The organism is Streptomyces sp. NPDC059875, assembly GCF_042731085.1.
Taxonomy (GTDB): Bacteria; Actinomycetota; Actinomycetes; order Streptomycetales; family Streptomycetaceae; genus Streptomyces.
Genome location: NZ_JBHWJZ010000009.1, coordinates 103,045 through 155,756 on the forward strand (window position 1 = coordinate 103,045; position 52,712 = coordinate 155,756).

Below are 52,712 nucleotides of genomic sequence, written 5' to 3' on the forward strand. Positions count from 1 at the left end.
GGGGGGGGGGGGGGGTTTTTCTCTGCCCCCCGGGTGTTTGTTTTCGACTTTTTTTTTTTGTTTGTGTTTGGGGGGGGGGGGGGGGGGGGGGGGGGGGGCCGCCCCCCCCGCCCCGGAGGGAGAGGGATCAGACGGTCGCGGAGTACTGGCTGTCCTTCATGAGGAAGGTCGCCAGCGGCTTGCCGTCGCCCTTCGACATGGCGGAGAAGGTGACGCCCAGCTGGGCCGCGGCCTTGCGGGCCAGCTTGATGTCGTCGGTCGCGGTGACCTGGCCGCGCGGAATGATGAAGCGGTACCGGACCGCGGTCGTGCCACCGGCCTTGACGTCGGTGAACTCCAGGCCGAGGGCGCGCACGTCGGCGAACGGACGCTCGGCGATCTCGTAGCGGTAGGTGTCGACCGCCGGGGTCGGCTCGGCCTTGACCGCGTCGCCGCCCATGAAGAACGGGAAGGTGTCCTCGTTGAACTGGAGCAGCGAGAACTTCAGCGAGAGGTCACGGGCCGAGTAGATGTAGTGGATCGGGGAGACCGACTGCCACGAGTCGATGGCCTCCAGCTTGTCCTTCTTCGAGAAGGTGACGCCGTCGCCGGACGTGAAGCCCAGGTCCTTCCAGCCCGCGCCGGACCAGTCGGCGGCGGAGTCGGTGCCGAAGGTGGCCGGGGCGGAGGTGCCGGCGTCGGCGACGTAGAGCTTGCCGATGCCTGCGACGCGGATCTCGGCGGAGTTGTTTCCTGCCATGGTGGGGTTTCTCCTTGGGATGAGGGGGAGCACGCCGTCCCCGGGCATCGGGCCCGGGAACGGCAAAGGCCCCGCCGGACGGCGAGGCCTGGTCTGTGGGGTGAGCGTCCGTCAGGGAGCCCGGCGGGCTCAGAAGACGCTCAGGGACAGCTGGATCACGCAGAGGTAGCGGTTGGCGCCCCGGTAGAGGTAGTCGGGCAGCCAGCGCGGCCCGTCCATCTCCTCCACGTCGTGGACGAGGTTGACGCCGATCTGCTTGCCCATCGTGGCGAGCAGCGCGCGCCGGGCCGCGTTGGCGAGGATGTGGGCCGCGTTCTTGGTCGGCCCGTACACCTCGAACTCGATCAGCGGCTTGTCGACGTGCAGGTCGCCGATCCAGGCGCCGCCGCGGCGGTTGACGAGTACGGCGCTCTGCGTGCCGTCGAAGCCGGTCGGCGCCTGGACGGCGATCGTGGCCCCGGCCAGGGCCGGGTCGGCCTTGAGGACGTCGACGACCAGCTTCTCGACGTCCGGGAACGCACTCGGGGGAGTGGTCATGACGGTTCTCCTCGGTGGAAGGGGAGGCGGGACGGGGTGGTGCGGGGGGCCGTCCGGGGCGCTCGACGCGGGGAAGGGGGCGGGGGCGCGGAGCGCTCCCGGACGGCGAACGGCGAAGCCGCCGCCCGTCGTTCGGGCACAGCTCCGCCGCTGCACCAACTGTGACAGAGAGCGTGCGCGCACGCAACTAATTCGTCGATCGGCTGGAATCTCCCGGCCGGGAGGGCCGGTGACGGCCGTCGAGATCCCTCACCGGCTCGATCGGGCCACCGTCGGCTACCTCCGCAGCCAGCCCTTCTTGGGGGGCTCGAGGGGGGCCGGCTCCCGCGCCATCACCAGCTCGGCCACGCAGAGGCGCATGTGCTCGGTGATCGTCTCCGGGGCGGCGGAGCGCTCGAGCTGCATCAAGCGGGACTGCTCCACGAGCCAGCTCGTCGGGGACGTACGGAACACGAGGCGGCCCTGCTGATCAGGGAAGGCGCCGCGCACATAGGTCCGGCTCATCTCCTCGGCCCGGGCGATGGCCGCTTCCCTTCCGCCTTCGACGGGGATCTTCGCCACCAGATCCCATCTGCTGTCGCCGTACGAATCGTTGGCCTCCACCAGCACGTACCAGCTCATGACCCCGTACCCCCTGGGTTCCGTGTGCGCGTGTCCGGCTGTCCGAACCTGCACCGGACTGTAGGTGACGCTCGACGACCGGGACCGGTGAATCCCGGCGCACGGCGAAGCGCCCCGTGTCTCTCCGGGAGACACGGGGCGCTTCGTCATGCGGTGCTTACGGGCTACGCGGTACGAGGACGGCGGCGGGCGGTCCGTTCCGCGGCGAAGACGTCCTCCAGGCGGAACAGTTGGGCCCTGCCCGCCTTGCCGGCCGCTCGCAGGTGGCCCAGCTGGACCCACTTGCGGATCGTCGCCGGGGCGACCCCGGCCTCCTCGGCGGCCAGCGGGCCGGGGATCAGGGCCGGCAGGGGCAGGGGCTTCAGCACGGGCTCTCCTCGGTGTCCTCGGAATCGGGTGTCCTCGCCGTGGTGCTCGCGGCGGCGTCCATCGCTGCTTCGATCTCCTCCGTACGGGCGCCCGACGCGTCGGACAGCTCGCCCCACCGCTCCTCCGGCCACAGGTGCCGGTACGCGGGGTCGTCCTGGCACCCGCACACCTCGTCCGTGCAGACGCACGCCGGGTTCACGCAGAGCACCGCCCGTCGGTCCGGGAACACCCGCAGCGACACCGAGTCGCACCACGGGCAGCGCCCCGCGACGCGGACGACCGTCTCCGTGTCCCCGAGCGTGCGCGCGCAGCGCCGTGCCATCCGGCGCATCTCGTCGCGCACGTGCCGGGCCAGGTCCGGGTGGGGCGCCATGTCGTCGAGCAGACCGACGACGCGCCGAAGCCGTTCGATCACCCCGGCCCGGCGGGGCCGCGGCCGGCCGAGGCGGGCGCAGACGGCCTCCTCCAGCTCCACCACGCCGTCGCTGATGTCCCGGATGGCGTCGGAGACGTGCAGCCGGATCGGGGCGGCCCCGTGGCCCGGCACGGCGAGCCCGTGCCGCTGCTGGAGGAGCAGGGCCTCGCGGCGCTCCTCGCGGATGAGGTCGTCGCGGCCGGGGTGCGGCGCGGCGGGCGGGATCCCGGCGGGGGAGCGGCGGCCCGGCGCCAGCTCCTCGGCGAGCTCGGGGAACTGTCGTACCAGGGAGGCGGCCCAGAGCGCGATGTCCCGCACGATCCGGTCGGGGGAGTGGACGGCGTCGTCAGCCACGCGGACTCCCGGAGTGCGCGGTGCCCGCCGAACTCCGGCCGCGGCGTGGGACGACGGGGCGGCCGTTGCGCCAGAGGCGGCCCGCGCATACGCCGTCGAACCAGCTCTCCGCGGGAGCCACGGCCGCCTCGCACTCGCGGCGGACGGGGCAGGAGGCGCAGGCGCGCAGCGCCGGGGCCGCCTGTTGGGCGCGGCGGGCGAAGACGACGGACGGGGAGAGGCCGACGCACGCGGCGGCGGCCTGCCATGAGGACGTGTCGGGCAGGAGCAAGGTTCTTCTCCACGGTCCGGGCCACCGAGCCCTGGGGCCGGTGCGACTCCTGGGACTCGTGAGGCCGACGAGTGCGACGGCGAGTGAGAGAGTGACATGTTGCGTGCGGGCGCGCAACAAGTTTGTGGAGCCCCCTTCACCGATTCGACACGATTGCGCGCCCAAAAGCACGTAATTCTTTGCGCGCAAGCACGCTAGAGTGGGGTCCCTGGAGGGTGGGGGAGTTAGGGAGCGGTACATGAGCACTCAAGGGCTCGACGAGTTCGCAGGCTGGGTCGAAGGTCTGATGAGAGCGCGCGGCTACGACATCGACAGTCCGCGCGGAGGAGGAAAGTCCCGGATCGCGGACGAGGCCGGCGTGCACCGGGCTGCCGTGACCCGGCTGCTGCAGCGGCAGAGCATGCCCGACCTGGAGACCATGCGCAGGATCGCCCCGCTGCTCGGGGTGTCCGTCCGGGACATGCTGGTCCGGTCCGGCCGGGTGACCCCGGAGGAGCTGCCGCTCGCGGCGGATCTGCTCCCGCCCAGCGACTGGCAGCCGACCATGGAGGACTTCGCGCACTGGCTCGGCGTCCCCGACGAGCGGCTTGGCGTCTTCATCAAGGTGGTGAACCAGTTCCTGGAGCCCGCGGAGGAAGGTGCGACGCAGGGCGCCGAGGGTGGTGGCGCGTCCGATGCGAGGCGTGCCGCGCGGGACTGAACGGGGATCCGTCGAACGGATCTCCGTCAGGGGGCGTGATCAGGAGCCGGGGTGACATCGACCCCGGCTCTTCGGTTCGCGGCCCTCGGTGGTGGCGCCCCCGGCGCCTGGCCGCCCGCCCCCGGTGGTGGCCCCCGGTGGTGGCCCCCGGCCCCGAGCCCCAGACCCCCGGCGGGCGCCCCCGGCGCCGCGTTCCCGTGCCCCTTGGTGGAGGCTGCCGGCGCTGCGTTCCGGTGCCCGCGTTCTCCGAGGTCGGCCGGGCCCCCGAGCGCGTGGGCATTTGTTTTGACCGGAGTCCATGCGGTAGGTACGCTCAGACCTTGTGCCTGGGGTGTGCCTGGGCTCGCGTGCGTGTCCTCAACCGCACGGCGAGTTCGTCAACAGCCACCGCAATCTGCGCCTTTTCCGCCCTCGGCGGAGGTCCGCAGTATTCGACACACCCGACCGCGTGGGTCGGTGTCGTGTTCCAGGTTAGTTTTACGACGGCACACAGAAACCGGAGAAGTAGTGCCTACGATCCAGCAGCTGGTCCGGAAGGGCCGGCAGGACAAGGTCGAGAAGAACAAGACGCCCGCACTCGAGGGTTCCCCTCAGCGTCGCGGCGTCTGCACGCGTGTGTTCACGACCACCCCGAAGAAGCCGAACTCGGCCCTCCGTAAGGTCGCGCGTGTGCGTCTGACCTCGGGCATCGAGGTCACGGCCTACATCCCGGGTGAGGGTCACAACCTGCAGGAGCACTCCATCGTGCTCGTGCGTGGTGGCCGTGTGAAGGACCTGCCGGGTGTTCGTTACAAGATCATCCGCGGTTCCCTCGACACGCAGGGCGTCAAGAACCGTAAGCAGGCTCGCAGCCGCTACGGCGCCAAGAAGGAGAAGTAAGAATGCCTCGTAAGGGCCCCGCCCCGAAGCGCCCGGTCATCATCGACCCGGTCTACAGCTCTCCTCTTGTCACCTCGCTGATCAACAAGATCCTGCTGGACGGCAAGCGTTCCACCGCCGAGCGCATCGTCTACGGCGCCATGGAAGGCCTCCGCGAGAAGACCGGCAACGACCCGGTCATCACGCTGAAGCGCGCCCTCGAGAACGTGAAGCCGTCCCTCGAGGTCAAGTCCCGCCGTGTCGGTGGCGCCACCTACCAGGTGCCGATCGAGGTCAAGCCCGGTCGCGCCTCCACCCTCGCGCTCCGCTGGCTCGTGGGTTACTCCCGCGCCCGCCGCGAGAAGACCATGACCGAGCGCCTCATGAACGAGCTCCTCGACGCCTCCAACGGCCTCGGTGCTTCGGTCAAGAAGCGTGAGGACACGCACAAGATGGCCGAGTCCAACAAGGCCTTCGCGCACTACCGCTGGTAGTCGCAACCCACATCGAGACCGAGAGAAGACTGAGCCGATATGGCTACCACTTCGCTTGACCTTGCCAAGGTGCGCAACATCGGCATCATGGCTCACATCGACGCGGGCAAGACGACCACCACCGAGCGGATCCTGTTCTACACCGGCGTTTCGTACAAGATCGGTGAAGTCCACGACGGCGCTGCCACGATGGACTGGATGGAGCAGGAGCAGGAGCGCGGCATCACCATCACGTCCGCCGCGACGACCTGCCACTGGCCGCTCGAGGACGTCGACCACACCATCAACATCATCGACACCCCGGGCCACGTCGACTTCACCGTCGAGGTGGAGCGTTCGCTCCGCGTGCTCGACGGTGCCGTGACGGTGTTCGACGGCGTCGCCGGTGTCGAGCCCCAGTCCGAGACTGTCTGGCGTCAGGCGGACCGCTACGGCGTTCCGCGTATCTGCTTCGTCAACAAGCTCGACCGTACGGGTGCCGAGTTCCACCGCTGTGTCGACATGATCGTGGACCGCCTCGGCGCCGTCCCGATCGTCATGCAGCTCCCCATCGGTTCCGAGATGGACTTCCAGGGTGTCGTGGACCTCGTCCGCATGAAGGCCCTGGTCTGGTCCGCGGAAGCGACCAAGGGCGAGATGTACGACGTCGTCGACATCCCGGCCACGCACACCGAGGCCGCTGAAGAGTGGCGCGGCAAGCTGGTCGAGACCGTCGCCGAGAACGACGAAGAGATCATGGAGCTCTTCCTCGAGGGCCAGGAGCCCACCGAGGAGCAGCTGTACGCCGCGATCCGTCGTATCACCATTGCCTCCGGCAAGGGTGGCGGCGAGAAGACGATCACCCCCGTCTTCTGTGGCACCGCGTTCAAGAACAAGGGTGTTCAGCCCCTGCTCGACGCCGTCGTGCGCTACCTCCCCTCCCCCCTGGACGTCGAGGCCATCGAGGGCCACGACGTCAAGGACGCGGAGCTGGTCGTCAAGCGCAAGCCGTCCGAGGAGGAGCCGCTGTCGGCCCTCGCGTTCAAGATCGCGAGCGACCCGCACCTCGGCAAGCTCACCTTCGTCCGGATCTACTCCGGTCGCCTGGAGGCCGGCACCTCGGTGCTGAACTCCGTCAAGGGCAAGAAGGAGCGCATCGGCAAGATCTACCGCATGCACGCGAACAAGCGTGAGGAGATCGACTCGGTGGGCGCCGGCGACATCGTCGCCGTCATGGGCCTGAAGCAGACCACCACCGGTGAGACGCTGTGCGACGAGAAGAACCCGGTCATCCTGGAGTCCATGGACTTCCCGGCGCCGGTCATTCAGGTCGCCATCGAGCCCAAGTCCAAGGGTGACCAGGAGAAGCTGGGTGTTGCCATCCAGCGTCTCGCGGAGGAGGACCCCTCCTTCCAGGTCCACTCGGACGAGGAGACCGGCCAGACCATCATCGGTGGTATGGGCGAGCTTCACCTCGACATCCTCGTCGACCGTATGCGTCGCGAGTTCAAGGTCGAGGCGAACGTCGGCAAGCCGCAGGTCGCGTACCGCGAGACGATCCGCAAGGCCGTCGAGCGCGTGGACTTCACCCACAAGAAGCAGACCGGTGGTACCGGTCAGTTCGCCAAGGTGCAGATCGCGATCGAGCCCATCGAGGGCGGCGACGCCTCGTACGAGTTCGTGAACAAGGTCACCGGTGGCCGCATCCCGAAGGAGTACATCCCTTCGGTCGACGCCGGTGCGCAGGAGGCCATGCAGTTCGGCATCCTGGCCGGCTACGAGATGACTGGCGTCCGCGTCATCCTTCTCGACGGTGCCTACCACGAGGTCGACTCCTCCGAGCTCGCGTTCAAGATCGCCGGTTCGCAGGCCTTCAAGGAGGCCGCGCGCAAGGCTTCCCCCGTCATCCTTGAGCCGATGATGGCCGTTGAGGTCGTCACGCCCGAGGACTACATGGGTGAGGTCATCGGCGACATCAACTCCCGCCGTGGTCAGATTCAGGCCATGGAGGAGCGCAGCGGCGCTCGCGTCGTGAAGGGCCTCGTGCCCCTCTCGGAGATGTTCGGCTACGTCGGAGACCTCCGCAGCAAGACCTCGGGTCGCGCAAGCTACTCGATGCAGTTCGACTCCTACGCCGAGGTTCCCCGGAACGTCGCCGAGGAGATCATCGCGAAGGCCAAGGGCGAGTAACTCACCCGAGTACACGCTTTAGGCTTGACACCAGTCGCCGGGGCTCAGCCCCCGAAACCCGAGGGATCGGGCCCCGGCGGATGGCATCCCAGCAAAGATCACCTGGCGCCGATGAAGCAAGGCGTTCAGAACCACTCCAGGAGGACCCCAGTGGCGAAGGCGAAGTTCGAGCGGACTAAGCCGCACGTCAACATCGGCACCATCGGTCACATCGACCACGGTAAGACGACCCTCACGGCCGCCATTACCAAGGTGCTGCACGACGCGTACCCGGACCTGAACGAGGCCTCGGCCTTCGACCAGATCGACAAGGCTCCTGAGGAGCGCCAGCGCGGTATCACCATCTCGATCGCGCACGTCGAGTACCAGACCGAGTCGCGTCACTACGCCCACGTCGACTGCCCCGGTCACGCGGACTACATCAAGAACATGATCACGGGTGCCGCGCAGATGGACGGCGCCATCCTCGTGGTCGCCGCCACCGACGGCCCGATGCCGCAGACCAAGGAGCACGTGCTCCTGGCCCGCCAGGTCGGCGTTCCGTACATCGTCGTCGCCCTGAACAAGGCCGACATGGTGGACGACGAGGAGATCCTGGAGCTCGTCGAGCTCGAGGTCCGTGAGCTCCTCTCCGAGTACGAGTTCCCGGGCGACGACCTGCCGGTCGTCAAGGTCTCGGCGCTCAAGGCGCTCGAGGGCGACAAGGAGTGGGGCCAGTCGGTCCTGAACCTGATGGCCGCCGTCGACGAGGCGATCCCGCAGCCCGAGCGTGACGTCGACAAGCCGTTCCTGATGCCGATCGAGGACGTCTTCACGATCACCGGTCGTGGCACCGTCGTCACCGGTCGTATCGAGCGTGGTGTCCTCAAGGTCAACGAGACCGTCGACATCGTCGGTATCAAGACCGAGAAGGTCACCACCACGGTCACCGGCATCGAGATGTTCCGCAAGCTGCTCGACGAGGGCCAGGCCGGTGAGAACGTCGGTCTGCTCCTCCGTGGCATCAAGCGCGAGGATGTCGAGCGCGGCCAGGTCATCATCAAGCCCGGTTCGGTCACGCCGCACACGAGCTTCGAGGCCCAGGCCTACATCCTGTCGAAGGACGAGGGTGGCCGTCACACCCCGTTCTTCAACAACTACCGCCCGCAGTTCTACTTCCGTACCACGGACGTGACCGGCGTCGTGACCCTCCCCGAGGGCACCGAGATGGTCATGCCGGGCGACAACACCTCCATGACCGTCGAGCTGATCCAGCCCGTCGCCATGGAGGAGGGCCTGAAGTTCGCCATCCGTGAGGGTGGCCGGACCGTGGGCGCCGGCCAGGTCGTCAAGATCAACAAGTAATTGTCGATCGTCTGACCTGTGCCGCTCCTGACGGAGCGTCATGAGAGGGCCCCCGGCCCGCCGTTCGCGGCGGACCGGGGGCCCTCGTCTTTTCTCTGGCTGCCGCGGCGGTCGGCCCGACTACAGCCGGGGCGCTCCGGCCGGGCGCCAGACCCACGGGTGGGCGTCGGCGCCGAGACCCACCGCCAGCGGACCGTCCGGTACGAGACGCAGCGCCGCCGCCTGCACGGGCACCGTTCCCTGCGTACGGGTCCAGAGCCGGCCGCCCTGCCGCAGCTGGACCCGGCCGCGCAGGTCCCGGCCGAGCAGCACGGTCCCGCCGCCGTCCGCGGCGGCGGCCACCGGGCCGTACCCGTCGAAGGACGCGTTCCCGCGCCCCGACAGCAGCTCCTTGGCCGCGGGCCTGCGGTAGTACACCTCCAGCGCGCCGGACCCGGGGCCCGGGACGGCGGCGACGGGGTCGCCCGCGCCGGGGAGCGGGGCGGCCGGAGCACCGTCGATCCAGTGCAGGACGGACGTCCGACCCGCGGCCAGGAGATGCACGCGTCCGGCGGCGTCGACCACGGCGTCCAGGCCGTCCTGGACCTCGTCGGTGCCCGGCAGGGCCCGCCACGGGGACCAGCCGCCGTCGGCGTTCCGTACGCGGGTCGACACGCCCTTGTCCGCGTTCCGTACGAAGAGATGGACCCGGCCGTCGGGGGCGGTCACGGCCACCGGGACACCGATCCGGCGCCCCCGGTCGTCGGCCCGCTCCGGATTGCCGAGGCCCTGCCACGCGAGGAACGGGCCGCCGGGGGAGCGCTGCTCGAGCAGGACGACCTCGCGCCTGTTCGGGCCGCCGTGGCCGCCGAGCGCGGCGAACCGCACCCCGAAGAGCAGGACCCGGCCGTCGGGGAGCACGGCCGAGCCCAGCGCGGGCGCGAGCGGCCCGCCGCCGAGGTCCTCGGGCTCGCCCCACAGCCCGGAATCCCTGCCCGTCTCCCGCCAGCGGACGGCGCGCAGTCCGAGCACGCCGTAGGCGTCGAGCCGTCCGCCGGGCCGTCCGTCGGCCCGCGTGACGACGGCCGGACCCGCGCCCGGCCAGCGGTGGTGGGTGGCCCGTACCCAGCCCTTCCAGTTCGTGAGGGGACGGTCCCCGCCCACGCCGTAGTCGCCGCAGCCCGACGGATTGCCGCAGTCCCAGGACGGATCGCCGCCGTACGGGACGAGATGCGCGGCCTTCTCCTTGAGGACCTGGGGCGGGAGGTTCTTGGGCCAGTGGCGGTTGTAGTAGCCGCGGAAGGCGGTCGCGACGAACGCCGGGATCTCCCCCGGGCCCTGCTGCGCCTCGGCGACCCAGCGGATCAGCGCGGCCCAGGAGAAGCAGGCCACGGCGGTGTGGTCACCGTGGTCGGAGTAGCCGGGCTGCTCGCTGTCGCGCTTGCGGGTGGCCTCGTTGCTGACCTGGATGTCCGGGTCGGGGTCGAGGGTCTGCACGACGGTCGGCCGGTAGCGGTCGAGGAGGCCGACGAGGACGTCGATCAGCTGGTCGTGGTCGTAGGTGTCGGACCGGTCGACGGGGGAGCCGGCGGAGAGGTGCGTGCGCAGTTCGAGGGCGCGGTCGTGCCACAGCGCGGGCAGGGCCATGTAGCGCCGGGTGGTGTGCATGGGCAGATTGAGGAAGATCAGCTCGACCCGGCGGCCGCCGTGCACGAGCGTGTCGATCTCGGCGCGCCGCCCGCCCCGGAGCGTGGCGGCGCTCCGCTGCCAGGGGGCGAACGCGTCGAGCCCGAGCAGCGTCGCGTACGCCTGGCGCAGTCCCTGGTGGCGGGCGGAGGAGTAGGCGGCCCGGTCCGGCGGGACCTCGGGCATGCCCTTGATCCGGTTCACGCCCGTGTGCTCGCCCGCGGTGACGTAGACGGAGACGAGCGGGACCCCGGCGTCGAGCATCCGCTGGGTGTCCGGATTCATGAAGTACAGGTCGTCGTCCGGGTGCGCGGCGAACTGCATGAGCTGCGCGCGCCGCGTACTCGCGATCGGCATCCCCGGCGCGGGGTCGGCGGTGGGCCCGGTACGGCGCGGTGCGGGCACGGAACACCCGGCGAGCGCGGCGGCTCCGAGGGCGGCGGCCGACGCGAGAACACTGCGTCGACGGGGCACACCCGTCCTGGGCGCGGATACGTCGTCCACTACTGCTTCCCCCGTGCTGCTACCGGTCCCCGAAGTCCCCTGAAACGGCGGACGCCCTGGTCGGGGCAGAGATCCGCGCCTAGCTAGACGGCTTCGAAGAGCCGGGGGTTGCGTTGCGGGGGAACGCGCATTCGGATTTCGCCGGCGGGTTCGTCACGTACGGCTCTCGGCGTCGACGTCCTCGGACCAGCGCACCTCGCCGGTCCCGACCGTCACCGTCGCTCGGACCCGCATCGGGCCGTCCTCGCGGCGGGACAGGAGCACCAGCTCGGCCACCCGGGCCGTCATGGAGCCGAGCAGGGCTTCGGAGGTGGTGGCGAGGGTGTGCGGGTCGCGGCTGCGGCCGAGGGAGAGGTGCGGGGTGAAGCCCTTGGCCCGGCCGCCGCAGAGCGGGAAGCGCGCCTCGAGGGCTTCCCGCAGGCGGGCCCACGGCTCCTCGCCCGCCGCGCAGGGGTCGAGCCAGACCGTGGCGTCCTCGCGGTGGCCGAACCAGTGGACGCCCTCCAGCCGGGCCCGGAACGGCGGGGTCCGCTGCGCCGCCGCTGCCACCAGAGGCGCGGCGCGCTCGAAGTCGGACTCCGGTACGAAGCCGAAGAGGACGTTGACGTGCGGGGGCCAGCGGTGGATCTGGCGGTCGTGCACGCGTCGGATGTGCTGGATCGGCGGCCACAGCCGTCGCGGCGGGATCCAGGCCACCGCCGTACGGTTCGTGGCGGGCACGGCCAGGATCTCCCCGGGCGGGACGGGCTCGTCCTCCGCCGCCACGGTCTCGTCGAGCCGGTCCACGCCCGCCGCCCGGTCCCAGACGACCTCGCCGTCGGCCTCGAAGAAGATCACCCGGTGCCAGGGGATCTCCCCGCCCGGTACGAAGTCGGGCAGCGCCACGCGCTTCGGCGCGGCGTCCCGTTCGTGGATCCCCATCACGAAGCGCTCCGGATCGAAGCGGGGGTCCCACAGCACCCGGTGGTAGATCTCGTCACTCGTGTGCACGCTCCGCGTGTGCCCCGAGCGCGGCGTCTCAGTCCACCCCACCGGGCGGCGGCACCGTCAGGGCTTCGCCGGCAGTGCCCGGAGGAGGACCAGCTCGCGCAGGTGCGAGATGTCCAGCTCGGCCAGGGAGGCCGTGATGCCGTCGAGGAGGACGACCTGGCCGTTGTTGTTGTGGGCGTAGATCAGGTTCCCGGTCGCCTCCTGACCGCCGACCTCGCGACGTACCCACACGAGCCCGCGCGTGTCCGGGCCGGGTTCCTGAAGGGTCCTGATCACGTCGTTCCAGTCGGCCACCGGCACGTGCGTGAACCCCGGGAAGTACCGGCGGTTGAGTCGGTCCCACCAGCCGGGGGCCTCATGGGCGGGGCGCCAGGGCAAGGCGACCGACCGGTGCCCGCCGAGCGTGGAGTGCAGGGCGGCCACGCAACCGCGGGCGTTGATACGGCGCGCCTGGTTCCGCACGCGAGCGGTGGTCTCGCGCGCGGCCCCCCGTTCCAGGTCCGCCAGCGGCGCGCTGGAGGCGGGGTGGAACGGGGAGCTGCCGTCCTTGGGCACGACGAGCGAGGCCGCGAGCATCGGCGAGCGGGGATAGCCGGGCTGCGGGAGGGCCCGGCAGGACAGCAGCCATGCCGTGTCCGTCTCGTGCACCGGGTCCGGTACGGCGAGCTCGACGAGCCCGCCGTAGATCGCGTGCAGCCAGGCGGCCGCCTGCTGCATCGGGTTCTGTGTCTGCATCGTTGACGTGCGTTCTCAGTCCCAGGCCGTGCCCAGAGCACTGAGGCGGTCGCGGTACTCGATCACCTCGCGCCACTCCGGCGGCCAGAACTTGATGCCGTGCCGCGCTCCGGCGAAGGCGCCCGCCAGGGCCGCGATCGAGTCGGAGTCTCCCGACGAGTGCGCGGCGCGTTGCAGCGCGGGGCGTGCGTAGCCGTCGACGACCAGGAAGCAGTACAGGGCGGTCGCGAGGGCTTCCTCGGCGACCCAGCCGGCACCGACCGCCTCGCTGGGATCCCGGTCCACGTCCGGCTCGCGCAGCGCCTCGGTCACGCGGTCGAGGGCGCGCAGACATTCGTCCCAGCCGAAGGCGATGTACGTCTCGGGGTCCGGCGCGCCTGCCCTCTGGGCGAGGTCTCCCAGCCAGTCGACGTGGTACACCCGCCGCGATTCCTGTGCGTAGGCACGCAGCTCGTCGACGAGGCTCGTCAGGGGGCAGGCGTTGGCGAGGAGCCACACGGCGTGGGCCGTCAGGTCGCTCGCCGCGAGCGCCGTCGGGTGTCCGTGGGTCAGGGCTGCCTGCAGCTGAGCGATGCCCGCGCGCTGCTCGGCCGACAGGCCGGGCACGAGGGCCACCGGGGCCACCCGCATGTTCGCGCCGCATCCCTTGGACCGGATGATGCTCGCCGCCTGCCAGGGGATGTCGCGTTCCAGCGCTGCGCATGCGTCCAGGCACGTCTGACCTGGGGCCCGGTTGTTGTCCGGGTCGTGCAGCCAGGACACGAAGCGTCTCCTCAGAGCCGCTTCCACAGCGGCGGGCGTGAGCGGGGACGCTCCTTCTCGTGCCGCTCCTCGCGCCCCTCGTTCGCCTCGGGTGCCTCGCTCGCCCCGGGTGTCTCCCGTACCTCCGGTGACCTCCGCCAGCGCTTCGGCGACGGCCAGCATCATCTGCGTGTCGTCGGTCACCCGCACGACGCCGCCCGGGGAAAGGGGGAGCTCCATCTTGTGCCACGGACCGAACGTGGCGCCGATCTGCTCCATGTTCAGGAACTCCGTCGGGTAGCCCATGGCGTCCCCGAAGGCGAGGCCGAACAGCACCCCGCTCGCCGCGTGCCGTGCGGCTCCCTTCGGACGCTGCCCGGCACGTGCCCGGAGTACGTCAGGGTTCGGAGCCGTGGCGAGGGAGTCGGGTACGACGCGGCTCGATTCGACGAAGGGCGAGTCGCGGATCATCTCGGCCAACGCTTCGGACGGCGTGAGTCCCCGTGCCTTGCCGTCGTACAGCCGGTCCACCCACACGTCGCCCTCGTTGAACGCTTCGGAGCCGCCGTCCTTGCGGACGATCCAGCCCGCGGCGTCGTCCTCGTCGTTGGCCCACACGTAGCCGATCACTGAGCCCTGGGCGTCGGCCACCGTGACGTACTGCACGGACCTGCCGCTGTGGCGGTTGTACCGCTGAGGCCCGCCCGGCTCGACCAGGAACTGCAGGTCCTCTTCGAAGCGGGGATTGGTCTTCCGTTCGACGAAGCGGGGGCCGCTTTCCCGTTCGGGGTTCATTTACGCCGTCCCTTTCTAGTTCCCCGGCAGCACTTCGCCGTAGATGTGCAGCTGGCCATTGGACTCGAAGGCCCGTGTGATGGTGTATTGCGTGCCGCGCCCGAGCAGCAACTCCCGCTCGCCCATGCCGTAATGGCTGACCTTCTCCATCCAAATGGCAGGAGTTCCCTCGGGGACACGGAGATGCATCACCGCATCCATGTCCGAGAAGGCGTCCACCGGGTTGTTCCCGAGCGAGGTCGACATGTAGCCCTTGTCAGTCATTGTCTGCCCGATCAGGTCCTTGGGGGCGTCGAAGTCCAGGTGACCGACTCCCGACCCGCGAACCACCATGACGTCTTCCGGCAGACGGCGACCGGCCAGCGCCTTGTCGACCTCTTCGATATTACGAAGGACATCCGGGGTCCCCAATCCCTCGTCCCCGCTCCGGAGGTATCCGTTCATCTCCTTGTACGTGGCGTAGTGCGGGCTCGGCCCGCCCCCATGCTCGGCCGAGTAATCAAGGAATGACTGCTTGGCCTCCGGAGGGAGGTTTTGCGCGTACTCGTTCCAGTTGTCCCTGCCGTAGGCGATCGCCGCATTGTCGTCCGGGAACGATACGGCGCCGTCGCTGACCTCGTCGAACGCGACATCGTGCTTCTGCGCGTCGGGGAGACCCTTGAACTCGTCTGCCGAAACGTGCGGCTCGTACGTGAATCCATTGTCGGGCTGCCCGCCGGGCCCGTCATTGACCCCGTTGAGCTCCGGATACTGGTCGTCCAGGAAGTCCTGAGCCGTCTTGGGATCCACCGAGTCCGCGTGGACGGCACCCTCGTCCACATGGTTCGTGCCCTGGGCCAGGTCGTCCCATTTCTGGGCGACCGCCGCGTCGTCGGCCAGCCCGGTCGGCGACGGCCAGGCGGTCGGGGGGTCGATCGTCCAGCCCGGGGGCAGCTGGGAGACCGCGTTGTCGGCCACTCCGGCCGGCGGCGCGGGCGACCCCGCGTTGTCGGCCAGCCCGGTCGGGGGCGACGGCGGCGTACCGCCGACGTTGTCCCCGTACTTCACGCCGTTCGTCGCCCCCGTCTCCAGCCCTTCCTTGGCCGCGAACCGCAGGCCCCCGCGGGCGAAGCCCGTGCCCTTCGTGCCGAAGAGTTCGGGGATGAGACGGCCGAGGAACTCGGACGGGTCCTTCTTGAAGCTCTCGACGGCGGCCGACACCGCGCGGTCGGGCTGGGCGACCGTGGAGACCAGGCCGGAGAGCGTCATCGAGACGTTCTGCCCGTACGCGGCCGGGTGCGTCAGGTTGTACGGATCGAACGGGACGAGGCCCCGGACGAAGTTGACCAGTCCCGCCGTTCCCTTGAGGGCGCCGCCCACCACGTGGGTCAGCTCCATGTTGTAGGCCTGGTAGCCGTCGGCGATGTTGTCGCCCAGACGCTCGAGCGGCGGCGGTTCGGCCGGGGCGTGGGCCAGAGCCTTGTCGACCCTGGCCTGGGCGTCGGTCGCGGCGGTGTTCCGCTGCTCGCGGGCAGTGGCGAGCCGGGACCTGGCCGCCTCGAGGAGCGCCTTCGCGGCGTTCTCGGCCTCGGCGGCCCCGGCACCCTTCTCGCCGGCCCCGGTCTCCTTCGCGGCGGCGGCGGCCTTGGCCTCCTCGGCGGCCGCTTTGGCCTTCTCGGCGGCCTGCATGCCCTTCCGGTACAGGTCGATGGCCTCGTTCGCCTGGCCCTGCGCCCACTTCACGGTGTCCGCGTACGCCTCGAGCGCGGCGGCGGCGTTCTCGCACGCGTCGGCCGCGTGCAGCCATTTGGTGGGGTGGACGCCGAACTTCTCGCGGAAGGAGTCGCCGCCCATGCCCTTCCAGTTCGAGGAGTCGACCTTCCTCATGCCCTGGCCGACCTTCTCGAAAGCCGTCCGGAAGTCCTTCAGGTGCCCCGCGCTCTCGAGGATCTTGGCGGGGTTGCCGTGGACGAGCTCGTTCGCCTCCTCGGTCTGGCCGAGCTGCTTCTCGCCGGGCGTCGCGCCGAGGTCCGACGCGACACCGTCTCCCCAGTCCGTGACCCAGTCGGCGGCCTTGTGCATACCGTAGGAGTCGAGGCGCTCGCCGGCCTTGTCGGTCGCCCAGTCGACGGTCTCGCCCAGCGCCTTCTTGCCGGAGTCGATGCCGTCCTCGATGGCGCCGAGGCCTTCGTTGACGCCGTCCTTGATGCCTTTGCCGACGTCGCTGATGCCGTCGCCGATGTCGTCGAGCAGGCCGCCCATCAGCCCTCACCGCCACGCTGCTGCTGAGGCGGCACGCCCTGCTGTTGTTGCTGCTGCTGCGCCGCGGCGGCCCGTTCCTCCGCCGACGGCCCGAACACGTCGTCGAGCATCTCCTCGTACTGGGCGTCGGAGACGCCGACGGAGGAGTGCATCTGCTGCGGGTTCAGGCCGGGCAGACCGACCGTGTTGGAGGTCATCACATCGCGCCCGGCGTCCTTCCAGCCCTGGGCCGAGTTCTCCCTCGCCCGCTCGAAGGATTCCGCGCTGTAGTCGGGTTTGCTGAAGACCCCGGACGTGGCGATGTCGCCCCAGCCCTGCTTCGTGACCTCGTCCTCGGACGCGTACGGGTTACCGATGGCAGCGTTGGTCACGATCTTGAACGTGCCCTCCAGGTACTGCTCGGTCTCGTGGTACGTGCCGGCCGACAGGCCCGTCGCCACGGCGAACGTGTTGCCCTCGTTGATCAGGGCGCGCACGCCCCATTCCCAGCGTTCGCAGAACGACGTGAACTTCCCCGTCAGCCCTTCGTGGCCCAGCTCCAGGCCGCTCAGCGCGATGTCGCCGAAGCCGCGGCCGGCGCCCGCCATGCCGACCATGCCGAGTTCCTTGAGCTCGCTCAGCGCCAGCGTCAGGCCGTTCGCGATCTCGTCCAGTCCGCTCGTGGCCAGGTCCTTGTTGCCCTCGCCCCCGCCCCCGCTCATCGCGCAGCCCCCCGCTCCGTGTGTCCCGTTACGTTTCCGTCCACCGCCACCGCGTCCGGTACGACCCCGGCCACCGGCGGAAACAGCACCGCGTGCTCGGCGCCGTCCGCCGCGTCCACGGCCACTCCGCACGGCACCCCCGCGCTCGGCACGGCCACGTCCAGCAGCCGCGCCCCGAGCACCGTCTCGTACTCCCACTCCATGCCGCCCTCGCCCCGGGCGAGGGCGTACCGCGCCAGCGCCGACTCGTCGGAGAACGCGAGGATCCATCGCACACCGCCGAGGTCCACGGTCAGCCAGCCCCCGTCCCGGCGCGGCACGAGCACCGCCGTCGCCCGGAAGAGCTCCAACACCGCTTCGAACTCGCGCCGGGCCTCCGCCTCCGCGTCCTGCGTGGCACCCGGCTCGTCCGGGCGATCCGCACCGGGGAACGAGGGCGCCGGGGTGGCGGCGCGCGTGCCGGGCGGAGACGGTGGTGGGGGAGACCACGGTGGGGGAGACCACCCCGTGTGCACCGGGTCCGGTGTGGAGTCGGTCGCCCGTGTCGGTTCGCCCTGAGGCTCGACGGGCATGTCTGCGTAGTCAGCCAGCCGGAAGCGCCGCACCGGCGTGTCCGAGCTTTCCCCGTGATCGATCACCGCGCCACCTTGGCACAGCGGCAGAGGCTGTTCCCAGTCCCGCGGAGGCAATCCGTACATGACCGGGCATGCCGGGCGGGCGTATGCGAAGACGGTGTGTGCGCCGTGTGTACGTCGGTGGAACGGCCGAGAAGGTCCGGGCCCGGGCCGTCCGACGGCGGGCGAGGCGCGTGTCGCACCCCGGGTTTGATCTCCGTCACGTCCGGGGTATTCTCTCCGGCCCGATTGGCCAGCGCCGCACCCCGTATGGCAGACTGTCGGGGTTGCTCGGTTGAGTGCCGATGCTGCGCGCCTCCCGTCGGGGGGACCGGAAGCGAGTCCCACAGTACTCGTCGCTCCTTCTCAGGAGCGGACGTACGGGAATCTTCCGGGAAGCGTCAGCGGGGTGCCGACCAGGCACTCGGTGGCCCTCCTGCAGATATTGCAGCCTGCCCCCGGCCCGCGGTTCTGGGAACCGCACCCCCTTGGTTGGGAGATCCTTAGGGATTTCTGCGTAGAGGGAGTGCGACACGCCCGACCGCGTGGGTCGGAGGCAGAGTCACGAGAACCCCCGAGTCCAGAGCGTTAACCAAGACAAAGGACTACTGAGTAGCCATGGCGGGACAGAAGATCCGCATCCGGCTCAAGGCCTACGACCACGAGGTCATCGACTCCTCGGCGAAGAAGATCGTCGAGACGGTGACGCGCACTGGTGCGTCGGTCGCGGGCCCGGTGCCGCTGCCCACTGAGAAGAACGTGTACTGCGTCATCAAGTCGCCGCACAAGTACAAGGACTCGCGCGAGCACTTCGAGATGCGCACGCACAAGCGCCTCATCGACATCCTCGACCCCACGCCGAAGACGGTTGACTCGCTCATGCGCCTCGACCTGCCGGCGGGCGTCGACATCGAGATCAAGCTCTGAGGTGACGCGCGAGATGGCTAAGAACATCAAGGGCATCCTGGGCGAGAAGCTCGGCATGACGCAGGTCTGGGACGAGAACAACCGGGTTGTCCCGGTGACCGTCGTCAAGGCCGGCCCCAATGTCGTGACCCAGGTGCGTACGAACGACATCGACGGCTACGAGTCGGTCCAGATCGCCTTCGGCGAGATCGACCCGCGCAAGGTGAACAAGCCCCTCAAGGGCCACTTCGCCAAGGCCGACGTCACCCCGCGCCGTCACCTTGTGGAGCTCCGCACCGCTGACGCCTCCGAGTACACGCTCGGCCAGGAGATCACCGCCGAGCTCTTCGAGGCCGGTGTGAAGGTCGACGTCACCGGTAAGAGCAAGGGCAAGGGCTTCGCCGGTGTCATGAAGCGCCACAACTTCCGTGGTGGCAAGGCCTCCCACGGTGCCCACCGCGTGCACCGCAAGCCCGGTTCGATCGGTGGCTGCGCCACCCCGGGCCGTGTCTTCAAGGGCATGCGCATGGCCGGCCGTATGGGCAACGAGCGCGTGACCACCCAGAACCTGACCGTTCACGCCGTTGACGCGGAGAAGGGCCTGCTCCTGATCAAGGGTGCGGTTCCTGGTCCGAACGGCGGCCTCGTCCTGGTCCGCACCGCGGCCAAGGGGGCCTGAGGATATGAGCACCATTGACATTCTGTCGCCCTCCGGCGACAAGACCGGGACCGTCGAGCTCCCGGCCGAGATCTTCGAGGCCAAGATCAGCATCCCGCTGATCCACCAGGTCGTCGTCGCGCAGCTGGCCGCCGCCCGTCAGGGCACGCACAAGGTCAAGACGCGTGGCGAGGTCCGTGGTGGTGGCAAGAAGCCGTACCGCCAGAAGGGCACCGGCCGCGCCCGTCAGGGTTCGACCCGCGCCCCGCAGTTCGCCGGTGGTGGCGTCGTGCACGGTCCCGTGCCGCGTGACTACTCGCAGCGGACCCCGAAGAAGATGAAGGCCGCCGCCCTCCGCGGTGCCCTCTCCGACCGGGCGAACCACTCCCGCATCCACGTCGTCTCCGGCGTGGTCGAGGGTGGCATCTCCACCAAGGCCGCCAAGACGCTGTTCGGCAAGATCTCGGAGCGCAAGAACCTGCTCCTGGTCGTCGAGCGCTCCGACGAGGCCGCGTGGCTGTCCGCCCGCAACCTGCCCCAGGTGCACATCCTGGAGCCGGGCCAGCTGAACACGTACGACGTGATGCGATCCGACGACGTGGTCTTCACCCAGGCCGCCCTCGAGTCCTTCGTGTCTGGCCCCAAGGCCGCTGACAACGAAGGGAGCGAGGCCTGATGTCCGAGGCCACGATCACCAGCAAGACCTTCACGGACCCGCGTGACATCCTCGTCAAGCCGGTTGTTTCCGAGAAGAGCTACGCGCTGCTCGACGAGAACAAGTACACGTTCATCGTTGCGCCCGGCGCCAACAAGACCCAGATCAAGCAGGCCGTCGAGGCGGTCTTCTCGGTCAAGGTCACCGGGGTCAACACGATCAACCGTCAGGGCAAGCGCAAGCGCACCCGCACCGGTTTCGGCAAGCGCGCCAACACCAAGCGCGCCATCGTGACCCTTGCCGAGGGCAACCGTATCGACATCTTCGGCGGCCCGACCGCCTGACGGCGGTCGAGTCGTCCGGAATCGGACGAGGACTGAGAAATGGGAATCCGCAAGTACAAGCCGACTACGCCGGGCCGCCGTGGCTCCTCCGTAGCCGACTTCGTCGAGATCACGCGGTCCACGCCGGAGAAGTCGCTGGTCCGCCCGCTGCACAGCAAGGGTGGCCGTAACAACACCGGTCGTGTGACCGTCCGTCACCAGGGCGGTGGCCACAAGCGCGCCTACCGCGTGATCGACTTCCGTCGTCACGACAAGGACGGCGTGCCGGCCAAGGTCGCTCACATCGAGTACGACCCGAACCGCACCGCTCGCATCGCGCTGCTCCACTACGCGGACGGCGAGAAGCGCTACATCATCGCCCCGCGTGGTCTCTCGCAGGGCGACCGGGTTGAGAACGGCCCCACGGCCGACATCAAGCCCGGCAACAACCTGGCCCTCCGCAACATCCCGGTCGGTACCACGATCCACGCGATCGAGCTCCGTCCCGGCGGTGGCGCCAAGTTCGCCCGTTCCGCGGGTGCCTCCGTGCAGCTGCTGGCGAAGGAGGGCACGATGGCCCACCTTCGTATGCCGTCCGGTGAGATCCGTCTCGTCGACGCCCGCTGCCGCGCCACCATCGGTGAGGTCGGCAACGCCGAGCAGTCGAACATCAACTGGGGCAAGGCCGGCCGTAAGCGCTGGCTGGGCGTTCGCCCGACCGTTCGCGGTGTGGCGATGAACCCGGTGGACCACCCGCACGGTGGTGGTGAGGGCAAGACCTCCGGTGGTCGCCACCCGGTCTCCCCGTGGGGTCAGAAGGAGGGTCGTACTCGTTCGCCGAAGAAGGCTTCGAACAAGTACATCGTCCGCCGCCGCAAGACGAACAAGAAGCGCTAGGAGCGGGTTTAGATGCCGCGCAGTCTCAAGAAGGGACCCTTCGTTGACGGCCACCTCGTGAAGAAGGTGGACGCTCAGAACGAAGCCGGTACCAAGAACGTCATCAAGACCTGGTCCCGTCGCTCGATGATCATCCCGGCCATGCTCGGCCACACGATCGCGGTGCACAACGGCAAGACCCACATTCCGGTGTTTGTCACCGAGTCGATGGTCGGCCACAAGCTCGGCGAGTTCTCGCCGACGCGCACCTTCCGGGGTCACGTGAAGGACGACCGGAAGTCGAAGCGCCGCTAGTAGCGGGGTGGAATGACCATGACAGACACTGGAAGGACAACCATGGAAGCCAGGGCCCAGGCGCGGTACATCCGCGTTACGCCCATGAAGGCCCGCCGTGTGGTGGACCTTATCCGTGGCATGGATGCCACGGAGGCTCAGGCGGTCCTGCGTTTCGCCCCGCAGGCCGCGAGCGTGCCGGTCGGCAAGGTGCTGGACAGCGCCATCGCCAACGCCGCGCACAACTACGACCACAGTGACGCCTCTTCGCTGTACATCAGCGAGGCGTTCGTGGATGAGGGCCCGACCCTGAAGCGGTTCCGTCCGCGTGCTCAGGGCCGTGCCTACCGGATCCGTAAGCGGACCAGCCACATCACCGTGGTCGTCAGCAGCAAGGAAGGAACCCGGTAATGGGCCAGAAGGTTAACCCGCATGGGTTCCGGCTCGGCATCACCACGGACTTCAAGTCCCGCTGGTACGCCGACAAGCTGTACAAGGACTACGTCAAGGAAGACGTCGCCATCCGTCGGATGATGACGTCCGGCATGGAGCGCGCCGGCATCTCGAAGGTTGAGATCGAGCGCACCCGTGACCGCGTGCGGGTGGACATCCACACCGCGCGTCCCGGCATCGTCATCGGCCGCCGTGGCGCCGAGGCCGACCGCATCCGCGGCGACCTCGAGAAGCTCACGGGCAAGCAGGTCCAGCTGAACATCCTCGAGGTCAAGAACCCCGAGATGGACGCTCAGCTGGTTGCTCAGGCCGTTGCCGAGCAGCTCTCCTCCCGCGTCTCCTTCCGTCGCGCCATGCGTAAGAGCATGCAGGGCACGATGAAGGCCGGCGCCAAGGGCATCAAGATCCAGTGCGGCGGTCGCCTCGGCGGCGCCGAGATGTCCCGCTCGGAGTTCTACCGCGAGGGCCGCGTGCCCCTGCACACGCTCCGCGCGAACGTCGACTACGGCTTCTTCGAGGCCAAGACGACCTTCGGCCGTATCGGTGTGAAGGTCTGGATCTACAAGGGCGACGTCAAGAACATCGCCGAGGTCCGCGCCGAGAACGCCGCTGCCCGCGCCGGCAACCGTCCGGCCCGCGGTGGCGCTGAGCGCCCCGCCGGCCGTGGTGGCCGCGGTGGCGAGCGTGGCGGTCGCGGTCGCAAGCCGCAGCAGTCGGCTCCTGCCGCCGAGGCCCCCAAGGCCGAGGCTGCTGCCGCTGCTCCGGCTGAGAGCACCGGAACGGAGGCCTGACCGAAATGCTGATCCCCCGTAGGGTCAAGCACCGCAAGCAGCACCACCCGAAGCGCAGCGGTATGTCCAAGGGTGGTACGCAGGTTGCGTTCGGCGAGTACGGCATTCAGGCCCTCACTCCGGCGTACGTGACCAACCGCCAGATCGAGGCGGCTCGTATCGCGATGACCCGCCACATCAAGCGTGGCGGCAAGGTCTGGATCAACATCTACCCGGACCGCCCGCTGACCAAGAAGCCTGCCGAGACCCGCATGGGTTCCGGTAAGGGTTCGCCGGAGTGGTGGATCGCGAACGTCAAGCCCGGTCGGGTGATGTTCGAGCTGTCCTACCCGAACGAGAAGATCGCGCGCGAGGCCCTGACCCGTGCGGCCCACAAGCTGCCGATGAAGTGCAAGATCGTTAAGCGCGAAGCAGGTGAGCTGTGATGACCGCCGGTACCAAGGCGTCCGAGCTGCGCGAGCTGGGCAACGAGGAGCTTGTCGCCAAGCTCCGCGAGGCCAAGGAAGAGCTGTTCAACCTCCGCTTCCAGGCGGCGACGGGCCAGCTCGAGAACCACGGGCGGCTCAAGTCCGTCCGCAAGGACATCGCGCGGATCTACACCCTCATGCGTGAGCGCGAGCTGGGCATCGAGACGGTGGAGAGCGCCTGATGAGCGAGAACAATGTGACTGAGCAGAAGACCGAGCGCAACGCCCGCAAGGTGCGTGAGGGCATCGTCGTCAGCGACAAGATGGACAAGACCGTCGTCGTCGCTGTCGAGGACCGCGTCAAGCACGCGCTGTACGGCAAGGTCATCCGCCGTACGAACAAGCTCAAGGCTCACGACGAGCAGAACGCTGCCGGCATCGGCGACCGCGTCCTCCTGATGGAGACCCGGAAGCAGTCCGCCACGAAGCACTGGCGCATCGTCGAGATTCTCGAGAAGGCCAAGTAATCACTTGAAGGGGTAACCCTTCGAGTTCGTTCCGCCAGGCTCGGCAGGGGCACTTCGGTGCCCCTGCCGGGAACCGGCAGACAATCAGGAGATAGACGTGATCCAGCAGGAGTCGCGACTGCGTGTCGCCGACAACACTGGTGCCAAGGAGATCCTTTGCATCCGTGTTCTCGGTGGTTCCGGTCGCCGCTACGCGGGCATCGGTGACGTCATCGTCGCCACCGTCAAGGACGCGATCCCCGGTGGCAACGTGAAGAAGGGTGACGTCGTCAAGGCGGTCATCGTTCGCACCGTCAAGGAGCGCCGCCGCCAGGACGGCTCGTACATCCGCTTCGACGAGAACGCCGCTGTCATTCTCAAGAACGACGGCGACCCTCGCGGCACCCGTATCTTCGGCCCGGTGGGCCGTGAGCTGCGCGAGAAGAAGTTCATGAAGATCATCTCGCTCGCGCCGGAGGTGCTGTAAGCATGAAGATCAAGAAGGGCGACCTGGTCCAGGTCATCACCGGTAAGGACAAGGGCAAGCAGGGCAAGGTCATCACGGCCTTCCCCCGCGAGAACCGCGTCCTCGTCGAGGGTGTCAACCGGGTCAAGAAGCACACCAAGGCCGGCCCGTCGCAGGCCGGTGGCATCGTCACGACCGAGGCGCCGGTCCACGTCTCCAACGTCCAGCTGGTCGTTGAGAAGGACGGCAAGAAGGTCGTCACGCGTGTCGGTTACCGCTTCGACGACGAGGGCAACAAGATCCGCGTTGCCAAGCGGACGGGTGAGGACATCTGATGGCTACCACCACTCCGCGTCTCAAGACGAAGTACCGCGAGGAGATCGCGGGCAAGCTGCGTGAGGAGTTCTCGTACGAGAACGTCATGCAGATCCCCGGCCTCGTCAAGGTCGTGGTCAACATGGGTGTGGGCGACGCCGCCCGCGACTCGAAGCTCATGGACGGTGCCGTCCGTGACCTGACCACGATCACCGGTCAGAAGCCGGCCATCACCAAGGCCCGCAAGTCCATCGCGCAGTTCAAGCTGCGTGAGGGTCAGCCGATCGGTGCGCACGTCACCCTCCGTGGCGACCGCATGTGGGAGTTCCTCGACCGCACCCTGTCGCTCGCGCTTCCGCGCATCCGCGACTTCCGTGGTCTGTCCCCCAAGCAGTTCGACGGGCGTGGCAACTACACCTTCGGTCTCACGGAGCAGGTCATGTTCCACGAGATCGACCAGGACAAGATCGACCGTGTCCGGGGTATGGACATCACCGTGGTGACCACGGCGACCAACGACGCTGAGGGCCGTGCCCTTCTCCGTCACCTCGGCTTCCCGTTCAAGGAGGCGTAAGCGAGATGGCGAAGAAGGCTCTCATCGCGAAGGCTGCCCGCAAGCCCAAGTTCGGCGTGCGTGGCTACACGCGCTGCCAGCGCTGTGGTCGACCCCACTCCGTGTACCGCAAGTTCGGCCTGTGCCGCGTGTGCCTTCGTGAGATGGCTCACCGTGGGGAGCTGCCGGGCGTGACCAAGAGCTCCTGGTAATCCCCGTTTTTCTGGGATAACCGGAGTCTCTCGGTAAGCAGAGGGTTGGCGGAGGCCCACCCCTCCATGGCTTAGGCTAGGAGGGTTGGGCGTCCGCCGCCCGTACGACTTACTACGCCGTAGGTCCCCGCGCCGCACCCGTCCCGCCCCTGTGTGGGGAGAGGGATGGCGCATACAGGAAACCCCGGCGAGAGAGGCCGAAGGCCAATTCATGACCATGACTGATCCGATCGCAGACATGCTCACGCGTCTGCGTAACGCGAACTCGGCGTACCACGACACCGTGTCGATGCCGCACAGCAAGATCAAGTCTCACATCGCGGAAATCCTCCAGCAGGAGGGCTTCATCACGGGCTGGAAGGTCGAGGACGCCGAGGTCGGCAAGAACCTCGTCCTCGAGCTCAAGTTCGGTCCGAACCGTGAGCGCTCCATCGCGGGCATCAAGCGGATCTCGAAGCCGGGCCTCCGGGTTTACGCGAAGTCCACCAACCTGCCGAAGGTTCTCGGCGGCCTGGGCGTGGCGATCATCTCCACGTCCCACGGTCTCCTGACCGGCCAGCAGGCAGGCAAGAAGGGCGTAGGTGGGGAAGTCCTCGCCTACGTCTGGTAGTCGGGAACGGAGGAATAGCTAATGTCGCGTATTGGCAAGCTGCCTATCCAGGTTCCCGCCGGCGTGGACGTCACCATCGAGGGCCGCACGGTCACGGTCAAGGGTTCCAAGGGCACCCTGAGCCACACCGTCGCCGCGCCGATCGACATCGTTAAGGGCGAGGACGGCGTTCTCAACGTCACCCGTCCGAACGACGAGCGTCAGAACAAGGCCCTTCACGGCCTGTCCCGCACGCTGGTGGCCAACATGATCACCGGTGTGACCCAGGGTTACGTGAAGGCGCTCGAGATCAGCGGTGTCGGTTACCGCGTTGCCGCGAAGGGCTCCAACCTGGAGTTCCAGCTCGGCTACAGCCACCCGATCCTGATCGAGGCGCCCGAGGGCATCTCGTTCAAGGTCGAGTCGCCGACCAAGTTCTCGGTCGAGGGCATCGACAAGCAGAAGGTCGGCGAGGTCGCGGCGAACATCCGCAAGCTGCGGAAGCCCGACCCGTACAAGGCCAAGGGCGTCAAGTACGCCGGCGAGGTCATCCGCCGCAAGGTCGGAAAGGCTGGTAAGTAAGCCATGGCATACGGTGTGAAGATCGCCAAGGGCGACGCTTACAAGCGTGCGGCCAAGGCCCGCCGTCACATCCGCATCCGTAAGAACGTGTCGGGTACGGCGGAGCGTCCGCGCCTCGTCGTGACGCGTTCCAACCGCGGTATCACCGCTCAGGTCATCGACGACCTCAAGGGTCACACCCTTGCGTCCGCGTCGAACCTGGACGCGTCGATCCGTGGTGGCGAGGGTGACAAGTCGGCGCAGGCCAAGCAGGTCGGCGCTCTCGTCGCCGAGCGCGCCAAGGCCGCGGGTGTCGAGGCTGTCGTGTTCGACCGTGGTGGCAACAGGTACGCCGGGCGCATTGCCGCTCTGGCTGACGCCGCCCGCGAAGCCGGGCTGAAGTTCTAAGCCCCGGTTCCGGGACTAACGGACGTAACAGAGAGAGGTAAATCCAATGGCTGGACCCCAGCGCCGCGGAAGCGGTGCCGGTGGCGGCGAGCGGCGGGACCGGAAGGGCCGCGACGGTGGCGCTGCCGCCGAGAAGACCGCGTACGTTGAGCGCGTTGTCGCGATCAACCGCGTCGCCAAGGTTGTCAAGGGTGGTCGTCGCTTCAGCTTCACTGCGCTCGTCGTGGTGGGCGACGGTGACGGCACCGTAGGTGTCGGTTACGGCAAGGCCAAGGAAGTTCCCGCGGCCATCGCCAAGGGTGTCGAGGAAGCCAAGAAGAACTTCTTCAAGGTTCCGCGCATCCAGGGCACCATCCCTCACCCGATCCAGGGCGAGAAGGCCGCGGGCGTCGTCCTGCTCAAGCCGGCTTCCCCCGGTACCGGTGTTATCGCCGGTGGCCCGGTGCGTGCCGTGCTCGAGTGCGCCGGCGTTCACGACATCCTGTCGAAGTCCCTGGGCTCCGACAACGCGATCAACATCGTGCACGCGACCGTGGAGGCCCTGAAGGGCCTGCAGCGTCCCGAGGAGATCGCGGCTCGCCGTGGTCTGCCCCTCGAGGACGTCGCCCCCGCGGCTCTGCTTCGTGCACGTGCGGGAGCGGGTGCGTAATGGCTCGCCTCAAGATCACGCAGACGAAGTCGTACATCGGCAGCAAGCAGAACCACCGCGACACCCTGCGTTCGCTCGGGCTCAAGCGCCTGAACGACGTGGTCGTCAAGGAGGACCGCCCCGAGTTCCGCGGAATGGTGCACACCGTCCGCCACCTCGTGACGGTCGAGGAGGTCGACTGACATGGCGGAGAACAACCCGCTGAAGGTCCACAACCTCCGTCCCGCCCCGGGCGCCAAGACCGCCAAGACCCGTGTGGGTCGTGGTGAGGCGTCGAAGGGTAAGACGGCCGGTCGTGGTACGAAGGGCACCAAGGCCCGCTACCAGGTTCCGGAGCGCTTCGAGGGTGGGCAGATGCCCCTCCACATGCGTCTCCCGAAGCTCAAGGGCTTCAAGAACCCGTTCCGCACCGAGTACCAGGTCGTGAACCTGGACAAGCTGGCCGCGCTCTACCCGCAGGGTGGCGAGGTCACGGTGGCCGATCTGGTCGCCAAGGGTGCGGTTCGTAAGAACCAGCTCGTCAAGGTGCTCGGCGCCGGCGAGGTCTCCGTGGCGCTGCAGGTGACGGTCGACGCCGTCTCCGGCTCCGCCAAGGAGAAGATCGCCGCCGCCGGCGGCACCGTCACCGAGCTCGTCTGAGACGACTCGATGGCCTGAACATCCGACCGGGGATGCCTCCCAAAAGGGGCATCCCCGGTTGGTCGTTCCTAGGGGGGCACACTCGCCGGTAAGGTGGCGTGCACTGTCTAGGCTTCCGTGCGGTATGCCCGTGCGGTTTTCGTGACCGATACCTATTCGTCGAACCTCAAGACCGTCACCTCTGGCGCATGGCGCGGGGGTCGCAGGAGGCACCGTGCTCACCGCGTTCGCCCGGGCGTTCAAGACGCCCGACCTGCGCAAGAAGCTGCTCTTCACGCTCGGCATTGTCGTGCTGTACCGGCTCGGGGCACACATCCCCGTACCCGGTGTCAGCTACCAGGCCGTCCAGCAGTGTGTCGACCAGGCGAGCCAGGGCAACAACTCCCTGTTCGGCCTGGTGAACATGTTCAGTGGCGGGGCGCTGCTGCAGATCACCATCTTCGCGCTCGGCATCATGCCGTACATCACGGCGAGCATCATCCTGCAGCTGCTGACCGTCGTGATCCCGCGTCTGGAAGCCCTCAAGAAGGAGGGGCAGTCGGGCACCGCCAAGATCACGCAGTACACGCGTTATCTGACGATCGCCCTCGCCGTCCTCCAGGGCACCGGTCTCGTCGCCACGGCCAAGAGCGGTGCGCTGTTCAGCGGCTGCACGGTGGCCAACCAGGTCGTTCCGGACCCGTCCATCTTCACCATCGCCACGATGGTCATCACGATGACCGCGGGCACCGCCGTCGTCATGTGGCTCGGTGAGCTCATCACCGACCGCGGCATCGGCAACGGCATGTCGATCCTGATGTTCATCTCCATCGCCGCCGGCTTCCCGGGCGCCCTGTGGAAGATCAAGGTCGAAGGCGACCTGGCCGACGGCTGGATCGAGTTCGGCACCGTGATCCTCGTGGGCTTCGCGATGGTCGGCCTCGTCGTCTTCGTCGAGCAGGCCCAGCGCCGTATCCCTGTGCAGTACGCGAAGCGCATGATCGGCCGCAGGTCCTACGGCGGAACGTCCACTTATATCCCGCTCAAGGTGAACCAGGCGGGTGTGATTCCTGTCATCTTCGCCTCGTCGCTGCTCTACATCCCGGCCTTGATCGCGCAGTTCTCGAACTCCACCGCCGGGTGGAAGACCTGGATCGAAGCCCACTTCGTCAAGGGTGACCACCCCTACTACATCGCGACGTACTTCCTCCTGATCGTGTTCTTCGCCTTCTTCTATGTGGCGATCTCGTTCAACCCCGAGGAAGTTGCCGACAACATGAAGAAGTATGGTGGCTTCATCCCGGGTATCCGGGCTGGTCGACCTACTGCCGAGTATCTGAGCTACGTGCTCAACCGGATCACTTGGCCGGGCTCGCTGTATCTGGGTCTGATCGCTCTTGTGCCGACGATGGCGTTGGCAGGCTTCGGTGGCGCCAATGCCAACTTCCCGTTCGGCGGGACGAGCATCCTCATCATCGTGGGTGTGGGGCTGGAGACCGTGAAGCAGATCGAGAGCCAGCTCCAGCAGCGCAATTACGAAGGGTTCCTCCGCTGATGCGAATCGTCCTCGTCGGACCGCCCGGTGCGGGCAAGGGCACGCAGGCCGCGTTCCTTGCCAAGAACCTGGACATTCCGCACATCTCCACGGGTGACCTGTTCCGCGCCAACATTAGTCAGGGCACGGAGCTGGGTCTCAAGGCCAAGGCGTACATGGACGCCGGCGACCTTGTCCCGGACGAGGTGACCATCGGGATGGCCAAGGACCGGATGGAGCAGCCGGACGCCGTCAACGGCTTCCTGCTGGACGGGTTCCCGCGGAACGTGGCCCAGGCCGAGGCGCTGGACACGGTTCTCAAGGCCGAGGACATGCAGCTGGACGCTGTCCTGGACCTCGAGGTCCCCGAGGACGAGGTCGTGAAGCGGATCGCGGGTCGCCGCATCTGCCGCAACGACAGCGCGCATGTCTTCCACGTCACGTACAACGCCCCGAAGACCGAGGGTGTCTGCGACGTCTGCGGCGGCGAGCTCTTCCAGCGCGACGACGACTCCGAGGAGACCGTCCGCCGGCGCCTGGAGGTCTACCACACCCAGACCGAGCCGATCATCGACTACTACCGGGCGCAGAACCTGGTCGTGACGATCTCGGCGCTCGGCAAGGTGGACGAGGTCACGGGTCGCGCGATGGCCGCCCTGAAGAAGGACTGACCTCGGTACCCACGTACTGACGCTGCCGATACGGCCGCGGTGCCCCTGAGGGGCGCCGCGGCCGTATCGTTGTTCTGTCCCGTGTACTCGTATGGAAAGGCCCCTGCCACGATGGTGCAGATCAAGACCCCCGAGCAGATCGCGAAGATGCGCGAGGCGGGGCTGGTCGTCGCCGCCATCCACGCGGCGACCCGCGAGGCGGCCGTGCCGGGTGCCACGACGAAGGACCTGGACGAGGTCGCCCGCAAGGTGATCGCGGACCACGGGGCGAAGTCGAACTTCCTCGGGTACGGCGGATTCCCCGCGACGATCTGCACCTCGGTGAACGAGGTCGTCGTCCACGGCATCCCGGACGAGAAGACCGTCCTCAAGGACGGCGACATCATCTCCATCGACGCCGGCGCGATCATCGACGGCTGGCACGGTGACGCGGCGTACACCGCCTTCGTGGGCTCCGGTCACGCCCCGGAGCTGATCGAGCTCTCGCGGGTGACCGAGGAGTCGATGTGGGCCGGCATCGCCGCGATGAAGAACGGCAACCGGCTGGTCGACATCTCGCGGGCGATCGAGACGTACATCCGTCGCCAGCCGAAGCCGGGCGGCGGCAAGTACGGCATCGTCGAGGACTACGGCGGCCACGGCATCGGCACCGAGATGCACATGGACCCGCACCTGCTGAACTACGTCTCCCGCAAGCGCGGCAAGGGCCCGAAGCTGGTCCCCGGCTTCTGCCTGGCCATCGAGCCCATGGTCTCGCTCGGCACCCCGCACACGGAGGTTCTGGCGGACGACTGGACGGTCGTCTCCACGGACGGCACCTGGTCCTCCCACTGGGAGCACTCGGTCGCCCTGACCGAGGAGGGCCCCCTGGTCCTGACCTCCCCCGACGGCGGCAAGGCGAAGCTTGCGGAGCTGGGCGTCGTGGCGGCGCCGGACCCGCTGGCGTAGCTGGGGCGGACTACGGCGCCGGACCCGCTGGCGTAGTGGTCCCGTGCTGCGGCGTGGCTCCTTGCGTAAGGATCTTCCGAGGTGGGCATTCTTCCCGGATTCGTCTTTTCCAGGGGCCTGACGTAGACTGATGCGTCGGCTCTCGTGTACCCGTGTGTCCGCATTCGGGATCGAGAGTCGATCAAGGTAGCCGATTCGAAAGGCGAAGCGTGGCCAAGAAGCAAGGTGCCATCGAAATCGAGGGCACCGTGATCGAGTCCCTCCCGAACGCCATGTTCAAGGTGGAGCTCCAGAACGGTCACAAGGTCCTCGCGCACATCTCCGGCAAGATGCGGATGCACTACATCCGAATCCTCCCGGACGACCGGGTCGTCGTGGAGCTCTCCCCGTACGACCTGACGCGTGGCCGGATCGTCTACCGCTACAAGTAGATCTTGCCCGCACCCCGCCTCCGTGCGCGGGTGGTGGCACTGACCCGGAGAACCTCACACCCATGAAGGTCAAGCCGAGCGTCAAGAAGATCTGCGACAAGTGCAAGGTGATCCGCCGTCACGGTCGGGTCATGGTCATCTGCGACAACCTGCGCCACAAGCAGCGCCAGGGCTGACGCACGCCGACCGACCTGCATTTCGCAGTTCTTCGCGCGACGCAAGCAATACGTACATACGCAGAGCCCGCCCAGCCCGCAAGGGTCGGCGGCACCTCCGGTGGGGGCCGGGGACCCGAGCTGTACCTCATACGGCGGCCCGGGAGCGGCTCTGTGGCAGACCCCCGAACACACAGGAGCCATTGAATGGCACGCGTTTCCGGTGTTGACATCCCGCGCGAAAAGCGTGTGGAGATCGCACTCACCTACGTCTTCGGTATCGGGCGCACCCGGTCCAAGGAGATCCTCGCCTCCACCGGCGTGAACCCGAACACCCGCGTTCGTGACCTGGCCGAAGAGGACCTGGTCAAGATCCGCGAGTACGTGGACGCCAACCTCCAGACCGAGGGCGACCTCCGCCGCGAGATCCAGGGCGACATCCGCCGCAAGATCGAGATCCAGTGCTACCAGGGCATCCGCCACCGTCGCGGCCTGCCGGTGCACGGTCAGCGCACGAGCACCAACGCGCGTACCCGCAAGGGCCCGCGTCGCGCGATCGCCGGTAAGAAGAAGCCGGGCAAGAAGTAGTCCTCAGCGGACGCTTGACCACACGGTCTTCGCTGTAGGACCGACCACCTCCCGTAGGAGATATAGATGCCCCCCAAGGGTCGTCAGGGCGCTGCCAAGAAGGTGCGCCGCAAGGAAAAGAAGAACGTCGCTCACGGCCACGCGCACATCAAGAGCACGTTCAACAACACGATCGTCTCGATCACGGACCCCTCGGGCAACGTGATCTCCTGGGCCTCCGCCGGCCACGTCGGCTTCAAGGGCTCGCGCAAGTCCACCCCGTTCGCCGCGCAGATGGCCGCCGAGTCGGCCGCTCGCCGCGCGCAGGAGCACGGCATGCGCAAGGTCGACGTCTTCGTCAAGGGTCCGGGCTCCGGCCGCGAGACCGCGATCCGCTCCCTCCAGGCCACGGGCCTCGAGGTCGGTTCGATCCAGGACGTCACCCCCACGCCGCACAACGGCTGCCGTCCGCCGAAGCGTCGTCGCGTCTGACGCACGACGACCGGCAACGGTTGTTTTGAGGGATGGGCGGTACGGCTCTTCGGAGGCGTGCCGCCCGTACCCTTGGTAGTACCTCTGTCGGACGTCAAATAGTGGGCGTCCACAACCGAAGGATTCACACCATGCTGATCGCTCAGCGTCCCTCGCTGACCGAAGAGGTCGTCGACGAATTCCGCTCGCGGTTCGTCATCGAGCCCCTGGAGCCGGGTTTCGGCTACACGCTCGGCAACAGCCTCCGTCGTACGCTCCTCTCCTCGATCCCGGGTGCGGCTGTCACGTCCATCCGCATCGACGGTGTCCTGCACGAGTTCACCACCGTGCCGGGCGTCAAGGAGGACGTCACCGACCTCATCCTGAACATCAAGCAGCTGGTCGTCTCCTCGGAGCACGACGAGCCGGTCGTGATGTACCTGCGCAAGCAGGGTCCCGGCCTGGTCACCGCTGCTGACATCGCCCCGCCGGCCGGTGTCGAGGTGCACAACCCCGACCTGGTGCTCGCCACGCTCAACGGCAAGGGCAAGCTGGAGATGGAGCTGACCGTCGAGCGCGGTCGCGGCTACGTCTCCGCCGTGCAGAACAAGCAGGTGGGCCAGGAGATCGGCCGTATCCCGGTCGACTCCATCTACTCGCCGGTGCTCAAGGTCACGTACAAGGTCGAGGCGACCCGTGTCGAGCAGCGCACCGACTTCGACAAGCTGATCGTCGACGTCGAGACCAAGCAGGCCATGCGCCCGCGTGACGCCATGGCGTCCGCCGGTAAGACCCTGGTCGAGCTGTTCGGTCTGGCGCGCGAGCTCAACATCGACGCCGAGGGCATCGACATGGGCCCGTCCCCCACGGACGCCGCCCTCGCCGCCGACCTGGCGCTGCCGATCGAGGAGCTCGAGCTCACCGTTCGTTCGTACAACTGCCTCAAGCGTGAGGGCATCCACTCCGTGGGTGAGCTCGTGGCGCGCTCCGAGGCCGACCTGCTCGACATCCGCAACTTCGGTGCGAAGTCGATCGACGAGGTCAAGGCGAAGCTGGCCGGCATGGGCCTGGCCCTCAAGGACAGCCCGCCCGGATTCGACCCGACCGCCGCCGCCGACGCCTTCGGCGCCGACGACGACGCGGACGCGGGCTTCGTCGAGACCGAGCAGTACTAAGAGCTCGGGACCGACAGGTCCCGTTCTTGCTGCGGGCCGGTTTCGGCTGGTCGCGCAGTTCCCCGCGCCCCTTAGGGGGCGCGGGTCTCCGACGGGTAACCGCCCGCTCGGACACTGACACCGGTACCTCACACGGCCGGTGCAGATCACAAGGAGAAACACCATGCCGCGTCCCGCCAAGGGTGCCCGCCTCGGTGGCAGTGCCGCTCACGAGCGTCTGCTGCTCGCCAACCTGGCGAAGTCCCTCTTCGAGCACGGCCGCATCACCACGACCGAGGCCAAGGCCCGCCGCCTGCGTCCGGTCGCCGAGCGCCTGATCACCAAGGCCAAGAAGGGCGACATCCACAACCGTCGCCTGGTGCTGCAGACGATCACGGACAAGGGCGTCGTCCACACGCTCTTCACCGAGATCGCCCCGCGCTACTCCGAGCGCCCGGGTGGCTACACCCGTATCACCAAGATCGGCAACCGTCGTGGCGACAACGCCCCGATGGCCGTGATCGAGCTGGTCGAGGGCGAGATCGCCAAGAAGGCGACCGTCGCCGAGGCCGAGGCCGCCGCCAAGCGCGCGGTCAAGGAGGCCGACGAGGCCAAGGTCGAGGAGACCAAGGTCGAGGACGCCGCCGAGGCTCCGGCCGAGGAGTCGAAGGACGCGTAAGCGTTCCGACGTTTCTCGTGTGCGGGCCCGTACCCCCAGGGGTGCGGGCCCGCTCCCGTGTTCTGAGAGGATTTTCGCGTGAGCGACGACGTGCAGCCCGGCTTCGTACGGATCCGGCTCGACCTTTCCTACGACGGCAAGGACTTCTCCGGCTGGGCCAAGCAGGCCCACGGACAGCGGACCGTCCAGGGCGACATCGAGGACGCCCTGAAGACCGTCACCCGCTCCAAGGAGACGTACGAGCTGACCGTCGCCGGCCGCACCGACGCCGGGGTGCACGCCCGCGGCCAGGTCGCGCACGTCGATCTGCCCGTCGAGCTGTGGGCCGAGCACCAGGACAAGCTGCTCAGGCGGCTCGCCGGGCGGCTCTCCCACGACGTACGGGTCTGGCGGCTCACCGAGGCCCCCGCGGGGTTCAACGCGCGCTTCTCCGCCATCTGGCGCCGGTACGCCTACCGCGTCACCGACAACCCCGGGGGAGTCGACCCCCTCCTGCGCGGCCACGTCCTGTGGCACGACTGGACCCTCGACACGGACGCCATGAACGCCGCCGCCGAGCGCCTCGTCGGCGAGCACGACTTCGCGGCGTACTGCAAGAAGCGCGAGGGCGCCACCACCATCCGCACCCTCCAGGAGCTGCGCTGGGAGCGGCGGCCCGGCGGCATCCTCGAGGCGACCGTCAAGGCGGACGCCTTCTGCCACAACATGGTCCGCTCGCTCGTCGGCGCCCTGCTCTTCGTCGGCGACGGACACCGCCCGGTCGAGTGGCCGGCGAAGGTCCTCGCGGCGGGCGTACGGGACTCGGCGGTGCACGTCGTACGGCCGCACGGGCTCACCCTCGAAGAGGTCGGCTACCCGGCCGACGAGCTCCTGGCCGCCCGGAACCGGGAGGCCAGGAACAAGCGGTCACTCCCCGGGAGCGCCGGCTGCTGCTGAGGCCTGGGTGCGGCCACGGGCGTAGATCTGGTTGAAGGCGAACGTGCCCAGGTCGTCACTGGCCTGGAAGACGGCCTTGTCCGCCGTGCTGACCTTCTTGCCGTTGGTGAAACCGGCCTGGGTGAAGTACGCGTACCGGCCGATCGAGTTCGCGCGGCGCAGGCAGACCGTCGCGCGGCAGAAGTCGCTCACACCCGAGCCCGCCAGCGGAGCGATACCGCCGCTGGCCTGGTTCTTCGCCTTCAGCGCCTCCGCCTCGGTGGAGAAGACGGCCACGCCGACGGTGATCGCGACCCCGTCCTTCACATAGGTGGCGCGGATCACACGGTCGCAGCCGTTCTTCTTCAGGACCGAGCCGAGGGCGCCCTGCGCGACGCTCGCGCAGTTCGTCGTCGACGAGGTCGCGCCCTTGGTGTAGGCGCGCCCGCTCATCGTGAGCTTCTTGCCCGGGAAGAGGCCCTCGGCGCTCAGCGGGGCCTTGTCCTTCTTCTCGTTCGAGATGAAGTCCATGGGGTTCGGCGGGGGTGGCGGCGCCACGGAGGAGAACGTCGGCTCGGGGGTGGGGGAGCCGGTGGGCGCGGCGGAGCCAGTGGGGGTGACCGTGCCGTTCTTGCCGGTCGTGGTGTCGTTCCCGCTGCTCACCACGGCCGTGGCGACGATCGCGCCGACCGCGAGGGTGGCGAGCGCGCCGCCGCCGATCAGCAGCCAGCGCTTACGCCGCCGGCCCGCCGCGGACGCGTCGGCGAGGGCGCCCCAGTCCGGTGTCCCGGGCGCCTGCGCCCCCGGAAACGGGTCGGGCTGCTGAAACGCCGGCTGCTGTCCGTACGGCTGCTGCTGACCCTGCTGCTGCGGCTCCTGTGGCCACTGCGGTCCCCCAAAGCTCATGCCGCGCATCCTAAACCGGTTGGGAGCAGGCGGTGTCGGCGGCGACAATGCCCCTCATGGGACATGTCGAGGCCGCGCATCTGGAGTACTACCTTCCCGACGGGAGGGTCCTGCTCGCGGACGCCTCCTTCCGGGTGGGGGAGGGCGCGGTGGTCGCCCTGGTCGGGGCCAACGGCGCCGGGAAGACCACGCTGCTCCGGATGATCTCCGGGGAGCTCCAGCCGCACGGCGGCTCGGTCACCGTGAGCGGCGGTCTCGGCGTGATGCCGCAGTTCGTCGGCTCGGTCCGGGACGACCGTACGGTCCGTGACCTGCTCGTCTCGGTCGCCCAGCCGCGCATCCGCGAGGCGGCGAAGGCGGTCGATGCCGCCGAGCACCTGATCATGACGGTCGACGACGAGGCCGCGCAGATGGCGTACGCGCAGGCCCTCAGCGACTGGGCCGAGGTCCAGGGGTACGAGGCCGAGACCGTCTGGGACATGTGCACGATGGCGGCGCTCGGCGTGCCGTACGAGAAGGCGCAGTTCCGGGAGGTGCGCACGCTCAGCGGCGGCGAGCAGAAGCGGCTGGTCCTGGAGTCGCTGCTGCGCGGCACCGACGAGGTGCTGCTGCTCGACGAGCCGGACAACTATCTCGACGTCCCCGGCAAGCGGTGGCTGGAGGAGCGGCTGCGGGAGACCCGTAAGACCGTGCTCTTCATCTCCCACGACCGGGAGCTGCTCGCCCGGGCCGCGCAGAAGATCATCGCGGTGGAGCCTGGGCCCGCCGGCTCGGACGTCTGGGTGCACGGCGGCGGCTTCGAGACCTTCCACGAGGCGCGGCGGGAGCGGTTCGCCCGCTTCGAGGAGCTGAAGCGGCGCTGGGAGGAGAAGCACGCGCAGCTGAAGAAGCTGGTGATCAACCTGCGGCAGGCGGCCGCGGTCAGCCACGAGATGGCGTCCCGGTACGCGGCGGCGCAGACCCGGCTGAAGAAGTTCGAGGAGGCCGGCCCGCCGCCGGAGCCGCCGCGGGAGCAGGACATCCGGATGCGACTGCGCGGCGGCCGTACCGGTGTGCGGGCGGTGACCTGCGAGAACCTCGAGCTGACCGGTCTGATGAAGCCGTTCTCACTGGAGATCTTCTACGGGGAGCGGGTGGCCGTCCTCGGCTCGAACGGGTCGGGCAAGTCGCACTTCCTGCGTCTGCTCGCCGGGGATCCGTCCGTGGCCCACACGGGCCTGTGGAAGACGGGCGCGCGGGTGGTCCCAGGCCACTTCGCCCAGACCCACGCCCACCCGGAGCTGCAGGGCCGCTCCCTCGTGGACATTCTCTGGTCGGAGCACGCGAAGGACCGCGGCGGGGCGATGTCGGTCCTGCGGCGGTACGAGCTGGAGGGGCAAGGGGACCAGGCCTTCGAGAAGCTGTCCGGCGGCCAGCAGGCCCGTTTCCAGATCCTGCTCCTGGAGCTGTCCGGCACGACGGCGCTGCTGCTCGACGAGCCGACGGACAACCTGGACCTGGAGTCGGCGGAGGCCCTCCAGGACGGTCTGGAGTCGTACGACGGCACGGTGCTCGCCGTCACGCACGACCGCTGGTTCGCGAAGACCTTCGACCGGTACCTGGTCTTCGGCTCGGACGGGGTCGTCCGCGAGACGCCCGAACCGGTCTGGGACGAGCGACGGGTCGAGCGGGCGCGCTGACCTGGTGTCTCGCAGCGTTTTGACCCGTCGGGGGCGGCGCGGGTAGTGTTGCGGTTTGTTATGCGTATTGGCTTCGTCGTTCTCACGGCGAAGGGCCCTTACGCAGGTTCCCTGGAGCAGTTACCAGTGGCTCGCATACGGGCAGTGTTCCCGGCAGTGCAGGCCCCAGCTGCATGATCGCTTCAGGTGTGTCTGGACTCCATCCACTGAAGAAGCGAAGGCTACGAAGTGCGTACGTACAGCCCCAAGCCCGGCGATGTCACTCGCCAGTGGCACATCATCGACGCTCAGGACGTTGTCCTGGGCCGTCTGGCGACGACGGCTGCGAACCTCCTGCGAGGCAAGCACAAGCCCGTCTACGCCCCCCACATGGACATGGGCGACTTCGTCATCATCATCAACGCTGACAAGGTCCACCTGTCCGGCAACAAGAAGACCCAGAAGCTGGCGTACCGCCACTCCGGCTTCCCGGGTGGTCTCCGCTCCGTCCGTTACGACGAGCTGCTGGAGAAGAACCCCGAGAAGGCCGTCGAGAAGGCCATCAAGGGCATGATCCCCAAGAACACCCTGGGCCGTCAGATGCTCTCGAAGCTGAAGGTCTACGCGGGCGAGAACCACCCGCACGCTGCCCAGCAGCCGGTCCCGTTCGAGATCACCCAGGTCGCGCAGTAGTTCCGGCCACACCCCCTAAGAACGAAAGAAATCTGAGGAGAATCGTGGCCGAGACCACTGTTGAGAACCCCATCGAGGGCGAGGAGACCTACGCCGAGGTCACCACCTTCGAGTCCGAGGTCCCCGTCGAGGGCGAGTACACCTCGGAGTCCCTGGCGTCGCGCTTCGGTGACCCGCAGCCGGCCGCCGGCCTGGGTCGTCGCAAGAACGCCATCGCCCGCGTCCGGATCGTTCCGGGCACCGGCAAGTGGAAGATCAACGGGCGTACGCTCGAGGACTACTTCCCGAACAAGGTCCACCAGCAGGAAGTCAACGAGCCCTTCAAGGTGCTCGAGCTCGACAACCGCTACGACGTCATCGCCCGCATCGCGGGTGGCGGTGTCTCCGGCCAGGCCGGCGCCCTGCGCCTCGGTGTGGCCCGTGCGCTGAACGAGGCGGATGTCGAGAACAACCGCCCGGCGCTGAAGAAGGCCGGCTTCCTCTCCCGCGACGACCGTGCGGTCGAGCGCAAGAAGGCCGGTCTCAAGAAGGCCCGTAAGGCCCCGCAGTACAGCAAGCGTTAATCGCCTGCTCGGTCTGCTTTGCACGTACGCCCCGGCGGCACTGCCCGTGCTGCCGGGGCGTACGTCTTTTCCTCCCCCTGGGCCTTTTCTGGGCAGCTCTGGCGTAATAACGGGCATCACGTGCTCAGGGGATCGCACTTTCGGAGCAGTTTCGGAGGACAGCTGTGGGACGACTCTTCGGCACGGACGGCGTGCGCGGTGTTGCCAACGCGGATCTGACGGCAGAGCTGGCGCTCGGCCTGTCGGTCGCCGCGGCGCATGTGCTCGGCGAGGCGGGGACCTTCGAGGGCCATCGGCCGACCGCGGTGGTCGGGCGTGACCCGCGAGCGTCGGGAGAGTTCCTGGAGGCCGCCGTCGTGGCGGGTCTCGCGAGCGCGGGCGTGGACGTCCTGCGCGTCGGCGTGCTCCCCACCCCCGCCGTGGCGTATCTCACCGGAGCGCTCGGCGCCGACCTCGGTGTGATGCTCTCCGCCAGCCACAACGCGATGCCCGACAACGGCATCAAGTTCTTCGCCCGCGGCGGTCACAAGCTCGCCGACGAGCTGGAGGACCGGATCGAGTCCGTCTACGAGGAGCACCGCACCGGCGCCCCGTGGGAGCGGCCGACCGGCTCCGGCGTCGGTCGGGTCCGTGACTACGACGAGGGCTTCGACAAGTACGTCGCCCACCTCATCGCCGTCCTGCCGAACCGGCTCGACGGGCTGAAGGTCGTCCTCGACGAGGCGCACGGCGCCGCCTCGCACGTCTCGCCCGAGGCGTTCTCCCGGGCCGGCGCCCAGGTCGTCACGATCGGCGCGGCCCCGGACGGCCTCAACATCAACGACGGGTGCGGCTCCACCCACCTCGGCCTGCTCAAGGCCGCCGTCGTCGAGCACGGCGCGGACCTCGGCATCGCCCACGACGGCGACGCGGACCGCTGCCTCGCCGTCGACGCGGCCGGCAACGAGATCGACGGCGACCAGATCCTCGCCGTGCTCGCCCTCGCCATGCGCGAGGCCGGGACGCTGCGCGGCGACACCGTTGTCGCGACCGTGATGTCCAACCTCGGCTTCAAGCTGGCGATGGAGCGCGAGGGGCTCCAGCTGGTGCAGACGGCGGTCGGCGACCGGTACGTCCTGGAGTCCATGAAGGAGCACGGCTACGCGCTGGGCGGCGAGCAGTCCGGGCACGTCATCGTGCTCGACCACGCCACCACCGGCGACGGCACGCTGACCGGCCTGATGCTGGCGGCGCGCGTCGCGGCCACCGGCAAGTCGCTCGCGGAGCTGGCCTCCGTCATGGAGCGGCTGCCGCAGGTCCTCATCAACGTGCCCGACGTGGACAAGTCCCGCGTGAAGACCTCCGGCGAGCTGGCCGCGGCGGTCGGCGACGCCGAGCGCGAACTGGGCTCCACCGGCCGGGTGCTGCTCCGCCCCTCGGGCACCGAGCCGCTCGTACGGGTGATGGTCGAGGCCGCCGACATCGAGCAGGCGCGGGCCGTGGCCGGCCGCCTGGCCGACGTGGTGAAGTCCGCGCTCGGCTAGATCGCGGCAGTCGGTCGGTACCGGGCTAGTACTTCCGTGGCGCACCCGGCGGACGGATCATCCGTCCCCGCTGGGTGCGCCACAGCATTTTCCAGCCGAGGAGCGTCAGGACGCCGGCGACGACGATGCCGCCCAGGTTGAGCAGCAACTGCTCGGCTGAACCCCACATCTGGGCCACGTCCCCGTAGCTGAGGGCCACGGCGGCGTTCGCGGCCGCCGGGACGGTCGTCACCGAGATCGCCACGCCGACCAGCACGCCCGCCTTCGACGAGGTCATCGAGACCACTCCGGCCACGCCCGCGAGCACCGCCACGACGAACGAGAACGGGTCGGGCTGGAAGATGAAGCCGGTGTTCGGGCGCGGCGCGTCGAGCATGCCCTCCTCGAACAGGTCGAGGGCGTCCATCACCAGGCTGAACAGGGTCGTCGCCACGATCGCCGCGGCGAATCCGACCAGCAGGGCGATCAGCGAGCGCCAGGCTTCCTTCGGCGCGCGCCGCACCAGGCCCATGCTGATCCCGGCGAGCGGGCCGAATTCCGGGCCGACCGCCATGGCCCCCACGATCAGGATCGCGTTGTCCAGGACCACACCGCAGGCCGCGATCATCGTGGCCACGATCATCAGGGCCGCGTAGGTGATGGTGAGGGTGGACTCCTCCTGGGAGGTCTCCGTGAGCTGCTCCCAGATCACCGCGTCCGCCGCCTCGCCCGGTGCCTCCTCCTCCGCCTTGTCGGCGCGGTCGGAGAGCGACAGGTCGATGTTCTCGACGGCGATCGAGCCCACCCTGTCGATGCCCAACTCCCGCAATCCGTGAAGGAGTTCGTCGCCGGCCTCGCGCGCCACGTCGACGAGGACGATGTCGCCGCCGGGATCGCGGGCGACGCCTTCGAGCACCGCGAGATGGGTGGTCCCCACGGTCGTGTCGATCAGCTCGAGAACGGCGTCCGTGCGGACGGACGGGGTGATGATCCGCAGATGCAGCATGGCCGCACCTTAACGGGGTCACAGCTTCCGCAGGGACAGCTTCTGCACCTTGTGGTCCGGCCCCTTGCGGACGACGAGGGTCGCCCGGCCGCGCGTCGGGGCCACGTTCTCCAGCAGGTTCACCTTGTTGATGGTCCGCCACATCGTGCGGGCGTAGTCCAGGGCCTCCTCCTCGGAGACCTGGGTGTACTTCTGGAAGTACGAGAACGGGTTCTGGAACGCGGTCTCGCGCAGGCGGCGGAATCGGTTCAGATACCAGCGCTCGATGTCCTCGGGCCGCGCGTCCACGTACACCGAGAAGTCGAAGTAGTCGGCGAGACCGACCCGGGTCCGGCCGTCCTTTCCGGGCAGCGCCGGCTGGAGGACGTTGAGCCCCTCGACGATCAGGATGTCGGGGCGGCGCACCACGAGCCGCTCGCCGGGCACGATGTCGTAGATCAGGTGGGAGTAGACCGGGGCGGTGACCTCTTCCTTGCCGGCCTTGATGTCGGCGACGAACCGGGTCAGCGCCCGGCGGTCGTACGACTCCGGGAAGCCCTTGCGGGACATCAGCCCGCGCACCTTCAGCTCCTCCATCGGGTAGAGGAAGCCGTCGGTGGTGACCAGCTCCACCCGCGGGTGCTCCGGCCAGCGCGCGAGCAGCGCCTGGAGGAGGCGGGCCACGGTGGACTTGCCGACGGCGACCGAGCCGGCGACCCCTATGACGAACGGCGTGCCGCGCTGCTCCGCCCGCTCCCCGAGGAAGGTGTTGAGCGCGCCGCGCAGGCCGCTGGTGGCCTGCACGTAGAGATTGAGCAGCCGGGACAGCGGCAGATAGATGTCCCGCACCTCGTCGAGGTCGATGACGTCCCCGAGCCCCCGCAGCCGCTCCACCTCGTCGGCGGAGAGCGGCAACGGCGTCTTGTCGCGCAGCGCGCTCCACTCGGCCCGGGTGAGGTCGACGTACGGCGTGGCCTCGGGGCCCCGTCGGGGCGCGGCTCCATTGCCGTTGCCGTTGGCGCTTCGTGGCGGCGAAGTGATCACCCCGCCATTGTCGTGGGTCGGGGGCGGTTGTGGGGGGTGGGGTGGGTCACGCGGGGGCGGGTGCACGGGAGGCCCGTGCCGAGGGCAGGAGGCGGGTTGACCAGGGACGCGGACGCGCGGAGACTGTGTATACAGAGCATGTATGCGTCGTAGGTATACGCCCGGGCAGAGTCCCCTCGATACCACACCCCCGGTACGGGGTGGTCCTAGGATCCCGGTCCGTGCTGCCCTTCGTGGTCACTCTCATCGGGCACGACTGGATCGCGTTGCTCTTCGGCGTCGAGCCGGACACCGGGAGAGGAGCCCTCGAGTGGCTCCTCGTGGCCGTCATGGCCCTGGCCACCGTCCTGTGTGCCCTCGGCGCGCGGATGGAATGGCGCCGAACCCACCCGGTCGCGCACACGCCTCGCGCGAGGCGGCCGGACGAGGCGGGAGGAGGAGACCGCCATGCCTGAAGGTCCCGAGGACGTCAGGACGCTCATCCAGCGCTCCCGGCTGAGCTTCGTCGGCACGATCACACAACTCGGCCACGCGCGGCTGACGGACGTACCGGTCGACGAACGGACGGCCGTGGTCCAGGTGGACACGGTGCTGCACGCGCCCGACGCCTTCCAGAAGCTCGCGGGCAGCGAGGTCACCATCCAGCTGTCGGGCGACCTGGACCCACCCGCCGTCGGCGACGCCGCCGCGTTCTTCACCGACGGGATGGTCTACGGCGAAGGCCTCGCCGTTACGGAGGTCGGGCGGCTGCCTGCCGACACCGTCCAGGAGAACATCTCGATGGTGGCCAGGACGGCCGACGCGATGCCCTTCTCGGCGCTGCAACGCGACATCGCGGACGAGGACATGGTCACGCACGCAGCCGAGGCGGACGCCGTCGTGGTGGGCGTGGTCGTGGGCCTCGAGCAGATGGCCGCCGACCAGCCCTCCGAGCACGACCCCGACTGGTGGCGCGCCCGTATCGAGGTGTCCGCCGTCGAGCAGGGGCAGGTCGAGCCCGGGCCGGTCGACGTGCTGTACCCCAACAGCCTCGACTTCCGCTGGTACAAGGCGCCGAAGCCCAAGGCGTCGCAGGAGGGGATGTGGATCCTGCACGCCACCGAGGGCGCGCTGCGGGAGTGGGCGCCCTTCCAGATCCTCCATGCCGGTGACCACCAGCCGGTGCAGAAGGTCGACACGCTGCAAGCCGCTCGGAGGTGAGGGGACATGCCCGCACTGAAGGTCGTCAACATCACGCCCGTCGCGCTCAGCGGCGACAGGACCCAGGACGGCGAACCCAGCCTCGCGGTCAACCCGGAGCACCCCACCGACATGATCGCGACCGCGTTCACGCCCGACCCCATGGGAGGTCCGCTCGCCCCGGTCTACGTCTCCGCCAACGGCGGGGACACCTGGGTGCTGCGCAGCATCGTGCCGGGCGGCACCCCGGGCCTGGGCACGGGTGACATCTCGGTCAGCTTCGCCTCCACGGGGGGCGCCCTGTACGCGGGCATCCTCAACGGCCAGGCCGCTGTGGAAAGCATCCTCCGCATGCAGGTCCTGCGCTCCCCCGGGATCTCCTCGACCACGCCGATGCAGGTGCTCGTATCCCGGGACGAGGAGGACCAGCCGTGGGTCGTGGCCGGGAGCGTGAGCGTGAACGGCACCGTCCGGGACCGCGTCTACGTCGCCAACAACGACTTCGGGCAGGGAACCGACCGGACCGCGACCGTGGACGTCTCGGGCAACGCCCGGACGGCACCGCCGCCGGCCAACTTCAAGCGCCACTCGATCGAACAGCGCGCGACCACGGGCCAGGACGGGCCGCCGGTACGGGTGGCCCTGCATCCCGCCGGTACGGTGTACGCGGTGTTCCAGAGCTGGCAGAACAGGTCGGGCCCGAACGTCTTCTTCGACGTCGTGGTCACGCGGGACGACAACGGCGCCGTCGGGGCGAACCCGTTCGAGCACCTCAAGGACGCCCAGGACTCCACCCCCGGCCAACGGGTCGCCACCCAGCGCTTCGTGAAGTTCGGCGCGACGATGGGGCAGGAGCGCCTCGGCGGTGACCTGTCGATCGCGGTGGACCCCACGAACCCCGGGAGCGTCTGGATCGCCTGGTGCGACCGGGTCGGCGGGCTGACGGGCACGGACTACACCCTGCACGTGCGTCACTCCACCGACCACGGCCAGACCTGGTCCACCGACCTGCGCACCATCACCGATGCCAAGAATCCGGCGCTCGCGGTGAACACCGACTCCCTGCTCGGGCTGGCCAGCCAGCGGTTCACGCAGGGGCAGTGGGTGACGGTGCTGGAGCTGACGGACGACGACTGGCAGACAACGCCGGAGCGGCACAAGCTGCACCAGGCCCCGGCGAACGTCCCCGCGCGACAGGGCCTGCCGTACCTGGGCGACTACATGCGACTGCTCACGGTCGACCGGGACTTCTACGGGGTGTTCTCGGGCAACAACACGCCAGACCCGGCCAACTTCCCCGAGGGCGTGACCTACCAGCGCCACGCCGACTTCGTCAGCCACCAGCTGCTCGACCTCGACAACGTCACGCGCGTGCCCCCGTCCATTGACCCGTTCTTCTACCACCGGGCCGCCTGACCCGGGCGGGGGCGAGCCGCCACGGCGAGCTGCCGCATCATGACACCACCAGCAGGACCCGGTGGTGGTCGGCCGTGGTGGCGGTCTACTACCGCACGAACGTGCAGGTCGTCATTGGTGGTTGCCGCGGCGCGGCCCGTGCCCGGAGAGACCGCATTACAACAAGATCCTTCGCGCTCGCCGCATATCAGACCAGCCACAAATCCCGCCCTGACCTGCCCAATCACAACCTTCTGCAACACGCTTCAGGCGAGAGCAGTGAGGCAGAACTGGACGAGTCCGGCGTCGACGTCGAGGACGATCTTCTTCATCTCCGACCACGGCGGGCGGAACTCCATCCCCCATTCGACGGTGAAAGCCAGGATCCTGTCGTCGCCCGGCTCGACGATGTGGCGCGCGAACATGTAGTCGTCGCTGGTGCCGCAGGTCGGGTAGAGGTCGAAAGCGGGCTTCGGAGTGTAGATCTTGCCGCGTACGCCCTTGAGCGCCTTGCAGAACTGCTCGGCGAGCACGGTGGAGTCGTCGGCGTCCACCTTTGGGATGAACTCACCGTAGAGCTGGTCGTTCTTCATTCCGCGCTTGCCGTTGAAGGCGGAGTTCTGGAAGGTCCTGGTCGGATCGTTCGACTGGTTGTCGTCGTCACCCCAGACGTAGAGCATGGTCTGGGTGTAGCTGTGCACGTCGACGTACCAGCGGGTGCGCGGGAAGTGGTCGATCAGCCAGCGGACGTTGCGCGTCTCGGGCTCCGAGAAGGGCTCGGGGCCCTGGTACGTCTGGTTCGGGTCGGCCGGGTCGTTCGAGACGCGGACCGGGGCGAGCGGGTGGAAGGCGGTCTCGAAGTCGAAGAGGAAGTCGAAGTTGCGGTTGATGTCGACGCCGATCGAGTCCGGGTCCCCGCCGGACTGGGCCGGGTTGCGGTTGCGCCGCCAGTCCGCTTCGACGGTCTGGCTGTAGCGCCGGCCGTCGGGATTGACGAGCGGGAAGACCACGACGTCGAGCTCCTCGAGGATCGTGCGCACCTGGGCGGAGGTGAACTGCGTGCCCCCGTACGCCAGGCCCGTACCGCCGGCCTGCGCGTGCAGCAGGTCGGCCGCGAAGTTGACGAGGATCTCGCAGCTGCCCCACTCCCGGGCGTGCAGGCCGCCGGTGAGGACGATGGCGTCCTTGGGCTCTCGGAGCTTGGTGCCGATCCGCAGGGCGTGACAGGTCCGGCCCTCCACGGAGGGCTCGGGCAGCTCGATGAGGCCGCTCGTGTCCTGGAACGCAGTGGCCAGGCTGGTCACGCCGGACTCGACCTCGACGATGTTCATGTAGGGCATGGCGTCCCTCCTACGTGTCGTTCACCTTGAGGCCGAGTCCCTGCGGAACCTCGTACTCCGGAGCGAACCTGTCCCCCTCGCCGACCTCGGCCTGGCGGGCCCGCCCAACGGCGGTGGCGTCCTCGACGACCGTGACCGTCACGCCCTCGCGTTCGAGGGCCTCGGCCTTGTCGGGGGTGACGTAGGCGTCGATGGTGCAGCTGCCGTCCTCGGCCTGGCGGACCCGCCCGCCCACGTCGGGGTGGGCTTCGCGCAGGAGGGTGCGCAGGGTGTCGGGGTCCCTGGCGGTGACCCGGACGCGCAGAATCGTGTACTCGTTGGACATCACACGGCCTCCCTCGGGCGCCGTCGGGCTCACATCGGGGAGCAGGGCCAGAGCCGGCATCAGGGTGTCGGGGCCGTTATCACCCACGGCGCGAAAACGTACGCATATGCGGGTACGTATCGATACGCCCGATGTGTACCTCGTATCCTCAGCGTGCGCTTCCGCCGTAGAAAGCGTCAAGGGGCGCCTCGGGCATCCGGCTCAGGAGGCTGTCGAGGCCCGCGATCAGCTCCTGCTCGTCGTCGTACTCGGCGAGCTGCGGGACGAGCGCACGCAGTCTGGGGTACTGGGAGGCGGGCAGTCGGTGCAGGCCCAGGCGGAGCATGAGGTCGGGCTCGTCGGGGTTGTCGACGACCTGGCGCTTGTCGACGAGGAGGCAGCCGAGGTTCCAGGCCGCGAAGGCGCGGTAGATCGTCAGTGCGGTGGTGTCGTCGAAGCCGGCCCGGGCGAGCACGGAAAGGATGTGCTCCGTGAGTTGGAGCATCGGTGCGGGGCGCCGGGCCACCGGGACGGAGAGCGGCCGAGTGGCCACCACGGGCAGAAGCTCCGGGTGGGCGTGCACCACCGCGGCGAAGGCGCGGGCGATTCGGCGCAGCTCCACCCGCCAGGCGGACACGTCGGCCGGACCCGCGGACTCCTCGACCGAGGTGCGCAGCCGGTCGTTGACCTCGGCGAAGAAGGCCTCGACCAGGCCGTCGAGCAGGGCCTCCTTGCCGGCGGTGTACCGGTAGATGGCCATGGGCTCCACTCCCAGGTCGGTGGCCAGGCGCCGCATGGTCAGCGCAGCCAGGCCCTCCTGGTCGACCAGGGCGACGGCCGCGGCGAGCACCAGCGGGCGGCTCAGGCGCCCGCGCTTCTCCGGGGTGTCCGGATCATTCATGCCCCGACCTCCGGAAATAAGGATACGAAGTACACTTCGTATACCATTGTACTAAATATCCCCATGTCGCAGACCGCCGGTGGGCGACGGATGTCAGGGTGCGTGTCGCCCTGGTGATCCACATCCCGGCACTCCTACAGACCACGGACCATGCGCGTGCCATCTTCAGAGAGGTGGCTCCCCCGCTGCTGCTCCAGGAGGCGGAGCGCCGGCTGGCCCACCGCATCAAGCGGCAGGAAATCCTCTACCGGCCTCGGCCCCTTCCGTACACGGCGCTGATCCACGAGGCCGCGCTGCGCATGGGTTTCGGGGGTCCGGAAGTCGCCCGTGCACAGTTGGAGCACATCACCGAGATCCGGCCCGCCTCCTCCGCGGTGTGAGGAGGGGCGCGAAGTGCCCACGTATCAGTGGAGGAAGTCCTCCTACAGTCCCGACGGCTCCAACTGTGTCTGCGTCGCCCTCGCGCCCGACGGGACGGTGCGGCTCCGTGACAGCAAGGTGCCCGCGGTCGTGGTCCCCGCGAGTCCTGGTGCCCTGCGGGTGTTCCTCGAGGCCGTGGGAGCGGGAGCGTTGCGACCACGTACCGGTTGAAAATTCCGTGATCATCGGACCGTCGCGCGCATAGGGTGCTCACAGATTCGCCTGCCCGAGATGAGAGTTGAACCATGAGAACCGTCGCCCTTCGCCGTACCGCCGTCGCTGCCACCGCCGCCTCGCTCGCGCTGCTCGTCACCGCCTGTGGTGGGGACGGGAAGGGCGAGGACAAGGGGAAGGACGCGCCCAAGGCCTCCGCTTCCGCTTCTGCCGCGCCCGATGCCAAGGCGCTGTCCGTCGCGGAGCTCGAGAAGCTGATCGTCGAGCAGGCCGATCTCAAGGGCCACCAGGTGCAGAAGGCCAAGCCCACCGACGTGGTGAAGTCCAGTGACGTCACCACCGACAAGGCCGACTGCAAGCCGATCGCGGATGCCATGTCGTTCATCGCCACCGGCAACCCGGCCGCCAGCGTGCAGCGCAAGGCCATCGAGGTGCCGAAGACGGAGGGTCCGTCGGCCTCGCCCGAGGAGGCTCTGGGGGCGCTGGCTGCTCCGGTGTCGGCCATCACGCTGGGGTCGTACGACGGGAGCGGCGCGCAGGACGCGTTCGCCTCGCTGAAGAAGGCCGGGGCGGAGTGCGCGGGCGGCTTCACGCTCACCGGTGGCGGCGAGGAGACGAAGATCGGCAAGGTCGCTCCGGAGACCGTGACCGCCGGTGAGGAGGCCGTGGCCTTCACCGTCACCACCGACATGGACGGCAAGCCGTTCATCAGCAAGGTCGTGGCCTTCCGCAAGGGCAACACGCTGGCCTCCTTCTCCGTCATCAGCCTCGCCGGCGAGGTCAAGGAGCTGCCGAAGGCCGTCATCGACGCGCAGGCCGCCAAGCTCGGCTGAGTCCGGGCCACGGGCCGGGTTCGGTCGTAGGCTGCCGCCATGTGCGGAATCGTGGGATACGTCGGCGGGCAGTCGGCGCTTGATGTGGTGATCGCGGGCCTCAAGCGGCTCGAGTACCGGGGCTACGACTCGGCCGGCGTCGCGGTGCTCTCCGACGGGGGAATGGCCGCGGCGAAGAAGGCGGGCAAGCTCGTCAATCTGGAGAAGGAGCTGGTGGACCGGCCGCTGTCGAGCGGGTCCACCGGCATCGGACACACCCGCTGGGCCACCCACGGCGGGCCGACCGACGTCAACGCGCACCCGCACCTCGACAACGCGGGGCGCGTGGCCGTCGTCCACAACGGGATCATCGAGAACTTCGCCGCCCTGCGCGCCGAGCTGGAAGAGCGCGGCCACGTCCTCGCGTCCGAGACGGACACCGAGGTCGTGGCCCATCTGCTCGCCGAGGAGTTCTCCTCCTGCGGCGACCTGGCCGAGGCCATGCGGCTGGTGTGCCGTCGGCTCGACGGGGCCTTCACGCTGGTCGCCGTGCACGCGGACGAGCCGGACGTCGTGGTCGGGGCCCGACGGAACTCGCCCCTCGTGGTGGGCGTCGGCGAGGGAGAGTTCTTCCTCGCCTCCGATGTCGCCGCGTTCATCGCGCACACCCGGTCCGCGATCGAACTGGGCCAGGACCAGGTCGTGAAGCTCTCCCGCGAGGGCGTCGAGGTCACCGACTTCAGCGGTGTCCCCGCCGACGTACGGGCGTACCACGTGGACTGGGACGCCTCGGCCGCCGAGAAGGGCGGCTACGACTACTTCATGCTCAAGGAGATCGCCGAACAGCCCAAGGCGGTCGCCGACACCCTCCTCGGGCGGATCGACGCCGAGGGGCGTCTGACGCTCGACGAGGTACGCATCCCGGACGCGGTGCTGCGCGAGGCCGACAAGATCGTCATCATCGCGTGCGGGACGGCCTTCCACGCCGGGATGATCGCCAAGTACGCCATCGAGCACTGGACCAGGATCCCGTGCGAGGTGGAGCTGGCGAGCGAGTTCCGCTACCGCGATCCGATCCTCGGTCAGCGGACGCTGGTCATCGCGATCTCGCAGTCCGGCGAGACGATGGACACCCTGATGGCGCTGCGGCACGCGCGCGAGCAGGGCGCGAAGGTGCTGGCCGTGTGCAATACGAACGGTTCGACCATTCCGCGGGAGTCCGATGCCGTTCTCTACACGCACGCGGGGCCGGAGGTCGCCGTCGCGTCCACGAAGGCATTCCTGACCCAGTTGGTCGCCTGCTACCTGCTGGCGCTGTACCTGGGACAGGTACGCGGGACGAAGTGGGGCGACGAGATCCACGCGGTGATCCGGGAGCTCTCCCGGATCGCCGACGAGGTCGAGCGCGTCCTGGAGACGATGGAGCCGGTGCGCGCGCTGGCCCGTTCGCTCGCCGACAAGGACACGGTGCTCTTCCTCGGCCGGCACGTCGGCTACCCCGTGGCCCTGGAGGGCGCGCTGAAGCTGAAGGAACTCGCGTACATGCACGCCGAGGGCTTCGCGGCCGGCGAGCTGAAGCACGGGCCGATCGCGCTCATCGAGGAGGACCTGCCGGTGGTGGTGGTCGTGCCCTCGCCGCGCGGGCGGTCCGTCCTGCACGACAAGATCGTGTCGAACATCCAGGAGATCCGGGCACGCGGGGCGCGGACGATCGTCATCGCGGAGGAGGGCGACGAGGCGGTCGTCCCGTACGCCGACCATCTCATCCGTATCCCGGCAACGCCTACGCTGCTCCAGCCGCTGGTCTCCACCGTGCCGCTGCAGGTCTTCGCCTGTGAACTGGCGACGGCGCGCGGCAACGAGGTGGACCAGCCGCGGAACCTGGCGAAATCCGTGACCGTGGAGTGAACGAATGATCATTGGGGTGGGGATCGACGTGGCGGAGATCGACCGCTTCGCCGCGTCGATCGAACGGACGCCGGGGCTGCTCACGCGTCTCTTCGTCGAGCGGGAGCTGCTGCTCCCGAGCGGTGAACGACGCGGCACCGCCTCCCTCGCGGTGCGGTTCGCGGCGAAGGAGGCGGTGGCCAAGGCGCTCGGCGCGCCGGGTGGACTCCACTGGACGGACGCGGAGGTGTACGTCGAGGACACCGGCCAGCCCCGACTGAGGGTGCGGGGCACGGTGGCGGCGCGCGCCGCGGACCTGGGTGTTCGGCACTGGCATGTGTCGCTGAGCCATGACGCGGGGGTGGCCTCGGCCGTGGTGATCGCGGAGGGGTAGCGGAGCGGTGCCGGTGGCGTCGGTCGGTGAGGAGGCGTCAGCCTCCGCCTCCCGGCGGCGGCTTGAGGTGTGCGGCAGACTGCGGGACATGCGTACCGCTTACCGCGTGGAGACCGTACGGGCCGCCGAGGCCGCACTGATGGCGACGCTGCCCGAGGACGCGCTCATGCAACGGGCGGCGGCGGGGCTCGCCGCCGCCTGCTTCTCGCTCCTCGGCCGCGGGCATGTGTACGGGGCGAGGGTCGTGCTGCTCGTCGGCAGCGGCGACAACGGGGGCGACGCGCTCTACGCGGGGGCGCGGCTCGCGCGGCGCGGGGCGGGTGTGACGGCCGTCCTGCTGGGGTCGCGTGCCCACGAGCGCGGTCTTGCGGCTCTGCGGGCGGCCGGCGGGCGGGTGGCGGAGGACCCGTACGAGGCGCTCGCCGTGGCCGATCTCGTCCTGGACGGGATCACCGGCATCGGCGGGCGTGGCGGACTGCGGCCGGACGCGGTCCCGGTCGCGCGGGCGGCGCGCGGCTCGGACGCGGTCGTGGTCGCCGTCGACCTGCCGAGCGGTGTGGACGCGGACTCGGGCGAGGTGGTGGGGGAGGCGCTGCGGGCGGACGCGACGGTGACGTTCGGGGCGTACAAGCCGGGGCTGTTGATCGACCCGGCGCGGGAGTACGCGGGGGCGCTGCGGCTCGTGGACATCGGCCTCGGGGACTTCCTGCCGTCCGTGCCGGAGCTCCAGGCGCTCCAACACGAGGACGTGGCACGGATGTTGCCTTCGCCGGGCGCGGAGAGCGACAAGTACCGGCGGGGTGTGGTGGGGGTCGTCGCCGGGTCCGCGCGCTACCCGGGCGCGGCGGTGCTCGCGGTGTCGGGGGCGCTGCGGGGCGGGGCGGGAGCGGTGCGGTACGTGGGGCCGGCGGGGGACGCGGTGATCGCGAGCTTC

The 52,712-nt window shown here is 68.8% G+C and carries 67 protein-coding genes and 1 pseudogene (1 of these 68 running past the window's edge); 49 read left to right on the forward strand and 19 right to left on the reverse strand.

From position 1 onward, the window contains the following. Positions 1-127: 127 nt before the first annotated feature. The 6 genes from ACFV9D_RS14045 to ACFV9D_RS14070 all read right to left on the reverse strand — a co-directional run bounded on the left by ACFV9D_RS14045 (position 128) and on the right by ACFV9D_RS14070 (position 3,306). A complete protein-coding gene (locus ACFV9D_RS14045) occupies positions 128-739 on the reverse strand; it encodes a phage tail protein (protein WP_385145108.1) in 612 nt (203 codons plus the stop codon). Positions 740-868: 129 nt separating this feature from the next. Then, positions 869-1,276 carry a hypothetical protein gene (locus ACFV9D_RS14050; RefSeq protein ID WP_385145110.1) on the reverse strand — a complete coding sequence of 136 codons (408 nt, stop codon included), beginning with the start codon at positions 1,274-1,276 and terminating at the stop codon, positions 869-871. A gap of 276 nt (positions 1,277-1,552) precedes the next feature. After that, positions 1,553-1,897 (reverse strand): hypothetical protein, encoded by a 345-nt coding sequence (locus ACFV9D_RS14055; RefSeq protein ID WP_385145112.1) that lies wholly within the window; start codon positions 1,895-1,897, stop codon positions 1,553-1,555. Positions 1,898-2,061: 164 nt separating this feature from the next. Further along, on the reverse strand, positions 2,062-2,265 hold the full coding sequence (locus ACFV9D_RS14060) for a hypothetical protein (RefSeq protein WP_385145114.1): 204 nt from the start codon (positions 2,263-2,265) through the stop codon (positions 2,062-2,064). Then, positions 2,259-3,035: a hypothetical protein gene (locus ACFV9D_RS14065; RefSeq protein ID WP_385145116.1), complete on the reverse strand. Its 777-nt coding sequence runs from the start codon at positions 3,033-3,035 to the stop codon at positions 2,259-2,261. The genes ACFV9D_RS14060 and ACFV9D_RS14065 overlap by 7 nt, the downstream gene beginning before the upstream one ends. Next, a complete protein-coding gene (locus ACFV9D_RS14070; protein ID WP_385145118.1) occupies positions 3,028-3,306 on the reverse strand; it encodes a WhiB family transcriptional regulator in 279 nt (92 codons plus the stop codon). Before ACFV9D_RS14070 ends, ACFV9D_RS14065 begins: the two co-directional genes overlap by 8 nt. 238 nt (positions 3,307-3,544) lie before the next feature. On the opposite strand from ACFV9D_RS14070, the gene ACFV9D_RS14075 reads away from it, so the two are divergent. From ACFV9D_RS14075 to tuf, 5 genes are all read left to right on the forward strand, one after another. Next, positions 3,545-4,006 (forward strand): helix-turn-helix domain-containing protein, encoded by a 462-nt coding sequence (locus tag ACFV9D_RS14075; RefSeq protein WP_385145120.1) that lies wholly within the window; start codon positions 3,545-3,547, stop codon positions 4,004-4,006. A 507-nt stretch (positions 4,007-4,513) separates the two neighbouring features. Further along, positions 4,514-4,885: a 30S ribosomal protein S12 gene (rpsL, locus tag ACFV9D_RS14080; RefSeq protein ID WP_003948652.1), complete on the forward strand. Its 372-nt coding sequence runs from the start codon at positions 4,514-4,516 to the stop codon at positions 4,883-4,885. Positions 4,886-4,887: 2 nt separating this feature from the next. Further along, the gene (gene rpsG, locus ACFV9D_RS14085) at positions 4,888-5,358 is read left to right on the forward strand and encodes a 30S ribosomal protein S7 (RefSeq protein WP_003966970.1); all 471 of its coding nucleotides are present in this window, start codon (positions 4,888-4,890) and stop codon (positions 5,356-5,358) included. Positions 5,359-5,397: 39 nt separating this feature from the next. Next, entirely contained in the window at positions 5,398-7,527 is a 2,130-nt protein-coding gene (gene fusA, locus ACFV9D_RS14090; RefSeq protein WP_385145122.1) for an elongation factor G, read from the forward strand. 150 nt (positions 7,528-7,677) lie between these two features. Beyond that, a complete protein-coding gene (tuf, locus tag ACFV9D_RS14095) occupies positions 7,678-8,871 on the forward strand; it encodes an elongation factor Tu (protein ID WP_147980746.1) in 1,194 nt (397 codons plus the stop codon). Between the two features lie 120 nt (positions 8,872-8,991). Here tuf and ACFV9D_RS14100 read toward each other — a convergent pair whose 3' ends face one another. The 7 genes from ACFV9D_RS14100 to ACFV9D_RS14130 form a co-directional block, all read right to left on the reverse strand. Beyond that, a complete protein-coding gene (locus ACFV9D_RS14100) occupies positions 8,992-11,040 on the reverse strand; it encodes a PIG-L family deacetylase (protein WP_385145124.1) in 2,049 nt (682 codons plus the stop codon). Between the two features lie 153 nt (positions 11,041-11,193). Further along, a complete protein-coding gene (locus ACFV9D_RS14105; protein WP_385145126.1) occupies positions 11,194-12,030 on the reverse strand; it encodes an RNA repair domain-containing protein in 837 nt (278 codons plus the stop codon). Positions 12,031-12,087: 57 nt separating this feature from the next. Further along, positions 12,088-12,765 carry a toxin glutamine deamidase domain-containing protein gene (locus tag ACFV9D_RS14110; protein WP_385145128.1) on the reverse strand — a complete coding sequence of 226 codons (678 nt, stop codon included), beginning with the start codon at positions 12,763-12,765 and terminating at the stop codon, positions 12,088-12,090. 15 nt (positions 12,766-12,780) lie between these two features. Then, entirely contained in the window at positions 12,781-13,977 is a 1,197-nt protein-coding gene (locus tag ACFV9D_RS14115) for an ADP-ribosylglycohydrolase family protein (protein ID WP_385145318.1), read from the reverse strand. Between the two features lie 339 nt (positions 13,978-14,316). Continuing rightward, on the reverse strand, positions 14,317-16,542 hold the full coding sequence (locus tag ACFV9D_RS14120; RefSeq protein WP_385145130.1) for a putative T7SS-secreted protein: 2,226 nt from the start codon (positions 16,540-16,542) through the stop codon (positions 14,317-14,319). Then, complete coding sequence (locus ACFV9D_RS14125; RefSeq protein ID WP_385145132.1) at positions 16,542-17,243, reverse strand: hypothetical protein; 702 nt, start codon at positions 17,241-17,243, stop codon at positions 16,542-16,544. Before ACFV9D_RS14125 ends, ACFV9D_RS14120 begins: the two co-directional genes overlap by 1 nt. Then, positions 17,240-17,815, reverse strand: a complete 576-nt coding sequence (locus tag ACFV9D_RS14130; protein WP_385145134.1) for a hypothetical protein — start codon at positions 17,813-17,815, stop codon at positions 17,240-17,242. Before ACFV9D_RS14130 ends, ACFV9D_RS14125 begins: the two co-directional genes overlap by 4 nt. A 660-nt stretch (positions 17,816-18,475) precedes the next feature. Between ACFV9D_RS14130 and rpsJ the strand changes: the two genes are divergently transcribed. From rpsJ to truA, 31 genes are all read left to right on the forward strand, one after another. Next, on the forward strand, positions 18,476-18,784 hold the full coding sequence (rpsJ, locus tag ACFV9D_RS14135) for a 30S ribosomal protein S10 (protein WP_003948644.1): 309 nt from the start codon (positions 18,476-18,478) through the stop codon (positions 18,782-18,784). A 13-nt stretch (positions 18,785-18,797) separates the two neighbouring features. After that, a complete protein-coding gene (rplC, locus tag ACFV9D_RS14140; protein WP_260229398.1) occupies positions 18,798-19,442 on the forward strand; it encodes a 50S ribosomal protein L3 in 645 nt (214 codons plus the stop codon). A gap of 4 nt (positions 19,443-19,446) precedes the next feature. Then, a complete protein-coding gene (gene rplD, locus ACFV9D_RS14145) occupies positions 19,447-20,097 on the forward strand; it encodes a 50S ribosomal protein L4 (protein ID WP_385145136.1) in 651 nt (216 codons plus the stop codon). Next, the gene (gene rplW / locus ACFV9D_RS14150; protein WP_352188385.1) at positions 20,097-20,420 is read left to right on the forward strand and encodes a 50S ribosomal protein L23; all 324 of its coding nucleotides are present in this window, start codon (positions 20,097-20,099) and stop codon (positions 20,418-20,420) included. The genes rplD and rplW overlap by 1 nt, the downstream gene beginning before the upstream one ends. Positions 20,421-20,459: 39 nt before the next feature. Then, on the forward strand, positions 20,460-21,296 hold the full coding sequence (gene rplB / locus ACFV9D_RS14155; RefSeq protein WP_046908246.1) for a 50S ribosomal protein L2: 837 nt from the start codon (positions 20,460-20,462) through the stop codon (positions 21,294-21,296). A 12-nt stretch (positions 21,297-21,308) separates the two neighbouring features. Next, the gene (gene rpsS, locus ACFV9D_RS14160) at positions 21,309-21,590 is read left to right on the forward strand and encodes a 30S ribosomal protein S19 (RefSeq protein ID WP_015035577.1); all 282 of its coding nucleotides are present in this window, start codon (positions 21,309-21,311) and stop codon (positions 21,588-21,590) included. 42 nt (positions 21,591-21,632) lie between these two features. Then, complete coding sequence (gene rplV, locus ACFV9D_RS14165; protein WP_041662774.1) at positions 21,633-21,980, forward strand: 50S ribosomal protein L22; 348 nt, start codon at positions 21,633-21,635, stop codon at positions 21,978-21,980. Continuing rightward, complete coding sequence (rpsC, locus tag ACFV9D_RS14170; protein WP_356886096.1) at positions 21,980-22,813, forward strand: 30S ribosomal protein S3; 834 nt, start codon at positions 21,980-21,982, stop codon at positions 22,811-22,813. Before rplV ends, rpsC begins: the two co-directional genes overlap by 1 nt. 5 nt (positions 22,814-22,818) lie before the next feature. Beyond that, positions 22,819-23,238 carry a 50S ribosomal protein L16 gene (rplP, locus tag ACFV9D_RS14175; protein ID WP_015035580.1) on the forward strand — a complete coding sequence of 140 codons (420 nt, stop codon included), beginning with the start codon at positions 22,819-22,821 and terminating at the stop codon, positions 23,236-23,238. After that, positions 23,238-23,462 carry a 50S ribosomal protein L29 gene (rpmC, locus tag ACFV9D_RS14180; RefSeq protein WP_028797851.1) on the forward strand — a complete coding sequence of 75 codons (225 nt, stop codon included), beginning with the start codon at positions 23,238-23,240 and terminating at the stop codon, positions 23,460-23,462. The genes rplP and rpmC overlap by 1 nt, the downstream gene beginning before the upstream one ends. Beyond that, positions 23,462-23,746 (forward strand): 30S ribosomal protein S17, encoded by a 285-nt coding sequence (gene rpsQ, locus ACFV9D_RS14185; RefSeq protein ID WP_385145140.1) that lies wholly within the window; start codon positions 23,462-23,464, stop codon positions 23,744-23,746. Before rpmC ends, rpsQ begins: the two co-directional genes overlap by 1 nt. A gap of 97 nt (positions 23,747-23,843) precedes the next feature. Continuing rightward, on the forward strand, positions 23,844-24,212 hold the full coding sequence (gene rplN / locus ACFV9D_RS14190; protein ID WP_003956455.1) for a 50S ribosomal protein L14: 369 nt from the start codon (positions 23,844-23,846) through the stop codon (positions 24,210-24,212). 2 nt (positions 24,213-24,214) lie between these two features. After that, a complete protein-coding gene (gene rplX / locus ACFV9D_RS14195) occupies positions 24,215-24,526 on the forward strand; it encodes a 50S ribosomal protein L24 (RefSeq protein WP_015035583.1) in 312 nt (103 codons plus the stop codon). After that, on the forward strand, positions 24,523-25,080 hold the full coding sequence (gene rplE, locus ACFV9D_RS14200) for a 50S ribosomal protein L5 (RefSeq protein ID WP_385145320.1): 558 nt from the start codon (positions 24,523-24,525) through the stop codon (positions 25,078-25,080). The genes rplX and rplE overlap by 4 nt, the downstream gene beginning before the upstream one ends. 5 nt (positions 25,081-25,085) lie before the next feature. Next, the gene (locus ACFV9D_RS14205; RefSeq protein ID WP_003948630.1) at positions 25,086-25,271 is read left to right on the forward strand and encodes a type Z 30S ribosomal protein S14; all 186 of its coding nucleotides are present in this window, start codon (positions 25,086-25,088) and stop codon (positions 25,269-25,271) included. 211 nt (positions 25,272-25,482) lie between these two features. Continuing rightward, entirely contained in the window at positions 25,483-25,881 is a 399-nt protein-coding gene (gene rpsH, locus ACFV9D_RS14210) for a 30S ribosomal protein S8 (protein WP_306320973.1), read from the forward strand. A 21-nt stretch (positions 25,882-25,902) separates the two neighbouring features. Then, positions 25,903-26,442 (forward strand): 50S ribosomal protein L6, encoded by a 540-nt coding sequence (rplF, locus tag ACFV9D_RS14215; RefSeq protein ID WP_385145142.1) that lies wholly within the window; start codon positions 25,903-25,905, stop codon positions 26,440-26,442. 3 nt (positions 26,443-26,445) lie between these two features. After that, positions 26,446-26,829: a 50S ribosomal protein L18 gene (gene rplR, locus ACFV9D_RS14220; protein ID WP_015035587.1), complete on the forward strand. Its 384-nt coding sequence runs from the start codon at positions 26,446-26,448 to the stop codon at positions 26,827-26,829. A 46-nt stretch (positions 26,830-26,875) separates the two neighbouring features. Continuing rightward, positions 26,876-27,478 (forward strand): 30S ribosomal protein S5, encoded by a 603-nt coding sequence (gene rpsE / locus ACFV9D_RS14225; protein WP_015035588.1) that lies wholly within the window; start codon positions 26,876-26,878, stop codon positions 27,476-27,478. Beyond that, positions 27,478-27,660, forward strand: a complete 183-nt coding sequence (gene rpmD, locus ACFV9D_RS14230; RefSeq protein ID WP_005313525.1) for a 50S ribosomal protein L30 — start codon at positions 27,478-27,480, stop codon at positions 27,658-27,660. The genes rpsE and rpmD overlap by 1 nt, the downstream gene beginning before the upstream one ends. A gap of 1 nt (position 27,661) precedes the next feature. After that, positions 27,662-28,117, forward strand: coding sequence for a 50S ribosomal protein L15 (gene rplO / locus ACFV9D_RS14235; RefSeq protein WP_361445400.1), 456 nt, complete (start codon positions 27,662-27,664; stop codon positions 28,115-28,117). 214 nt (positions 28,118-28,331) lie between these two features. Next, a complete protein-coding gene (secY, locus tag ACFV9D_RS14240) occupies positions 28,332-29,651 on the forward strand; it encodes a preprotein translocase subunit SecY (RefSeq protein WP_385145145.1) in 1,320 nt (439 codons plus the stop codon). Further along, positions 29,651-30,301, forward strand: coding sequence for an adenylate kinase (locus tag ACFV9D_RS14245; protein ID WP_385145147.1), 651 nt, complete (start codon positions 29,651-29,653; stop codon positions 30,299-30,301). Before secY ends, ACFV9D_RS14245 begins: the two co-directional genes overlap by 1 nt. 111 nt (positions 30,302-30,412) lie before the next feature. Further along, positions 30,413-31,249 (forward strand): type I methionyl aminopeptidase, encoded by an 837-nt coding sequence (map, locus tag ACFV9D_RS14250; RefSeq protein ID WP_385145149.1) that lies wholly within the window; start codon positions 30,413-30,415, stop codon positions 31,247-31,249. A gap of 209 nt (positions 31,250-31,458) precedes the next feature. Further along, a complete protein-coding gene (gene infA / locus ACFV9D_RS14255; RefSeq protein WP_003956442.1) occupies positions 31,459-31,680 on the forward strand; it encodes a translation initiation factor IF-1 in 222 nt (73 codons plus the stop codon). A 62-nt stretch (positions 31,681-31,742) separates the two neighbouring features. Then, on the forward strand, positions 31,743-31,856 hold the full coding sequence (gene rpmJ, locus ACFV9D_RS14260; protein WP_003956441.1) for a 50S ribosomal protein L36: 114 nt from the start codon (positions 31,743-31,745) through the stop codon (positions 31,854-31,856). 186 nt (positions 31,857-32,042) lie between these two features. Beyond that, positions 32,043-32,423 carry a 30S ribosomal protein S13 gene (gene rpsM / locus ACFV9D_RS14265; RefSeq protein ID WP_005313488.1) on the forward strand — a complete coding sequence of 127 codons (381 nt, stop codon included), beginning with the start codon at positions 32,043-32,045 and terminating at the stop codon, positions 32,421-32,423. A gap of 66 nt (positions 32,424-32,489) precedes the next feature. Then, complete coding sequence (gene rpsK, locus ACFV9D_RS14270) at positions 32,490-32,894, forward strand: 30S ribosomal protein S11 (protein ID WP_003956432.1); 405 nt, start codon at positions 32,490-32,492, stop codon at positions 32,892-32,894. 131 nt (positions 32,895-33,025) lie between these two features. After that, positions 33,026-34,048 (forward strand): DNA-directed RNA polymerase subunit alpha, encoded by a 1,023-nt coding sequence (locus ACFV9D_RS14275; RefSeq protein WP_003966937.1) that lies wholly within the window; start codon positions 33,026-33,028, stop codon positions 34,046-34,048. A 163-nt stretch (positions 34,049-34,211) separates the two neighbouring features. Next, a complete protein-coding gene (gene rplQ, locus ACFV9D_RS14280) occupies positions 34,212-34,706 on the forward strand; it encodes a 50S ribosomal protein L17 (protein WP_385145151.1) in 495 nt (164 codons plus the stop codon). A gap of 78 nt (positions 34,707-34,784) precedes the next feature. After that, positions 34,785-35,642, forward strand: a complete 858-nt coding sequence (gene truA / locus ACFV9D_RS14285) for a tRNA pseudouridine(38-40) synthase TruA (protein ID WP_385145153.1) — start codon at positions 34,785-34,787, stop codon at positions 35,640-35,642. On the opposite strand, the gene ACFV9D_RS14290 is transcribed toward truA, so the two are convergent. Then, positions 35,613-36,527 carry a hypothetical protein gene (locus tag ACFV9D_RS14290; protein WP_385145155.1) on the reverse strand — a complete coding sequence of 305 codons (915 nt, stop codon included), beginning with the start codon at positions 36,525-36,527 and terminating at the stop codon, positions 35,613-35,615. The two genes, truA and ACFV9D_RS14290, sit on opposite strands and share 30 nt — an antisense overlap. A 56-nt stretch (positions 36,528-36,583) precedes the next feature. Here ACFV9D_RS14290 and ACFV9D_RS14295 point away from each other — a divergent pair, with 56 nt between their 5' ends. The 4 genes from ACFV9D_RS14295 (at position 36,584) to glmM (ending at position 40,964) form a co-directional block, all read left to right on the forward strand. Further along, the gene (locus ACFV9D_RS14295) at positions 36,584-38,206 is read left to right on the forward strand and encodes an ABC-F family ATP-binding cassette domain-containing protein (RefSeq protein ID WP_385145157.1); all 1,623 of its coding nucleotides are present in this window, start codon (positions 36,584-36,586) and stop codon (positions 38,204-38,206) included. A gap of 228 nt (positions 38,207-38,434) precedes the next feature. Beyond that, complete coding sequence (rplM, locus tag ACFV9D_RS14300) at positions 38,435-38,878, forward strand: 50S ribosomal protein L13 (RefSeq protein ID WP_260229383.1); 444 nt, start codon at positions 38,435-38,437, stop codon at positions 38,876-38,878. A 44-nt stretch (positions 38,879-38,922) separates the two neighbouring features. Continuing rightward, positions 38,923-39,441, forward strand: a complete 519-nt coding sequence (gene rpsI, locus ACFV9D_RS14305) for a 30S ribosomal protein S9 (protein WP_315891611.1) — start codon at positions 38,923-38,925, stop codon at positions 39,439-39,441. Between the two features lie 164 nt (positions 39,442-39,605). Further along, the gene (gene glmM / locus ACFV9D_RS14310) at positions 39,606-40,964 is read left to right on the forward strand and encodes a phosphoglucosamine mutase (protein ID WP_385145159.1); all 1,359 of its coding nucleotides are present in this window, start codon (positions 39,606-39,608) and stop codon (positions 40,962-40,964) included. 25 nt (positions 40,965-40,989) lie between these two features. Here the strand turns inward: glmM and ACFV9D_RS14315 are convergent, their stop codons facing one another. Further along, a complete protein-coding gene (locus tag ACFV9D_RS14315) occupies positions 40,990-41,949 on the reverse strand; it encodes a DUF389 domain-containing protein (RefSeq protein ID WP_385145161.1) in 960 nt (319 codons plus the stop codon). An 18-nt stretch (positions 41,950-41,967) separates the two neighbouring features. Then, a complete protein-coding gene (gene coaA / locus ACFV9D_RS14320; protein WP_385145163.1) occupies positions 41,968-42,972 on the reverse strand; it encodes a type I pantothenate kinase in 1,005 nt (334 codons plus the stop codon). A gap of 221 nt (positions 42,973-43,193) precedes the next feature. On the opposite strand from coaA, the gene ACFV9D_RS14325 reads away from it, so the two are divergent. From ACFV9D_RS14325 to ACFV9D_RS14335, 3 genes are read left to right on the forward strand one after another with little or no spacing between them, the layout of a single operon-like run. Then, positions 43,194-43,427: a hypothetical protein gene (locus tag ACFV9D_RS14325; protein ID WP_385145165.1), complete on the forward strand. Its 234-nt coding sequence runs from the start codon at positions 43,194-43,196 to the stop codon at positions 43,425-43,427. Continuing rightward, complete coding sequence (locus ACFV9D_RS14330; protein WP_385145167.1) at positions 43,420-44,172, forward strand: hypothetical protein; 753 nt, start codon at positions 43,420-43,422, stop codon at positions 44,170-44,172. Before ACFV9D_RS14325 ends, ACFV9D_RS14330 begins: the two co-directional genes overlap by 8 nt. 6 nt (positions 44,173-44,178) lie before the next feature. Further along, positions 44,179-45,567, forward strand: a complete 1,389-nt coding sequence (locus ACFV9D_RS14335; RefSeq protein ID WP_385145169.1) for a sialidase family protein — start codon at positions 44,179-44,181, stop codon at positions 45,565-45,567. Between the two features lie 245 nt (positions 45,568-45,812). On the opposite strand, the gene ACFV9D_RS14340 is transcribed toward ACFV9D_RS14335, so the two are convergent. The 3 genes from ACFV9D_RS14340 to ACFV9D_RS14350 form a co-directional block, all read right to left on the reverse strand. Further along, positions 45,813-46,886, reverse strand: a complete 1,074-nt coding sequence (locus ACFV9D_RS14340) for a M14 family metallopeptidase (protein WP_385145171.1) — start codon at positions 46,884-46,886, stop codon at positions 45,813-45,815. A gap of 10 nt (positions 46,887-46,896) precedes the next feature. Further along, complete coding sequence (locus tag ACFV9D_RS14345) at positions 46,897-47,298, reverse strand: hypothetical protein (protein WP_385145173.1); 402 nt, start codon at positions 47,296-47,298, stop codon at positions 46,897-46,899. Positions 47,299-47,359: 61 nt separating this feature from the next. Further along, on the reverse strand, positions 47,360-48,091 hold the full coding sequence (locus tag ACFV9D_RS14350) for a TetR/AcrR family transcriptional regulator (RefSeq protein ID WP_385145175.1): 732 nt from the start codon (positions 48,089-48,091) through the stop codon (positions 47,360-47,362). Positions 48,092-48,189: 98 nt separating this feature from the next. Between ACFV9D_RS14350 and ACFV9D_RS14355 the strand changes: the two are divergent. The 6 genes and pseudogenes from ACFV9D_RS14355 to ACFV9D_RS14380 all read left to right on the forward strand — a co-directional run. Next, a pseudogene (locus tag ACFV9D_RS14355) lies at positions 48,190-48,447 on the forward strand (Scr1 family TA system antitoxin-like transcriptional regulator); the annotation flags it as partial. A 37-nt stretch (positions 48,448-48,484) separates the two neighbouring features. Further along, positions 48,485-48,682: a DUF397 domain-containing protein gene (locus ACFV9D_RS14360; RefSeq protein WP_385145177.1), complete on the forward strand. Its 198-nt coding sequence runs from the start codon at positions 48,485-48,487 to the stop codon at positions 48,680-48,682. Positions 48,683-48,756: 74 nt separating this feature from the next. Further along, positions 48,757-49,518: a hypothetical protein gene (locus ACFV9D_RS14365; protein ID WP_385145179.1), complete on the forward strand. Its 762-nt coding sequence runs from the start codon at positions 48,757-48,759 to the stop codon at positions 49,516-49,518. A 39-nt stretch (positions 49,519-49,557) separates the two neighbouring features. Continuing rightward, positions 49,558-51,405 carry a glutamine--fructose-6-phosphate transaminase (isomerizing) gene (gene glmS / locus ACFV9D_RS14370; RefSeq protein WP_385145181.1) on the forward strand — a complete coding sequence of 616 codons (1,848 nt, stop codon included), beginning with the start codon at positions 49,558-49,560 and terminating at the stop codon, positions 51,403-51,405. Between the two features lie 4 nt (positions 51,406-51,409). Then, positions 51,410-51,778, forward strand: a complete 369-nt coding sequence (locus ACFV9D_RS14375; RefSeq protein ID WP_385145183.1) for a holo-ACP synthase — start codon at positions 51,410-51,412, stop codon at positions 51,776-51,778. Between the two features lie 88 nt (positions 51,779-51,866). Beyond that, positions 51,867-52,712 carry the 5' portion of an NAD(P)H-hydrate dehydratase gene (locus tag ACFV9D_RS14380; protein ID WP_385145185.1) on the forward strand. Its footprint extends 588 nt past the window's final position, so only the first 846 of its 1,434 coding nucleotides appear in the window; it begins with the start codon at positions 51,867-51,869; the stop codon falls past the right edge of the window.

What these genes read in the sequence shown, in the direction of transcription:
- ACFV9D_RS14045 (WP_385145108.1), bottom strand. Translation starts at nt 739, where the DNA reads ATGGCAGGAAACAACTCCGCCGAGATCCGCGTCGCAGGCATCGGCAAG.
- ACFV9D_RS14050 (WP_385145110.1), bottom strand. Translation starts at nt 1,276, where the DNA reads ATGACCACTCCCCCGAGTGCGTTCCCGGACGTCGAGAAGCTGGTCGTC.
- ACFV9D_RS14055 (WP_385145112.1), bottom strand. Translation starts at nt 1,897, where the DNA reads ATGAGCTGGTACGTGCTGGTGGAGGCCAACGATTCGTACGGCGACAGC.
- ACFV9D_RS14075 (WP_385145120.1), top strand. Translation starts at nt 3,545, where the DNA reads ATGAGCACTCAAGGGCTCGACGAGTTCGCAGGCTGGGTCGAAGGTCTG.
- rpsG (WP_003966970.1), top strand. Translation starts at nt 4,888, where the DNA reads ATGCCTCGTAAGGGCCCCGCCCCGAAGCGCCCGGTCATCATCGACCCG.
- fusA (WP_385145122.1), top strand. Translation starts at nt 5,398, where the DNA reads ATGGCTACCACTTCGCTTGACCTTGCCAAGGTGCGCAACATCGGCATC.
- ACFV9D_RS14110 (WP_385145128.1), bottom strand. Translation starts at nt 12,765, where the DNA reads ATGCAGACACAGAACCCGATGCAGCAGGCGGCCGCCTGGCTGCACGCG.
- ACFV9D_RS14115 (WP_385145318.1), bottom strand. Translation starts at nt 13,977, where the DNA reads ATGATCCGCGACTCGCCCTTCGTCGAATCGAGCCGCGTCGTACCCGAC.
- ACFV9D_RS14120 (WP_385145130.1), bottom strand. Translation starts at nt 16,542, where the DNA reads ATGGGCGGCCTGCTCGACGACATCGGCGACGGCATCAGCGACGTCGGC.
- ACFV9D_RS14125 (WP_385145132.1), bottom strand. Translation starts at nt 17,243, where the DNA reads ATGAGCGGGGGCGGGGGCGAGGGCAACAAGGACCTGGCCACGAGCGGA.
- ACFV9D_RS14130 (WP_385145134.1), bottom strand. Translation starts at nt 17,815, where the DNA reads ATGCCCGTCGAGCCTCAGGGCGAACCGACACGGGCGACCGACTCCACA.
- rpsJ (WP_003948644.1), top strand. Translation starts at nt 18,476, where the DNA reads ATGGCGGGACAGAAGATCCGCATCCGGCTCAAGGCCTACGACCACGAG.
- rplC (WP_260229398.1), top strand. Translation starts at nt 18,798, where the DNA reads ATGGCTAAGAACATCAAGGGCATCCTGGGCGAGAAGCTCGGCATGACG.
- rplD (WP_385145136.1), top strand. Translation starts at nt 19,447, where the DNA reads ATGAGCACCATTGACATTCTGTCGCCCTCCGGCGACAAGACCGGGACC.
- rplW (WP_352188385.1), top strand. Translation starts at nt 20,097, where the DNA reads ATGTCCGAGGCCACGATCACCAGCAAGACCTTCACGGACCCGCGTGAC.
- rplB (WP_046908246.1), top strand. Translation starts at nt 20,460, where the DNA reads ATGGGAATCCGCAAGTACAAGCCGACTACGCCGGGCCGCCGTGGCTCC.
- rpsS (WP_015035577.1), top strand. Translation starts at nt 21,309, where the DNA reads ATGCCGCGCAGTCTCAAGAAGGGACCCTTCGTTGACGGCCACCTCGTG.
- rplV (WP_041662774.1), top strand. Translation starts at nt 21,633, where the DNA reads ATGGAAGCCAGGGCCCAGGCGCGGTACATCCGCGTTACGCCCATGAAG.
- rpsC (WP_356886096.1), top strand. Translation starts at nt 21,980, where the DNA reads ATGGGCCAGAAGGTTAACCCGCATGGGTTCCGGCTCGGCATCACCACG.
- rplP (WP_015035580.1), top strand. Translation starts at nt 22,819, where the DNA reads ATGCTGATCCCCCGTAGGGTCAAGCACCGCAAGCAGCACCACCCGAAG.
- rpmC (WP_028797851.1), top strand. Translation starts at nt 23,238, where the DNA reads ATGACCGCCGGTACCAAGGCGTCCGAGCTGCGCGAGCTGGGCAACGAG.
- rpsQ (WP_385145140.1), top strand. Translation starts at nt 23,462, where the DNA reads ATGAGCGAGAACAATGTGACTGAGCAGAAGACCGAGCGCAACGCCCGC.
- rplX (WP_015035583.1), top strand. Translation starts at nt 24,215, where the DNA reads ATGAAGATCAAGAAGGGCGACCTGGTCCAGGTCATCACCGGTAAGGAC.
- ACFV9D_RS14205 (WP_003948630.1), top strand. Translation starts at nt 25,086, where the DNA reads ATGGCGAAGAAGGCTCTCATCGCGAAGGCTGCCCGCAAGCCCAAGTTC.
- rpsH (WP_306320973.1), top strand. Translation starts at nt 25,483, where the DNA reads ATGACCATGACTGATCCGATCGCAGACATGCTCACGCGTCTGCGTAAC.
- rplF (WP_385145142.1), top strand. Translation starts at nt 25,903, where the DNA reads ATGTCGCGTATTGGCAAGCTGCCTATCCAGGTTCCCGCCGGCGTGGAC.
- rplR (WP_015035587.1), top strand. Translation starts at nt 26,446, where the DNA reads ATGGCATACGGTGTGAAGATCGCCAAGGGCGACGCTTACAAGCGTGCG.
- rpsE (WP_015035588.1), top strand. Translation starts at nt 26,876, where the DNA reads ATGGCTGGACCCCAGCGCCGCGGAAGCGGTGCCGGTGGCGGCGAGCGG.
- rpmD (WP_005313525.1), top strand. Translation starts at nt 27,478, where the DNA reads ATGGCTCGCCTCAAGATCACGCAGACGAAGTCGTACATCGGCAGCAAG.
- rplO (WP_361445400.1), top strand. Translation starts at nt 27,662, where the DNA reads ATGGCGGAGAACAACCCGCTGAAGGTCCACAACCTCCGTCCCGCCCCG.
- ACFV9D_RS14245 (WP_385145147.1), top strand. Translation starts at nt 29,651, where the DNA reads ATGCGAATCGTCCTCGTCGGACCGCCCGGTGCGGGCAAGGGCACGCAG.
- map (WP_385145149.1), top strand. Translation starts at nt 30,413, where the DNA reads ATGGTGCAGATCAAGACCCCCGAGCAGATCGCGAAGATGCGCGAGGCG.
- rpmJ (WP_003956441.1), top strand. Translation starts at nt 31,743, where the DNA reads ATGAAGGTCAAGCCGAGCGTCAAGAAGATCTGCGACAAGTGCAAGGTG.
- rpsM (WP_005313488.1), top strand. Translation starts at nt 32,043, where the DNA reads ATGGCACGCGTTTCCGGTGTTGACATCCCGCGCGAAAAGCGTGTGGAG.
- rpsK (WP_003956432.1), top strand. Translation starts at nt 32,490, where the DNA reads ATGCCCCCCAAGGGTCGTCAGGGCGCTGCCAAGAAGGTGCGCCGCAAG.
- ACFV9D_RS14275 (WP_003966937.1), top strand. Translation starts at nt 33,026, where the DNA reads ATGCTGATCGCTCAGCGTCCCTCGCTGACCGAAGAGGTCGTCGACGAA.
- rplQ (WP_385145151.1), top strand. Translation starts at nt 34,212, where the DNA reads ATGCCGCGTCCCGCCAAGGGTGCCCGCCTCGGTGGCAGTGCCGCTCAC.
- ACFV9D_RS14290 (WP_385145155.1), bottom strand. Translation starts at nt 36,527, where the DNA reads ATGAGCTTTGGGGGACCGCAGTGGCCACAGGAGCCGCAGCAGCAGGGT.
- ACFV9D_RS14295 (WP_385145157.1), top strand. Translation starts at nt 36,584, where the DNA reads ATGGGACATGTCGAGGCCGCGCATCTGGAGTACTACCTTCCCGACGGG.
- ACFV9D_RS14315 (WP_385145161.1), bottom strand. Translation starts at nt 41,949, where the DNA reads ATGCTGCATCTGCGGATCATCACCCCGTCCGTCCGCACGGACGCCGTT.
- ACFV9D_RS14330 (WP_385145167.1), top strand. Translation starts at nt 43,420, where the DNA reads ATGCCTGAAGGTCCCGAGGACGTCAGGACGCTCATCCAGCGCTCCCGG.
- ACFV9D_RS14335 (WP_385145169.1), top strand. Translation starts at nt 44,179, where the DNA reads ATGCCCGCACTGAAGGTCGTCAACATCACGCCCGTCGCGCTCAGCGGC.
- ACFV9D_RS14340 (WP_385145171.1), bottom strand. Translation starts at nt 46,886, where the DNA reads ATGCCCTACATGAACATCGTCGAGGTCGAGTCCGGCGTGACCAGCCTG.
- ACFV9D_RS14350 (WP_385145175.1), bottom strand. Translation starts at nt 48,091, where the DNA reads ATGAATGATCCGGACACCCCGGAGAAGCGCGGGCGCCTGAGCCGCCCG.
- ACFV9D_RS14365 (WP_385145179.1), top strand. Translation starts at nt 48,757, where the DNA reads ATGAGAACCGTCGCCCTTCGCCGTACCGCCGTCGCTGCCACCGCCGCC.
- glmS (WP_385145181.1), top strand. Translation starts at nt 49,558, where the DNA reads ATGTGCGGAATCGTGGGATACGTCGGCGGGCAGTCGGCGCTTGATGTG.
- ACFV9D_RS14375 (WP_385145183.1), top strand. Translation starts at nt 51,410, where the DNA reads ATGATCATTGGGGTGGGGATCGACGTGGCGGAGATCGACCGCTTCGCC.